Below are 56,072 nucleotides of genomic sequence, written 5' to 3' on the forward strand. Positions count from 1 at the left end.
TCCGGGCGGCTGAGCCTCCTGGGCCGGCCCCTCGTGTGGGTGACGGAGTTGTCCACAACCGCTGAGTAACCCACCAAGATCCACTTCTGGGTGGGGGATGCGTGACGGTTGGCACCGGAGGTGGTGCCGACATGAACACGAATCGGGCACGCAGTGCACTCGGCAAGTACGGCGAGACGCTGGCCGCGCGGCGGCTGACGGAGGCCGGTCTGACGGTCCTGGAGCGCAACTGGCGCTGCGGCAGGTCCGGGGAGATCGACATCGTGGCGCGGGACGGGGACGTCGTGGTCGTCTGCGAGGTCAAGACCCGGCGGGCGGGTCTCTTCGAACACCCCATGGCCGGGGTGACCCCCGAGAAGGCGCAGCGCCTGCGCGGCCTCGCCGAACACTGGATCCACGCACACGGAGGGGCACCGCCGGGCGGCGTCCGCATCGACCTGATCGGCGTGCTCCTGCCGCAGCGCGGGGCGCCCGTGGTCGAGCATGCGCGGGGGGTGGCGTGAGATGGGGTTCGCGCGTACGTGCTCGGTGGCCCTGGTGGGCGTCGAGGGCGTGGTGGTGGAGGTCCAGGCCGACCTGGAACCGGGAGTGGCGGCGTTCACGCTGGTGGGACTGCCCGACAAGAGCCTGACGGAGAGCAAGGACCGGGTACGGGCGGCGGTGGTGAACTCGGGGGCGGCCTGGCCCTCGAAGAAGCTCACGGTCGGGCTGAGCCCCGCGTCGGTGCCGAAGGCGGGTTCGGGTTTCGACCTCGCCGTCGCATGCGCCGTGCTCGGCGCCGCCGAGCGGATCGACCCGAGGGTGCTGTCCGACATCGTGATGATCGGGGAGCTGGGTCTGGACGGGCGGGTGCGTCCGGTGCGGGGCATCCTGCCGGCGGTGCTGGCAGCGGCCGACGCCGGCTACGAGCAGGTCGTCGTGCCGGAGTGCGCCGCCGCAGAGGCCGCACTGGTGCCCGATGTCTCCGTGCTGGGCGTCCGCAGCCTGCGGCAGCTGATCGCGATCCTCGCGGACGAGCCGGTGCCCGACGAGGAGCCGGACGAGCCGGGGCGCCCCGATCCACTGCTCGCCGGTCTGCGGGTGCCGGGCACGGGCGCGGCCACCGGGATGCACAGCGGGGGAGCCGCACAGCAGGACCACGGCCACGACCTGGCCGACGTCGTGGGCCAGCTCTCGGCCCGGACAGCCGTCGAGGTGGCGGCGGCGGGCAGCCACCACCTCTTCCTGGAGGGACCGCCGGGTGCGGGCAAGACCATGCTCGCGGAGCGGCTCCCGGCCGTGCTGCCCCGGCTCACCCGGGAGGAGTCCCTCGAAGTCACGGCGGTGCACTCGGTGGCGGGACTGCTGCCACCGGGCAAACCCCTGGTCGACATCGCCCCCTACTGCGCCCCGCACCACTCGGCCACCATGCAGGCCCTGGTCGGCGGTGGGCAGGGAACCGCCCGTCCCGGAGCGGTCTCGCTCTCTCATCGAGGCGTCCTCTTCCTCGACGAGACCCCCGAGTTCACCACCCAGGCGCTCGACGCGCTGCGGCAGCCCCTGGAGGCGGGCCACGTCGTGATCGCGCGCAGCGCGGGCGTGGTGCGGTTCCCGGCGAGGTTCCTGATGGTGCTCGCGGCGAACCCGTGCCCCTGCGGGCGTTTCTCCCTCACCGACGACCTCTGCGAATGCCCGCCCTCGGCCGTCCGCCGCTACCAGGCCCGGCTCTCCGGCCCGCTGCTCGACCGGGTCGACCTGCGCGTCCAGGTGGACCGCGTCACCCGTGCCCAGCTCGCCGAGCGGGGTGTCCGCGGCGAGTCCACGGCGGTGGTCGCCGGCCGTGTGCGGGCAGCTAGGGAGCGGGCGGCCCTGCGCCTCGCCGGAACACCCTGGCGGACCAACAGCGAGGTGCCCGGCCGTGAGCTGCGCAGCCGCTGGCACGCCGTGCCGGGAGCCATGGACGAGGCCGAGCGCAACCTGGAGCGAGGCGTTCTGACCGCCCGCGGCCTGGACCGCGTCCTGCGCGTCGCCTGGACGGTCGCCGACCTGGTCGGGCACGGCCGTCCGGACGCGACGGACGTGGCCCTGGCGCTGCAACTGCGCACCGGGGTCCCGCGGGGCGTGCCGATGACCATCGGGGCGCTGACATGACCGGCGACCTAACTCTGCTGGCCCGGGTCTTCCTCGCCCGGGTCATCGAGCCCGGTGACGAGGTCGCCGGGCGGTGGATCCGGGAACGGGGCGTGCACGAGGTGGCACACCGGCTGAGAAGGGGAGGCGAGGCCCTGCCGGGCATCAGCGACAAGCGGTGGGCCGGGCTGCTGGCCCGGGCTGAGCGGGCCGATCCTCGCGCGGACCTCACCGTCGCCCAGAGGGCCGGAGCGCGTTTCGTGGCCCCCGGTGATGCGGAGTGGCCCAGTCAGCTGGATGATCTCGGAGACGCCAGGCCCGTCGGGCTGTGGGTACGGGGGCGGCCCAGTCTGCGGATGTGGGCGCTCCGAGCCGTCGCCGTCGTCGGGGCGCGGGCCTGCACCGAGTACGGGGCGCACATGGCGGCCACCCTCTCCGCGGGGCTCGCCGAGCGCGGCTGGGTGGTGGTGTCGGGCGGCGCCTACGGCGTCGACGGTGCCGCCCACCGCGGAGCCCTCGGCGCCGGTGGTGCCACCGTCGCGGTGCTGGCCTGCGGGGTCGACCGGCCCTACCCGCGCGGGCACACCCAGTTGATCGGCAGGATCGCCGAACAGGGCCTCGTGGTGGGGGAGTTGCCGCCCGGTGAGCATCCGACACAGAGCAGATTCGTGCTCCGCAACCGGGTGATCGCGGCCCTGACCAGGGGAACCGTCGTCGTGGAGGCCGCCCACCGTAGCGGCTCGCTGGTCACCGCGCGGGCGGCACAACGGCTCGGCCGGTACACCATGGGCGTGCCCGGCCCCGCCACCAGCGGCCTCTCCGCCGGGGTGCACGAACTGCTGAGAGGGGAGGCCGCCCTCGTCACGGACGCCGCGGAAGTCGTCGAACTCGTGGGCGACATGGGTGAGCTGGCACCGGCCAGAAGCGGCCCCGTCCTTCCGCGTGACCTGCTGGAACCCGCTGCCCGGCAGGTTCTGGCGGCCCTCCCCGGGAACCGGTCGGCGTCACCCGAAGAGGTGGCACGCGGCGCTCAGACGTCCGAGGACGAGGTCGTCGCGAGGCTGTACGAACTCCGAGCACTTGGTTACGTCGAACGACACGGCGACGGCTGGAAGTTGACACGCCAGGCGATGATCTCGGTCCGAGGTGGTCCCAGTCGGCGCTGACCGAGCGTGTTCGGCCGTCCGGGGGAACCCCCGACGCCCTTGGGAATTGCCGGAGTTGACACCTCCGGCCGATCACGCAGAGCGACGCGCCGAGTGCGGCCGGACGCGCCGTCGAGGGGGTTCGCGCAGGGGTGGAGCCTCGCTGTTCGCACACCGCGACTCCTCAGTCACGCTACGCTCACGAAAGCCCGACACAGACCATGCCAACCGGCACCAGACCGACACCCCGCCCAACCCGCACCCTTCACGGCGCTCACCCCACTCCACGGCACATCGCAGCACTTCCTGGCACTTCACGGCAGAACGGCACAAGGCGACGAATGCCCCAGCACACCTCCGGGTCCGACCGGGCGGCGATCCCCCCAGCCGCCCGCGACGGTGGCAGCGTGCGGCCGCCCGCTCCCTCGACGCTCGACGAGCTGTGGCGGTCGTACAAGGCGACGGGGGACGAACGGCTGCGGGAACAGCTGATCCTGCACTACTCGCCGCTGGTGAAGTACGTGGCCGGACGGGTGAGCGTCGGTCTGCCGCCCAACGTGGAGCAGGCCGACTTCGTCTCCTCCGGGGTGTTCGGGCTCATCGACGCGATCGAGAAGTTCGACGTCGACCGGGAGATCAAGTTCGAGACGTACGCGATCACCCGGATCCGGGGCGCGATGATCGACGAGCTGCGGGCGCTGGACTGGATCCCCCGGTCCGTACGGCAGAAGGCGCGCAACGTCGAGCGGGCGTACGCCACGCTGGAGGCCCGGCTGCGCAGGACGCCCTCGGAGGGCGAGGTGGCCACCGAGCTGGGCATCGAGGTGGACGAACTGCATGCCGTCTTCAGTCAGTTGTCGCTGGCCAACGTGGTGGCGCTGGAGGAGCTGCTGCACGTCGGGGGTGAGGGCGGGGACGGGCTCAGCGTCATGGACACGCTGGAGGACACCGCCGCGGACAACCCCGTGGAGGTGGCCGAGGACCGGGAGCTGCGGAGGTTCCTGGCGCGGGCCATCAACACGCTGCCGGAGCGGGAGAAGACCGTGGTGACCCTCTACTACTACGAGGGGCTCACGCTCGCCGAGATCGGCAACGTGCTCGGGGTCACCGAGAGCCGGGTGAGCCAGATCCACACGAAGTCCGTGCTGCAGCTGCGGGCGAAACTGGCGAGTTTTGGCCGCTGAGCGGCGGCTTTCGGCCGCGGGCCGGGGATTTCGGGGCGTGGCCGCCGGGAGTGACCCGTGTCCCGGTCGTGCTGTCTCCCGTCCGGCGCGGCGCGTCCGTAGAGTGGTTGGCGTGCCAAGGATTCGAGCGGCCTCCGTGGCCGAGCACCGGTCGATGCAGCGAGCCGCCCTGCTGGACGCGGCGCGGTCCCTCCTGTCCGAGGGCGGTACGGAGGCCCTGACGTTCCCCGCACTCGCCGAGCGAACGGGACTCGCACGCTCATCCGTGTACGAGTACTTCCGTTCCCGGGCCGCCGTGGTCGAGGAGCTGTGCGAGGTCGACTTCCCCGCGTGGGCCGCGGAGGTCGAGGCGGCGATGGAGCGGGCGGCCTCCGCCGAGGGCAAGATCGAGGCGTATGTGCGGCAGCAGTTGGCGCTGGTCGGCAACCGGCGGCACCGGGCGGTGGTCGCGATCTCGGCGAGCGAGCTGGACGCGGGGGCGCGGGAGAAGATCCGGGCCGCGCACGGCGGGCTGGTCGCGATGATCGTGGAGGCGCTCGGGGAGCTGGGGCACGAGCAGCCCCGGTTGGCGGCGATGCTGGTGCAGGGGGTCGTGGACGCGGCGGTACGGCGGATCGAGCTGGGCGCGGCCGAAGACCCGACGGTGATCACGGACGCGGCCGTGGCCATGGCGCTGCGGGGTGTGAAGGGCTGAGGGCGGCACGACTGCCCGCACCCGGGTGGGACGCGGCTGTGCCCCTTCAGGGGCGCGGGCTGTATCGATGTGCGGCTACCGACACGTGGGCGCGATCAGCCCCCGTTCACCCGCACTCGCGCACAACCGTCCGCAGTCACTTCTCCGGCAGCGGAACCCCCAGCACCGGTAGCAGTCTCGACGGACCCCCGTTCAGCAACCACGGGGGCAACAGCAGCAACGGGTTCACATACACGTCCCCCCTGAGCAGACCCCAGTGGACACAGGCACGCGCACCACAGTGCGCACCCTGTGGCTCCACCGTCCCCACCACCTGCCCCATGGCCACCTCCTCCCCCTTCTTCACCTTGGCCGTCACCGGCTCGTAGGTCGTGCGCAGATCCGTGCCGGCGAGTCGCACCGACACCACGCCCCGCCCCGCCACCCGCCCAGCGAAAGAGACCCGGCCCGCCGCCACCGCCCGGACCTCCGCACCGGCCGCGGCGCCCAGATCGACCCCGCGGTGCCCGGGGCCGTACACCGTCGCCGGCGGCTCCCAGCCGCGCAGCACCGGCGGTCGTACCCCCACCGGCCAGGCGCGGCCGATCGCCGGGACCGTGGCGGGAGAGGGCGGAGGATCCGCCGCCCAAGCCAAAGCCCGGGCCCAGGCCCCGGTCACCGCCAGCAGCAGCGGCAGCACCATCGCCGCGCCCGCCCACCACATCGTTCGTCGCATGGTCAACATGACCGAACCGTCCCGCAAACCGCCGATCATGGCCGGTACCTGTGGACTACTCACCGGTTGTGGACAGCGGCGTCACCCGGTGCCTCGCCGGTCCCGTACACTTCTTACGGCGATCCGGGTCACCGGGTCGACTTCGCACGCCCCGACACCAGGTCAGCAAAAGGATCTGGGTCAGCGCTTCTCGGTCCTTCGTGGCACAGCGCGCACGGGCGTCAGGCGCGGGAGCCACCCGGCACCCGCGGCACAACCGAGAAATTCAAGGAGATACGGCCATGGCCGTCGTCACGATGCGGGAGCTGCTGGAGAGCGGCGTCCACTTCGGTCACCAGACCCGTCGCTGGAACCCGAAGATGAAGCGATTCATCTTCACCGAGCGCAACGGCATCTACATCATCGACCTGCTCCAGTCGCTGTCGTACATCGACCGCGCCTACGAGTTCGTCAAGGAGACCGTCGCCCACGGCGGCACGGTCATGTTCGTCGGCACGAAGAAGCAGGCGCAGGAGGCCATCGCCGAGCAGGCCACCCGCGTCGGCATGCCCTTCGTCAACCAGCGCTGGCTGGGCGGCATGCTCACCAACTTCTCGACCGTCTACAAGCGTCTGCAGCGCCTCAAGGAGCTCGAGCAGATCGACTTCGAGGACGTCGCCGCGTCCGGTCTGACCAAGAAGGAGCTTCTCGTGCTCTCGCGCGAGAAGGCCAAGCTGGAGAAGACCCTCGGCGGTATCCGCGAGATGTCCAAGGTGCCCAGCGCCGTCTGGATCGTGGACACCAAGAAGGAGCACATCGCGGTCGGTGAGGCCCGGAAGCTCAACATCCCGGTCGTCGCCATCCTCGACACCAACTGCGACCCCGACGAGGTCGACTACAAGATCCCGGGCAACGACGACGCGATCCGCTCCGTCACCCTGCTCACCCGCGTGATCGCCGACGCCGTCGCCGAGGGCCTCATCTCCCGCTCCCGCGTCGCCACCGGCGACAAGGGCGAGAAGGCCGCCGGCGAGCCGCTGGCCGAGTGGGAGCGCGACCTGCTCGAGGGCGAGAAGAAGGCCGACGACGCCGAGAAGCCGGCCGACGAGGCTGAGAAGCCCGCCGCCGAGGAGGAGAAGCCGGCCGAGGCCGCTGCCGAGGTCGTCGCGGAGACCCCCGCCGAGGCTCCGGCCGAGGCTGCTGCCGAGACCCCGGCCGCCCCGGCCGCGGACGCCGAGCAGGCCTGACCGTCCGGTGAAGCGTTGACGGTGGGGGCGGTGCCATGAAGTCCGCCCCCACCGTTCATCCGTAGGTCAGCCAACGGTCCGCGATCCACCCCTACAGGTGGAATCCGCACATGGAATCCATGTGGATCGCAGACGTGCAGATCTTCGATCTTCCAGACTTCGAGAAAGACTCACAGACTCATGGCGAACTACACCGCCGCTGACGTCAAGAAGCTCCGCGAGCTCACCGGCGCCGGCATGATGGACTGCAAGAAGGCCCTGGACGAGGCCGCCGGCGACGTCGACAAGGCCGTCGAGGCGCTCCGTATCAAGGGCCAGAAGGGCGTCGCCAAGCGCGAGGGCCGCTCCGCCGAGAACGGCGCCGTGGTCTCGATCATCGCCGACGACAACTCCTCCGGCGTCCTTGTCGAGCTGAAGTGCGAGACGGACTTCGTCGCCAAGGGTGACAAGTTCCAGGCCGTCGCCAACACCATCGCCGAGCACGTCGCCAAGTCCGCCCCGGCGGACCTGGAGGCCCTGCTCGCCTCCGAGATCGAGCCCGGCAAGACCGTCCAGGCGTACGTCGACGAGGCCAACGCCAACCTCGGCGAGAAGATTGTCCTGGACCGCTTCGCGCAGTACGCCGACGGCTTCGTGCTCGCCTACATGCACCGCACGATGCCCGACCTGCCCCCGCAGATCGGTGTCCTCGTCGAGCTCGACAAGCCGAACGCCGAGGTCGCCAAGGGCGTCGCCCAGCACATCGCCGCCTTCGCGCCGAAGTACCTCTCCAAGGAGGAGGTGCCGGCCGACGTCGTCGAGTCCGAGCGCCGTATCGCCGAGGAGACCACCCGCGCCGAGGGCAAGCCCGAGGCCGCCCTGCCGAAGATCGTCGAAGGTCGTCTGAACGGCTTCTTCAAGGACGCGACGCTGCTTGGCCAGCCGTACGCGCTCGACAACAAGAAGTCGGTCCAGAAGGTTCTGGACGAGGCCGGTGTCACTCTGAAGCGCTTCACGCGCATCAAGGTCGGCATCTGAGTCCGTACCGCGATCGACGCGCGACCCGTGGGGAAATCCCGATAGGGTCGGTCGACAGCAGTCGTCCGGGTACCCGGCCAAACCCAGGGTCGTGACGGACGGCAGCAGATCTGACGAGGAGGCCATTGCCGCGCATGGGCAGCGAAAAGCGACCCCACCGGCAATGGCCTTCTTCGTATGTGCACCATGTGAAAGAGGCGGGATCTCCATGACCACCAAGGCCCAGAAGAGCGACGACGGCAAAGTACGCGGCCGGTTTCTGCTGAAGCTGTCCGGAGAGGCGTTCGCCGGTGGCGGCGGCCTGGGCGTGGACCCCGACGTGGTACACAAGATCGCCCGTGAGATCGCGGCTGTCGTCCGCGACGGTGCGCAGGTCGCTGTCGTCATCGGCGGCGGCAACTTCTTCCGTGGCGCCGAGCTCCAGCAGCGCGGCATGGACCGGGCCCGCTCCGACTACATGGGCATGCTCGGCACCGTGATGAACTGCCTCGCCCTCCAGGACTTCCTGGAGAAGGAGGGCATCGACAGCCGGGTGCAGACCGCGATCACCATGGGGCAGGTCGCCGAGCCGTACATCCCGCTGCGCGCCGTGCGCCACCTGGAGAAGGGCCGCGTGGTCATCTTCGGTGCCGGTATGGGCATGCCGTACTTCTCCACCGACACCACCGCAGCCCAGCGCGCCCTCGAGATCGACGCCGAGGCGCTGCTCATGGGCAAGAACGGCGTGGACGGGGTCTACGACTCCGACCCGAAGAAGAACCCCGACGCCGTCAAGTTCGACTCCCTCGGCTACGGCGAGGTCATCACCCGCGAGCTCAAGGTCGCCGACGCCACCGCGATCACGCTCTGCCGAGACAACAAACTGCCCATCCTTGTCTTCGAGCTGCTCGCCGAGGGCAATATCGCGCGGGCCGTCAAGGGTGAGAAGATCGGCACGCTGGTGGGTGACCAGGGCAGCCGGGCCTGACCGGCACCGCCTGACGCCCCCTGACCGGGGGATGGACAATGTTCTGCCGGTCGGGAAACGTGCAGGAAAGAAGACGCGACGAAGCCGGCCGCCGCCCCTCACAACGGAACCGCAGCCGGGCCTTACTCAAGACACGCAGGAGCAAGTGGTGATCGAAGAGACCCTCCTCGAGGCCGAGGAGAAGATGGAGAAGGCCGTCGTGGTCGCCAAGGAGGACTTCGCCGCGATCCGCACCGGCCGTGCGCACCCGGCGATGTTCAACAAGATCGTGGCCGACTACTACGGCGCGCCGACGCCGATCAACCAGCTGGCCTCGTTCTCCGTACCGGAACCGCGCATGGCGGTCGTGACCCCGTTCGACAAGAGCGCGCTGCGCAACATCGAGCAGGCGATCCGCGACTCCGACCTCGGCGTCAACCCGAGCAACGACGGCAACATCATCCGAGTGGTGTTCCCGGAACTCACCGAGGAGCGCCGCCGCGACTACATCAAGGTCGCCAAGAGCAAGGCGGAGGACTCCCGGGTGTCCATCCGCTCCGTCCGCCGCAAGGCGAAGGACGCCATCGACAAGCTGATCAAGGACGGCGAGGTCGGCGAGGACGAGGGCCGTCGCGCCGAGAAGGAGCTCGACGACACCACCGCGAAGTACGTCGCGCAGGTGGACGAGCTCCTCAAGCACAAGGAAGCGGAGCTCCTCGAAGTCTGATGAACGACTCATCCTGGGGAGCGCCGCCACACGCCGGTCCGCAGGCCGGGCAGGCCGGATCACCGGCCGGGTACTGGGGGCCGACCGATCAGGGCACCGGCCAGGGGTACGACCAGGGTCCCGCCCAGGGCCAGGGGTACCAGAGTCCTGGCCACGGCCAGGGGTACGACCACGGTTCCGGCCACGGCCAGGGGTACGACCAGGCTCCCGGTCACGGGTACGACCACGGCTATGCCCATGGCTATGGCCAGGGTCGTGTCCGGGGAGCCACCCCGGCGGGTCCTGCGTACGATGCGCATGACGCGCAGCAGACTCGCCCCATGCCCATCGTGCCCGACGACGATCCTGCGTACGGCGGGGACCAGGACGACGACCGGGGGGCCGCTCGGCTGAGCGGCCCCTTGTTCCGAGACGAGACGTTCCGTAACGACACCCCGTCGGCACGGCCGCTGCCCGAGGCGGCGCCACAGAAGCAGAATCCGGAGCCCATGCCCGACGCCCCGCAGCCGGCGCCCGCGCCGCAGAAGAAGAACGCGGGCCGGGATCTGGGTGCGGCCATAGGGGTCGGCGTCGGACTGGGCGTCGTGATCGTGGCGTCCCTGTTCGTCGTCAAGGCCGTCTTCGTCGGGGTGGTCGCGGTCGCGGTCGTGGTGGGCCTTTGGGAGTTGACCAGCCGGCTCCAGGAACGCAAGGGCATCAAGGCGCCCCTGGTTCCGCTGGCGCTCGGCGGCGCGGCGATGGTGGTCGCCGGCTACGCCCGCGGTGCCGAGGGCGCCTGGGTCGCCCTGGCGCTCACCGGGCTCGCGGTGCTGGTCTGGCGGATGACAGAACCGCCGGAGGGCTATCTCAGGGACGTCACGGCGGGTCTCTTCGCGGCGTTCTACGTCCCGTTCCTGGCGACCTTCGTCTCGATGATGCTCACCGCCGACGACGGTCCTCGACGTGTGATCACCTTCCTCCTCCTCACGGTGGTCAGCGACACCGGCGCCTACGCGGTCGGCTGGCGTTTCGGCTCCCACAAGCTTGCCCCGCGTATCAGCCCCGGCAAGACCCGTGAAGGTCTGGTCGGCGCGGTGCTGTTCGCCATGGCCGCGGGCGCGCTGTGCATGCAGTTCCTGATCGACAACGGCACCTGGTGGCAGGGCCTGCTGCTGGGCCTCGCGGTCGCGGCCAGCGCCACACTCGGTGACCTCGGCGAGTCCATGATCAAGCGGGACCTGGGCATCAAGGACATGGGCACCTTGCTCCCCGGCCACGGCGGCATCATGGACCGCTTGGACTCCTTGCTGCCGACAGCTCCGGTGGTGTGGCTGTTGATGGTGTTGTTTGTCGGGAGTGGGTGACGGCGGGCCACGGCGCCGCGCCGCGGTGGCGGCGAGTGGGTACGGCATGGACCGCTTGGACTCGCGCCGTTGCGGACGGCTCCAGTGGTGTGGTTGCTGATGGTGCACTTCGTCGGCAGCGGCTGACGTACCGCTGTCGTAGCCGAGCCCCCGCCCTTCGCAGGGCCGGGGGCTCATCGGCTTGTCGGCCCCGGATGCCGCAGCAGAAATAGCGTGGTCAGTCCGGCGGGAGGCACACTCCCTGTGAGGACGCTGTGTCCTCCGACGCGCAGGGAGTGTGCCTATGCCCCTTGACCCCGCCCCGGCCTCCACCCCGTCCCCGACCCCGCCTCCTCCGGTGCGGTTCTGGCCCGTCGACGATCTGCCCGCCCTCGACCCCGACCCCTTTCTCGACGAGGTGCTGCGCGACGAACCGGTGACCCGGATCAAACTCGCGCACGGGGAGGGACACGCCTGGCTGATCACCCGGTACGAGGACGTCCGCTTCGTCACCTCCGACCCCCGCTTCTCCCGGGAACTGGTCGTCGGCCGCGACGTCACCAGCATGCGCCCGGAGCCGGTGGCCTCGCAGACGGCGGGCCTGCAGTACATCGACCCGCCCCGGCACAACCGGCTGCGCAGGGTCGTCGCCCGCGCCTTCACCGGGCGGGCCATGCAGCGGCTGCGGCCGATGGCCGAGCGCAGGGCGGCCGAACTGCTCGACGTGATGGAAGCCGCCGGGCCGCCGGCCGATCTCATGGAGCATCTGCACGGCCCCTTCCCGATCGCCGTGATCCGTGACTTCCTCGGCGTCGACGAGAAGGACTGGCACCGCTGGGCGGCGACCGGCGAGGCCCTGCTGTCCGCCGGCGCCGACTCCGAGGAGCGCGCCAAGGAGGCCGCCCGGGCCACCCGGGCCCGGCTCGCCGAGCTGCTCCAGCACCGCCGCGAGGAGCCCCGCGAAGACCTCGCCGGAGTGCTGGCGCTGGCCGCCGCGGCCGACGAGATCACCGACGACGAGGCGATCTCCCTGGCCACCTCCATCCAGGTCAGCGGCGGCCACGCGGTCCGCAACAACAGCGGCTCGATGATGTACGCGCTGCTCACCCACCCCCGCCAGCTGGACCGGCTGCGCCGCGAGCCGGAGCTGCTCCCCAAGGCCGTGGACGAACTCTTCCGCTACGTCCCGCACCGCAACGGCGTCGGCATCCCGCGGGTCGCCGTCGAGGACGTCGAGGTCGGCGGTCAGCTGATCCGGGCCGGTGAGGTCATCTACAACGCGTATGTCGCCGCCAACCGCGACCCCGCCGTCTTCCCCGACCCCGACGACCTGGACTTCGACCGCACCAACGGCCCCCACCTGGCCTTCGGGCACGGTCCCCACCACTGCATGGCCGCCATCATGGCCCGTATGGAGGCCGAGATCATGATCGGCTCGGTCCTCGCCCGTTTCCCCGGCATCCGGCTGGCGGTACCCGCCGAGGAGGTCGAGTTCCAGCGCCAGGGCCTGATCCGCGGACCGCGCACCCTGCCCGTGACCTGGTGACCGGGGCGGCCGGAACCGCTCAGGACCACATAGCGCCCCGGGAGTGGACTCAGGCCTCCACCGGTCGTAGACCGGGCAGCACCTTCTCGATGGTGATGGGGAAGTCGCGCACGCGCACGCCGGTGGCGTTGAACACCGCGTTCGCGACCGCCGCGCCGGCCCCGCAGATTCCCACCTCACCGACGCCCTTCGCGCCAAGGGGATTGGCCTTGTCGTCGAACCCGTCAAGGACGACGGCGTCGACGTCGGGGACGTCGGCGTGGACCGGCACCAGGTACTGCGCGAAATCGCGGTTGACGAAGGCGCCGGATCGCGGGTCGACGACGGCCTCTTCCTCGAGGGCCGCGCCGACTCCCCAGATCATGCCGCCGATCAGCTGCGAACGGGTCGTCTTCGGGTTGAACACACGGCCCACCGAGAACACGCCGAGCATCCGCCTCAGACGGATCTCGGCGGTGTCCGCGTCGACCCCCACCTCGGCGAAGTGGGCCCCGTAGGTGTTGATCGAGTAGTCCGTGTAGTTCGGATCATCGCCCATGAAGCGGGTCACGCCCTCCGCCTCCACACCTTCGGGACGGTTGCGTGCGACGATCTCGCTGACTGCCTCGGACGCGCCGCCGATACTCACGTTGCCACCGGAGAACACGGCGTCCGCCGGGTCGAGTCCGTGCAGCGGAGAGCGCGTGTCGCCGCCCGCCGCGACCAGCACCTTCTCACGCAGGGCCAGACACGCCCGATGCACCGCGGTGCACGAGTTGGTGGCGCCCCACGAGCCCCCGGACCCCCAGCTCGAGGGAAAATCGGACCGCCCGAGCTCGATCCGCACCCGATCGGCCGAGAGCCCGAGGCCGTCGGCCGCGACCTGGGTCAGGACGGTGTAGGTACCGGTGCCGAGGTCGGTCATGTCCGTCTGGACGACGGCGGTGCCGTCCGCCTCCCACCGCACGCGCACCGCGGTCGGCCCTTGGAAGTGCCCGCGGATGGCGGCCGACATGCCGTAGCCGACCAGCCATCGCCCGTCGCGCATGCTCGCCGGGGCGGCGTGGCGGTGCTCCCAGCCGAACCGGCGCGCACCTTCGCGCAGACAGTCGACCAGATGCCGGTCGCTGTACGGCACGTCCCGCTCGGGGTCGGCGGTGGGCTCGTTGCGGATCCGCAGCTCGACCGGGTCCATGTCGAGCGCATGGGCCAGCTCGTCCATCGCCGACTCGACCGCCAGCATGCCGGGCGCCTCGCCGGGTGCGCGGACGTCCGTCCCGCGCGGCAGGTCGAGCGGCGCCAGCCGGTGGCTGGTCAGCCGGTGGGGCGCGGCGTAGAGGCTGCGGGTCGTGGCGGCGGTCTGCTCGGCGTACTCCACGTCGGGGTTCGTGTGCATGGTGACGTCATGGGCGATCGCGGCCAGCCGGCCGTCCCGCCCCGCGCCCAGCCGAACTCGCTGGCTGGAGGTGGGGCGCATGCCGACGAGCTGGAAGATCTGCTGCCGGGTCATCGCGACCTTGACCGGTCGGCGCAACGTGCGAGCGGCGAGCGCTGCCAGGATCGTCTCGGAATGGATGCCCAGCTTGGACCCGAATCCCCCGCCGACGAAGGGGGTGACGATGTGAACCCGTGCCGGGTCGATCCCCAGCGTGCTGGCGACCGAGACCTGCGCCGCATCGACGATCTGGCAGCTGACGTAGACGACCAGGTCCTCGTCACGCGGTTGCACCAGACAGGCGTGCGGTTCCATCGGCATCGAGAACTCGTACGGCGTCGTGTAGTACTGGTCGATCCTGACGTCCGCGCTGTCGAACCCGGCATCGAAATCGCCCACCGAGGTGTCGGTGGGGAGACCGGCATTGACCACCTTCGGGATGTACACCTCGTCTTCCTGCTCGGCGAAGTTGAACCGTCCCCGCCCGGTGATGTACTCGACTTCGACGAGATCGGCAGCCGCGCGGGCCTGCTCGAGGGTCGTGGCGACGACGAGTGCCACCGGCTCGCCGTAATGGTGAATGTCGGGGCCGGTCAGTACCGGCTGTGCGCGCCAGTACTCGAACGGAATGGATTCGTCGCGAGTGCCCTGAGCCGGGGCGTTGAGATGGGTCATCACCATGTGCACGCCTGGCGCGCGTTCGGCGCTCTCCGTGTCGATCCGGGTGATACGGCCCTTGCCGATCGTCGCACCGACGATGAAACCGTAGAGCGGCCGGCCGGCCTCCCATTGCTCGTAGGCGTAGGTGGCCCGGCCGGTGACCTTCGACGGGCCGTCGACGCGGTTCAGGGCTTGCCCGATCATGCCGCCTCCTCAGCTCGCCCCGGCCACTTGCGCCAGCGTGCGGCACAGCGTGCGCTTGGCCAGCTCGATCTTGAAGTCGTTGTGTCCCTGCCCGACCGCGTCGCCCATCGCCGCCTCGGCGGCGGCCTGGTAGGTGGCCATCGTGGCCGGACGGCCGGTCAACGCGGACTCCGCCTCGACGGACCGCCACGGCTTGTGCGCGACACCGCCGAACGCCACCCGCGCCTCACCGATCGTCCCCTGATCGGTCGAGACGACCGCCGCCACGGAGACCAGCGCGAACTCGTACGACGCCCGGTCGCGCACCTTGCGGTACTTCTGCCGGCCCGGCGGAGGCGGGGGCAGGACGACGCCCGTGATCATCTCGCCGGTTCCCAGCACGGTCTCGATCTGCGGGGTATCGCCCGGCAGCCGATAGAAGTCCGTGATGGCGACGCTGCGTACCGACTGATCGGCGCTGAGCAGCTCGATCTCCGCTCCGAGCGCGGTCAGCGCGACGGCCATGTCCGAGGGGTGGGTGGCGATGCAGGAGTCGCTGGCGCCGAGGATCGCGTGTATCCGGTTGAACCCGCCGATCGCCGAGCATCCGGACCCGGGATCGCGCTTGTTGCAGCCCGCGGCGGTGTCGTAGAAGTACGGGCAGCGAGTGCGCTGCAGCAGGTTTCCGCCGGTGGACGCCTTGTTGCGCAACTGGCCCGATGCGCCCGACACCAGCGCCTCCGACAGCACGGGGTAGCGGGTGCGTACGCGGGCGTCGGCGGCCACCTCGGAGTTCGCCGCCTGGGCGCCGATACGGAGACCGCCGTCCGGGAGTTCTTCGATGTCCCGCAGCGGAAGCCGGCTGATGTCCACCAGATGGCCGGGCTTCTCGATGTCGAGCTTCATCAGGTCGAGCAGATTGGTGCCGCCGCTGATGAACTTCGCGCCGTCCCTGGACACCGCGGCTACGGCGGCTTGTGCGTCCGGCGCTCGCTCGTAGGTGAACGGCCTCATTCCGGGCCCCCTTCCGCGGTGCCGCGGATGGCCGCGAGGATGTTCGGATAGGCGGCGCACCGGCAGATGTTGCCGCTCATCCGCTCGCGGATCTCCTCGTCGGTCAGCGCGACCTGCGGCGCGGACACATCAGCCGTGACGTGGCTGGGCCAGCCCGCCTCCACCTCGGCGAGCATGCCGACGGCCGAACAGATCTGGCCCGGTGTGCAGTAGCCGCACTGGAAGCCGTCGTTCTCGACGAAGGCGCGTTGCATGGGGTGCAGGGCATCGATGTCGCCCAGGCCTTCGATCGTGACGATCCTGTCGTCCTCGTGCATCACGGCGAGCGTCAAGCAGGAGTTGACGCGCCGGCCGTTGATCAGCACGGTGCAGGCGCCGCACTGCCCGTGGTCGCACCCCTTCTTGGTGCCGCTCAGGCGCAGATGTTCGCGCAGCGCGTCGAGCAGGGAGGTCCGCGGGTCGACCTCGAGCTGCCGCACCTGATCGTTGACGCTCAGCCTGATCGTCGAGAGTCCGGCCGTCTCGCCCTGGCTCCGTCCCACGGCGCCCGTATCCGAGTCGTTCATCACGGCCCGCCTTCTTGGCTAGGTGCGTGTCCCAGCTGGAAACGCGCGCCCCTTCCGGGCGCGCTTCTCCCTCTCAGCGTCTCGCGAATGCCATCGCCCCGCGCGTCGGAAGGCGGACGCCGGGCTGCCGCGGGGACCATCGGTCCCGCTCATCGCGCGGCCCTGTCCCTTTGCTGGGCGCGGCGCGGGATGTCCACGGTGACAGAGGGGCACCATGAGTGACCGTTCCCGCACCGCTGCGGCCTGGGCCGCTCCTGGCGATCTGCGACACTGGACGAACCATGCCTGTACCCGGAGAACTCACTTTCGTCGCCCCGCGCGGAGCCAAGAAGCCGCCGCGGCATCTCGCCGATCTCACGCCCGCCGAGCGCAAGGACGCGGTGGCCGAGATCGGTGAGAAGCCCTTCCGTGCGAAGCAGCTCTCGCAGCACTACTTCGCGCGGTACGCGCACGACCCGGAGCAGTGGACGGACATTCCGGCCGGTTCCCGGGACCGGCTGCGCGACGCGCTGTTCCCCGAGCTGATGACCGTCGTACGGCATCTGTCGACGGACGAGGGCACCACCCGCAAGACGCTGTGGCGGCTGTTCGACGGCACGCTCGTCGAGTCCGTGCTGATGCGTTACCCGGACCGGGTGACCATGTGCATCAGCTCGCAGGCTGGGTGCGGGATGAACTGCCCGTTCTGCGCGACCGGGCAGGCCGGGCTGGACCGGAACCTGTCCAGCGCCGAGATCGTCCACCAGATCGTGGACGGGATGCGGGCGCTCAGGGACGGGGAGGTCCCCGGCGGGCCTGCCCGGCTCTCCAACATCGTCTTCATGGGCATGGGCGAGCCGCTCGCCAACTACAAGCGGGTCGTCACCGCCATCCGTGCCCTCACCGACCCCGCCCCGGACGGGCTCGGACTCTCGCAGCGCGGGATCACCGTGTCGACGGTCGGGCTTGTGCCGGCCATTCACCGGTTCGCCGACGAAGGGTTCAAGTGCCGGCTGGCGATCTCCCTGCACGCCCCCGACGACGAGCTGCGTGACACCCTCGTCCCCGTGAACACGCGGTGGAAGGTGCGCGAGGTGCTGGACGCCGGGTTCGAGTACGTCGAGAAGAGCGGGCGCCGGCTGTCCATCGAGTACGCCCTCATCCGGGACATCAACGACCAGGCCTGGCGGGGCGACCGGCTCGGACGCCTGCTCAGGGGCAAGCCGGTGCACGTCAACCTCATCCCGCTGAACCCGACGCCGGGGTCCAAGTGGACGGCCTCACGGCCCGAGGACGAGAAGGCGTTCGTCGAGGCGATCGCCGCGCACGGTGTGCCCGTCACCGTCCGGGACACCCGTGGGCAGGAGATCGACGGAGCCTGTGGTCAGCTCGCGGCCACCGAGCGGTAATCTGAGGGCCGTACAACCACGTCTCCATGCACTCACATCTTCATATTCCGACAGGGGAGCGCCACAGCGCTGAGAGTGCGGCAACCGGGCCGCAGACCCTCTGAACCTCGCCCAGGTCATTCTGGGTAGGAAGTTCGGTCATCACTCAAGCTGTTGCGCCCTGCCCGGATTGTTCCACCGGGTGGGGCCGCGTCTCTTCCTGGCCAACCCCAGGAGGAAAACACCAGTGCACACCAAGACCTTCTTGGCCGCGGCCGTCGGGCTCGGTCTCGTCACGCTCTCCGCGTGCGGGTCGTCCTCGGGCGGTACGGCGGACTCCAAGACCGTCACCCTGGTCAGCCACGACTCATGGGCCGTCTCCAAGAGCGCGCTCCAGGACTTCGAGAAGCAGTCCGGCTACAAGGTGAACGTCCTCAAGGACGGCGACGCCGGCCAGGCCGTCAACAAGGCGATCCTGACCAAGGACAACCCGCAGGGCGACGTCTTCTTCGGCGTCGACAACACGCTGCTCTCCCGCGCCCTCGACAACGGTCTCTTCCAGCCGTATCAGGCCAAGGGCCTCGACCAGGTCGGCAAGGACTACCAGCTCGACGCGGGCAAGCACCGGGTCACGCCCATCGACTACGGCGACATCTGCGTCAACTACGACAAGGCGTACTTCAGCAAGCACAAGCTGGCCCCGCCCACGTCGTACGCCGACCTCGTCAAGCCGCAGTACAAGAACCTCCTCGTCACCGAGAACGCGTCCACCTCCTCCCCGGGGCTCGGCTTCCTCCTCGGCTCTGCCGCGCAGTACGGCGACAGCGGCTGGCAGGGTTACTGGAAGAAGCTCAAGGACAACGGCGTCAAGGTCGTCGACGGCTGGGAGCAGGCCTACAACGAGGAGTTCTCCGGCTCGGCCGGTGGTAAGAAGGCGGGAGGCGACCGGCCGCTCGTCGTGTCGTACGCCTCCTCCCCGCCCGCCGAGGTCATCTACGCCGACCCGAAGCCCAGCACCGCGCCCACCGGCGTCGCGACCGGCACCTGCTTCCGGCAGATCGAGTTCGCCGGGCTGCTGAGCAACGCCGGGAACACCAAGGGCGGCAAGGCACTCATCGACTTCCTGGTGTCCAAGGAGTTCCAGGAGGATATGCCGTTGAACATGTTCGTGTATCCGGTGGTCAAGGGAGCGAGCGTGCCCGCCGAGTTCACCGAGTACGGTCCCGCCGCCAAGGACCCCGAGACCATGGCGCCCGACAAGATCGCCGCCAACCGTGACCAGTGGGTCAAGTCGTGGACGTCACTCGTACTGAAGTGACGGCCTCGGGCCGGCGCGCGAGCGCGACGCGGCTCGGGCTGATGCTCGGGCCCGTCGCGTTCTTCGCCGTCTTCTTCGCCTGGCCGGTCGCGGCGATCGTCACGCGCGGGCTGAAGGTCGACGGGGTGTGGCAGTTCGGGCGGATCGCCGACGTCGTCGGCCAGTCCGACATCCGGCACGTCCTGTGGTTCACCACCTGGCAGGCGCTCGCCTCCACCGCGCTCACCCTTCTCGCCGCGCTGCCCGCCGCCTATGTCTTCGCCCGCCTGGACTTCCCGGGCAAGCAGGTGCTGCGGGCTGTGGTGACGGTCCCCTTCGTGCTGCCGACGGTTGTGGTGGGGACCGCGTTCCTCGCCCTCGTCGGGCGCGGCGGGCTGCTGGACGAGCTGTGGGGCGTACGACTGGACACCACCGTCTGGGCCATCCTGCTCGCGCATGTCTTCTTCAACTACGCGGTCGTCGTACGGACCGTGGGCGGCCTGTGGTCCCAACTGGGCCCGCGGCAGGAGGAGACGGCGCGGATGCTGGGCGTCTCGCCGCTGGGCGCCTGGCGGAAGGTGACCCTGCCCGCGCTGGTGCCCGCCGTGGCCGCCGCCGCACTGATGGTCTTCCTGTTCACCTTCACCTCCTTCGGTGTGGTGCAGATCCTCGGCGGGCCGACCTTCTCCACCCTCGAAGTGGAGATCTACCGGCAGACCTCGGAGATCTTCGACCTCTCCACGGCCGCCGTCCTCACGATCGTGCAGTTCGTCGCGGTCGGCGCGATCCTCGCGGTGCACGCGTGGACGGTACGGCGGCGGGAGAGCGCGCTGCGCCTTGTGGACCCGTCGGTGACGGCACGCCGGCCGCGCGGGGCCGGGCAGTGGGCGCTCCTCGCCGGTGTCCTCGCCACCGTCGCCGTGCTCCTCGTGCTCCCGCTGGCCGTGCTGGTGCGGCGGTCGCTCGACGGGGGATTCGGCTACTACCGGGCGCTGGGCGACGCCGACGGGGGCACCTTCCTGGTCGCGCCCATCCAGTCGGTGCTCAATTCGGTGCAGTACGCCGTCGCCGCCACCGCCATCGCCGTGGTGATCGGCGGGCTCGCCGCCGCCGCGCTGGCCCGGCGGGACGCGGGGCGGCTGGTACGGGGCTTCGACGCGCTGCTGATGCTGCCGCTCGGGGTGTCCGCGGTGACCGTCGGCTTCGGGTTCCTGATCGCGCTCGACAAGCCGCCGCTGGATCTGCGGCAGTCCTGGATCCTGGTGCCGCTCGCGCAGGCGCTGGTCGGGGTGCCGTTCGTCGTGCGGACCATGCTGCCCGTGCTGCGTGCCGTGGACGAACGGCTGCGGGAGGCGGCGGTCGTGCTCGGGGCCTCGCCGTGGCGGGTGTGGCGGGAGGTCGATCTGCCGATGGTACGGCGGGCGTTGCTGGTCGCGGCGGGGTTCGCCTTCGCGGTGTCGCTGGGGGAGTTCGGGGCGACCGTGTTCATCGCGCGGCCCGACAACCCGACCCTGCCTGTCGCGGTGGCCCGGCTGCTCAGCCGCCCCGGTGATCTCAACTACGGCCAGGCGATGGCCCTTTCGACGATTCTGATGGTGGTGTGCGCGGTGGCTCTGCTGGTCCTGGAACGGCTGCGGACCGACCGGACGGGGGAGTTCTGATGCCGCTTCTCGAACTCGAGCAGGCCACCGTGCGGTTCGGCGGGCGGTCCGTACTCGACGCCGTGGACCTCCAGGTCGCCGAGCACGAGGTGGTGTGTGTGCTCGGGCCCAGCGGGAGCGGCAAGTCGACGCTGCTGCGGGTGGTGGCAGGGCTGCAACCGCCGGACTCGGGGCGGGTGTTGCTCGACGGGCAGGACCAGGCGCGAGTGCCGGCCCATCAGCGGGGGGTCGGGCTGATGTTCCAGGACCATCAGCTGTTCCCGCAGCGGGACGTGGGCGGGAACGTGGCCTTCGGGCTCCGGATGCGCGGCGCCGGCAAGGGACAACAGGCCGAGCGTGTCGGCGAGTTGCTGGATCTGGTCGGGCTGCCGGGGGCGGCTCGGCGGGCGGTGGCCGGCCTCTCCGGCGGTGAGCAGCAGCGGGTGGCGCTCGCGCGGGCGCTGGCGCCCAGGCCCCGGCTGCTGATGCTCGACGAACCGCTGGGACAGCTCGACCGCTCGCTGCGGGAGCGGCTGGTGGTCGAACTGCGGGAGCTGTTCGGGCGGTTGGGAACGACCGTGCTCGCGGTGACCCACGACCAGGGCGAGGCCTTCGCGCTGGCCGACCGGGTGGTGGTGATGCGGGACGGCCGGATCGCCCAGTCCGGCACGCCCCTCGGTGTCTGGCAGCGGCCGGCCGACGAGTTCGTGGCGCGTTTCCTCGGCTTCGGCAACGTGGTCGCGGCGACCGTCGAGGGCTCGGCCGCGGTGACGCCGTGGGGAAAGCTGCCGGTGCCCGAGAACGCGCCTCAGGGGGCGCGCACGCTGCTGGTGCGGCCCGCGGGAGTACGGCTCGTGGCAGCCGACGCGGGGCTGCCCTGCACGGTGACCGCCCGCACCTTCCAGGGCACCCATGTCACCGTCCACCTCCAGCCCCAGGACGGCCCGCGCCTGGAGGCGGCCTGCGCGCTGCGGGAGGCGCCGGACGCCGGGGACACGGTGGGCGTCGAGTTCGACGCCGCGGAGACCGTCGTACTGGACTGACCTCCCTGCCGGTACGGCCGAGGCCCGCCCCCGGGGATACGGGGACGGGCCTCGACGGTGTACGAAGGCGGGTGCGTCAGCTTCCGCTGTTCGCCCCACGACGGCGCATGCCGAACCAGACGGCGCCGCCGCCGGCCACGACCAGCGCGGCCGCGACGCCGGCGATCAGACCGGTGTTGGAGTTGGCACCGGTCTCGGCGAGGTTCGACTCACCGACGGCCGGGGACGGGGCGTTGTCCGACGTGGACGCCGGGGCGGTGCTGCTGCTCTCCGTGGCCGACGGGGTCGGGGAGTCCGACTCGGCCGGGGTGGTCTCGGACGCCGACGGCGACGGGGTGGCCGAGTCCGACGGGGAGGGGCTGGAGCTCTCCGCGGACTTGCACGCCGTCGACGAGGTCGTCAGGTTGGGCGTGATGTCCGTGTCGATCTTGATGTTCTTGGTGTCGACCACCACGTGGACCCGGTACTCCGCGTTCGGCTGCCAGTCCTCGGCGAAGGAGACCGTGGTGCCCTCCTTGGAGCCCTTGACGGTCTGGGCCTCGCCGACCTGCTTAGCGTCGGCGCCGTTGTTCTCAAGGAAGACGGTGATGGTGGCCGAAGTGCCGGAGGCGTCGATGTCCTTGACGTTGATGACACCGTTGGCGCCGTCGCAGGTGGCTTCGGCGGAGAAGTCGGAGATGTTGCACGCGAGAGCGGTGCCGGAGACGCCAAGCGCCAGCGCGGCCGACGCAGCGGCAACACCCAGGATGCGCACGGAACGACGTGCACTGCGGCGGGATATGGACACGTTTGTCCTTACTGAGTGCATAACTGCGGGGGGTTTGCGGGGGAGTTGACGCAACGTGAGGCATCAGCAACCCCGGGAGGCTCACAGGTCTATAAGCGCTCCGTAAGTAGTGTCAATGCATATGCCGTCCACCAGCGTTGACTTTGCCTGCTTATTAAGTGCTGAGAAGTTTCAGCGCTTGTGAAGCTTGCTCGATCCGGTCAACCAGGGCGATACGGGACGCCATCGAGCGCTCACCGGCAAGCGAGGTCAGTAGCTGCCAGGCCGGCAGCTTCTCGGTCCAGTGCGCCTCGTTCACGAGCACCATCGGGGTCGGTTCACCCCGTGACTCGTAGTAGTTGGGTGTCGCGTTGTCGAAGATCTCCTGTACGGTCCCGGCGGCGCCCGGCAGGAACACCACACCCGCGTTGGACCGGGCCAGCAGGCCGTCCTCGCGGGTGGCGTTGGCGAAGTACTTGGCGATGTGCGCGGCGAAGGCGTTCGGCGGCTCGTGGCCGTAGAACCAGGTGGGGATGCCGACGGAGGGCCCGCCGTCCGGCCAGCGCTCGCGGACCTCGAAGGCGGCACGCGCCCAGTCGGTGACCGACGGCCGGAACGACGGCACCTTGGCGAGGAGGTGCAGGGCCTCCTCCAGCATCCCGTCGTCGAAGGGCGCCGCGTACGCGCCCAGGTTCGCCGCTTCCATCGCGCCCGGGCCGCCGCCGGTCGCCACCGTGAAGCCGGCCCGCGCGAGTTCCCGGCCGAGCCGGGCGGCACCGGCGTACTCCTCCGTACCGCGCGCCATCGCGTGCCCACCCATGACGCCCACCACCCGGGCGTCGACGAGGAGTTCGTCGAGCGCGTCGGAGACCGCGTCGTCGTGGATGGAGCGCAGCATCGAGGCGAATATGTCGCCGTCCGCCCTGGTCTGCTGGAACCAGGCGTACGAACGGGCGTCCGGAGTCGCCTCGTAACCCGCGTCGAGCGAGTCGAACAGTTCGTCGGGCGGGTAGACGAAGGCGCGGTAGGGGTCGAAGGGGAGGTTGGGTACGGGCGGGAACACCAGGGCGCCCGAGGCGCGGACCCGGTCGGCGGCCTCGGCCGACATCGGGCAGCCGAGGAAGACGGCGCCGGTGGTGTCGGTTGTGAGCAGGACGTCCGTACGGTCCGTCAGGTCGACGGCCTGCACGCGGTACTGGGCGAGCGTGCCGTGCTCGGCGACCACCTCGTCGAACTCGGCGAGGGACTCGACCTCACGGTCGCGGGCGGCACGGTTGGGCCGGCCGGGCTGCGGCTGGGCGGGTGTCGGATGCACCCGCCCATGCTGGCACAGCTGTTCGCCCCGAGGGGTCCGGGACGATCAGCCCTGGACCGCCGCCGGGTCCATCCACACGACCTCCCAGGAGTGGCCGTCGAGGTCGTCGAAGGAACGGCCGTACATGAAGCCCTGGTCCTGGGCGTCCGGGTTGGCGGTGCCGCCGGCCGCGACCGCCTTCTCCACCAGTTCGTCGACCTTCTCGCGGCTCTCCGCGCTCAGACAGATCAGCACCTCGCTGGTCTTCGTCGAGTCGGCGATCTCCTTCTTCGTGAAGTCGGCGTAGCGCTGCTTGCTGAGGAGCATCGCGATGATCGTGTCGCTGATCACGACACAGGAGCAGTCGTCGGTGCTGAACTGCGGGTTGATCGAGTAGCCGAGTTCCGTGAAGAACTTGCGCGAGGCGGCGACGTCGTTGGTGGCCAGGTTCACGAAGATCATCTGCTGGTACATGGGGGTCTCTCCCTCGGGTGTGGTGCCGTTCGGGGGGATAGACCGGGGGGTGGTGCGAAAGTCATCGGTGGGTTCGCATCCTTGTGCCGCGACTTTCAGTACGGCGTCTCAGCGGGCCAGCGGCAGGGCGGCGAGGTCGGCCACCAGCAGGGTGAGGGGGACGAAGAAGGCCAGCACGGCGGCGGTGCGCAGGGCCGCGGCGCTGCGCAGCATCGTGGCCGGAGCGCCCAGGCGCAGCAGGGCCTCGGTGGTGTCGGCGCGGGCCTGGCGGGCCTCCACGGCCGCGGTCAGGAGCGTGGCCAGCGTGCAGCCGGCGACCACGACGCCGCCGAGGGTGGTGAGCGGGCCGAAGGCGAGGGTGCCGCCGTCGTCGTAGAGCGTGACGGACGCGAAGGCCGCCGACGCCACCGCGCAGACCACGCCGAGGGGACGGCCGATACGGGCGGCCTCCGCCATCAGGATGCGGCCGGCCAGGAGGCGGAGGGCGCCGGGGCGGGCGGTCTGGAGGAGGCGGCCGCAGAGGTGGGTGAGACCGGGGGCGGCGAGGACCAGGCCGAGGGCGGTGAGAGACCAGCCGGCGAGGAGCCCGACGGGGCCTACGGCCAGGCCGCCGGGGAGAGTGGTCCGGGGGGTCGCTTCGGTGATGTCGGCGTAGGACTCCACGGCGAGGCCCGCGGCGAGGACGGCGATGCCCCAGGGGAGGCCGGTGGGGGATTTGGTGACCCTGATCAGCTCGGGAGCGTCCGCCGGGGCGGGGAGGGGGGCTTCGCTCTCCGGCGCTTGCGGGGTGTCCTCCCCAGACGGCCTGGCCGACGTGGCTGCCTCGGCAGTGCGGCTGAAGAGGCGGGCGCCGAAGCGGCCGTACGTTCCGAAGGTCTCCCGGTTCGTCTTCGTGTCGTAGGCCCCGAAACGGCCGTACACACGCGCCCGGCCCGTCGGGCTGGGCAGGTCCCTCGGGCGGAGGGTCACCGCCACCGCCGTGGACGCGAGCACCGGGAGCACGGCCAGGAGGGTCAGCGCCGCCGGGACGGGCAGGGACCTGTTCGCCGCCAGGAAGTCCTTCGCCGCGCCGTCGAAGGGCATGCCCGTGAGGTCGCCGCGCAGGTGGAGGAAGACCAGGAGGGCAAGGAGCGAGCCCAGAGTGCAGGCCAGGGCCGTGTTCAGGGCGGCGATGGCCATCAGGCGGGCCGGGCCCAGGCCCAGGGCGGACAGGCCCGGGCGTGGCTTGGTGCCGGGGTCGGTGCGGGCCACCGCGATCGCGAGGTACACCGTGGCGGCGAGCGGGATCGCGCACCACGACAGGCGCAGCAGCGCGGCCGTCGAGTGGGTCGGGTGGGCCATCGCGTAGCCGAGTGCGGACAGCAGCAGGAAGCCCGTTCCGGCGGCCGCCGTGGCCACCAGAAGGCGGCGCAGGTGGACGGCCGGGTGGGCGACGCGGGTCAGACGGAGAGCGAGCACTCGGCCCGGCCTTCCGCTTCGGGGACCGGCGGCAGGTGGACCGTGTTCACCCGGCGGCCGTCCAGCAGCGAGACCCTGCGGTCGGCGAGGGCCGCCGTCTCCGCGTCGTGCGTGGCGAGGACGACCGTGATGCCGTGCGAGCGGGCCGCCGTGGTGAGGGTGCGCAGCACATGGGCGCGGTCGGCGCGGTGCAGCGGTGCCGTCGGCTCGTCCGCGAAGAGGACCGTGGGGGAGGGGGCGAGGGCCCGGGCGATACAGACACGCTGGCGTTCGGCCTGCTGGAGTTCGCTCGGGTGGCTGCGGGCCCTTTCGCCGACGTCGAGGCGCTCCAGCCACTCCAGCGCGGCCACCTTGGCCCGGCGGCGGCCCGTGCCGCGCAGCATCAGGGGCAGGGCGGTGTTCTCCCAGACGTTCAGCTCGGGGACCAGCGCCGGGGCCGGGTCGATCCAGCAGAAGCGGTCGCGGCGGAGCCGTTCGCGGGTGAGCGGGCCCATCCGGTGCACGGCCGTGCTGTTGAACCAGACCTCGCCGCGCTCCGCCGGGACCAGACCGGACAGACACCTCAGCAGTGTGGTCTTGCCACTGCCGCGCGGCCCGGTGACAGCGAGGATCTCACCCTCCCGCACGCCGAGCGAGACACCGGCGATACCGGGCGAGCCGTCCTGGTGGCGGAAGTGCAGGGCGCGTGCCCACAGCACGTCGTTGTCCGGCGGGGCCTCCATGGGCGTACACCTCGGTTCTGATCCGTTTTCCCGCGTTCGTCCCCCGTCCGGGGGAACGAAGGCTGGGCCGATCGGTCACGTGCACGCTAGGCAGGTCGGGGGCCGAGCCCGGACAGCACACGGCCCCGGGCCGCCGTTCTCACTCGAACGGACGGCACCGGGGCCGGTGTTGATCATGCAGGAGGATCATCCAAGGATGATCAGAGCTTCGTCCACGCCTCCGTCAGCGTGGCGCGCAGGATCTGCTCGATCTCGTCGAAGGTCTCCTGGTTGGAGATCAGCGGCGGGGCGAGCTGGATGACCGGGTCGCCACGGTCGTCGGCACGGCAGTACAGGCCGTTGTCGAACAGCGCCTTGGAGAGGAAGCCGTACAGGACGCGCTCGGTCTCCTCGTCGTTGAAGGACTCCTTGGTGGCCTTGTCCTTCACCAGCTCGATGCCGTAGAAGAAGCCGTTGCCGCGGACGTCGCCGACGATCGGCAGGTCGTGCAGCTTCTGCAGGGTCTGCAGGAAGGCGCCCTCGTTGTCCAGCACGTGCTGGTTGATGCCCTCGCGCTCGAACAGGTCGAGGTTGGCCACGCCCACCGCGGCGGAGACCGGGTGGCCGCCGAAGGTGTAGCCGTGCAGGAAGGTGTTGTCGCCCTTGTAGAACGGCTCGGCGAGCTTGTCGGAGATGATGCAGGCGCCGATCGGGGAGTAGCCCGAGGTCATGCCCTTGGCGCAGGTGATCATGTCCGGGACGTAGCCGAACTTGTCACAGGCGAACATCGTGCCCAGGCGGCCGAAGGCGCAGATGACCTCGTCGGAGACGAGCAGCACGTCGTACTGGTCGCAGATCTCGCGGACCCGCTGGAAGTAGCCGGGCGGCGGCGGGAAGCAGCCACCGGCGTTCTGCACCGGCTCCAGGAACACGGCCGCGACCGTCTCCGGGCCCTCGAAGAGGATCTGCTGCTCGATCTGGTCGGCGGCCCAGCGGCCGAAGGCCTCCGGGTCGTCGCCGAAGAGCGGGGCGCGGTAGATGTTGGTGTTCGGCACCTTGTGCGCGCCCGGGACGAGCGGCTCGAAGGGCGCCTTCAGGGCCGGCAGGCCGGTGATGGACAGGGCGCCCTGCGGGGTGCCGTGGTAGGCGACCGCGCGGGAGATGACCTTGTACTTGGTCGGCTTGCCCTGGAGCTTGAAGTACTGCTTGGCGAGCTTCCAGGCCGTCTCCACGGCCTCGCCGCCGCCGGTGGTGAAGAAGACCTTGTTCAGGTCGCCGGGGGCGTAGTCGGCCAGGCGCTCCGCCAGCTCGACGGCCTTCGGGTGGGCGTACGACCACACCGGGAAGAACGCCAGCTCCTGGGCCTGCTTGAAGGCGGTCTCGGCGAGTTCCGTGCGGCCGTGACCGGCCTGGACCACGAACAGACCCGCCAGACCGTCGAGGTAGCGCTTGCCCTTGTCGTCGTAGATGTAGGTGCCCTCACCCCGGACGATGGTCGGGACGGGGGAGTTCTCGTACGAGGACATGCGGGTGAAGTGCATCCACAGGTGGTCGTACGCGGTGCGGCTGAGGTCCTTCTGGGTCACGGTTATCGGGTTCCCCACATGTAGGTCTGCTTCTTCAGCTTCAGATAGACGAAGCTTTCGGTGGAGCGCACGCCGGGCAGTGCCCGGATGCGTTTGTTGATGACGTCCAGCAGGTGGTCGTCGTCCTCGCAGACGATCTCCGCGAGGATGTCGAACGAGCCCGCGGTCATCACCACGTACTCGACTTCCGACATGCCGGTCAGCGCTTCCGCGATCGACTCGACATCGCCCTCGACGTTGACGCCGACCATCGCCTGCCGGCGGAAGCCCACGGTGAGCGGGTCCGTGACGGCGACGATCTGCATCACGCCCTGGTCCAGCAGCTTCTGGACGCGCTGGCGCACGGCGGCCTCCGACAGGCCGACGGCCTTGCCGATCGCGGCGTACGGCCGGCGGCCGTCCTCCTGGAGCTGCTGGATGATGGCGAGGGAGACGGCGTCCAGCTGGGGGCTGTTGCCGTTCCTGGACTCGCGGGTGGAGTCCCTCTGGTCTGCGCTTCGACTGGCCACGACCTCACTGTGCACGACGTCTCAGTGGTTCCGCAAGCCCGTATCGATGAAATTCGTTGTTTGTGAGGCAGATGTTTGCGGATTTCGCAGACTTGGCTGCCGTGGGGGTCTTGAAAACGTGGGATCTCGGATTACTGTGGGTGTCTCAGTCATTGGACACCGAACTTGGAGGGCCGGCAGTGAGCACCGAGCTGCGTCGTCTGCGCAACTACATCGACGGTGAGTTCCGGGACGCCGCCGACGGACGGACCACCGAGGTGGTCAACCCCGCGACCGGCGAGGCATACGCGACGGCGCCGCTGTCCGGGGCCGCGGACGTCGACGCCGCCATGGCGGCCGCCGCAGCGGCCTTCCCGGCGTGGCGGGACACCACGCCCGCCGAGCGCCAGAAGCACCTCCTGAAGATCGCCGACGCGTTCGAGGAGCGCGCCGAGGACCTCATCGCGGCCGAGGTGGAGAACACGGGCAAGCCCATCGGGCTCACCCGCTCCGAGGAGATCCCGCCGATGGTCGACCAGATCCGCTTCTTCGCGGGCGCGGCGCGGATGCTGGAGGGCCGGTCCGCCGGTGAGTACATGGAGGGCCTGACCTCCATCGTCCGCCGTGAGCCGGTCGGCGTCTGCGCGCAGGTCGCGCCGTGGAACTACCCGATGATGATGGCCGTGTGGAAGTTCGCCCCGGCGCTGGCCGCGGGCAACACGGTCGTGCTGAAGCCGTCGGACACCACCCCGGCGTCGACCGTCCTGATGGCCGAGATCATCGGCGGGATCCTCCCCAAGGGCGTCTTCAACGTCGTCACCGGCGACCGTGACACCGGCAGGCTGATGGTCGAGCACCCGACTCCGGCGATGGCCTCCATCACCGGCTCCGTGCGGGCCGGCATGCAGGTCGCCGAGTCCGCGTCCAAGGACCTCAAGCGGGTCCACCTGGAGCTGGGCGGCAAGGCGCCGGTCGTCGTCTTCGAGGACACGGACATCCCGAAGGCCGTGGAGGACATCTCCGTGGCCGGTTTCTTCAACGCCGGTCAGGACTGTACGGCCGCCACCCGCGTCCTCGTCCAGGAGTCCATCCACGACGAGTTCGTCGCCGCGCTCGCGAAGGCGGCGGCCGAGACGAAGACCGGCCAGCCGGACGACGAGGACGTGCTGTTCGGCCCCCTCAACAACCCCAACCAGCTCAAGCAGGTCTCCGGGTTCATCGAGCGGCTGCCGGCCCACGCCAAGGTCGAGACCGGTGGTCAGCGGGTCGGTGACAAGGGCTACTTCTACGCGCCGACCGTCGTCTCCGGGCTCAGGCAGGACGACGAGATCATCCAGAACGAGGTCTTCGGACCGGTCATCACCGTCCAGTCCTTCACGGACGAGGAGCAGGCGGTGGAGTGGGCCAACGGCGTCGAGTACGCGCTCGCGTCCTCGGTGTGGACCAAGGACCACGGCCGCGCGATGCGGATGTCCAAGAAGCTGGACTTCGGCTGTGTGTGGATCAACACGCACATTCCGCTGGTCGCGGAGATGCCGCACGGCGGGTTCAAGAAGTCGGGGTACGGCAAGGACCTGTCCGCGTACGGGTTCGACGACTACACGCGGATCAAGCATGTGATGACGTCGCTGGACGTCTGATTCCGGCTGCGGCCGGAACGCGCTGCCCGGGGTGTGAAGTCGCCCCGGGCAGCGCCCTTTTGTCAGGCCCCGCCGGTGACCGGCCACGTAACACGGTGTTGACCGGGGCCATTGACAAGGTGTCCGGTCCGGGACGGGGGGCTCGACGCAGCGTCGATTGTCCGGTCACCGGCATCGGCGGCATGCTTCCGGGGTGCCCCAGAATCCTTCTCGAACGTCCGCGCTGTCCCGTCGTTCCCTGCTGCGCGCGCTCGGCGGCACCGCCGCGCTCGGCGCCCTGGCCGGCTGTGGGGTGCCCGCCGCCTACGTCAAGGCCGGCGACCGATCCGTGACCGACCTGTCCGCCCAGGACCACAAGCTGGTCTTCGCGAACTGGCCGCTGTACATCGACGTCGACGACGCCAACCCGAACAAGCGGCCCACCCTCGACGCCTTCGAGAAGCGCACCGGGACCTCCGTCGACTACATCGAGGAGATCAACGACAACGACGAGTTCTTCGGCAAGATCAGCCCGGCGCTGATGAACCACCAGTCCACCGGCCGGGACCTGGTCGTCATCAGCGACTGGATGTGCGCACGGTTCGTCCGGCTGGGCTGGGTGCAGAAGATGGACCGCGCCCGGCAGCCGAACGTGGCGAAGTACCTGGACCCGCTGCTCCGCTCGCCCGCCTTCGACCCGGGCCGCCTGTACACGGTGCCGTGGCAGTCGGGCATCACCGGCATCGCGTACGACCGCAGGACGCTGGGCCGCGAGATCCGGCACGTCAAGGACCTGTGGGCGAGCGACCTCAAGGGCCGGGTCACCCTCCTCTCCGGCCTCGACGAGGCGTTCGCGCTGCTGATGCAGGGCAACGGCGTGGACATCACCAAGTGGACGGCCGACGACTTCTACGACGTCTGCGACGAGGTGGAGAAGCAGGTCGCCCGGGGCCAGATCCGCCGCTTCACCGGCAACGACTACACCAAGGACCTGGTCAGCGGCGATGTCCTGGCCTGCCAGGCGTACTCCGGCGATGTCATCCAGCTCCAGGCCGACAACCCCGACATCCGCTTCGTCGTCCCGGAGGAGGGCGCTGAGCTGTGGTCGGACTCCTTGATGATCCCGGACCGCGCCGCCCACAAGACCAACGCCGAACGCCTCGTCGACCACTACTACGAACCGGAGGTGGCCGCCGAACTGGCGGCCTGGGTCAACTACGTCTGCCCCGTCCCGGCGGCCCAGCAGGTCCTCGCCGCCTCCAAGGACAAGGACACCGCGGCCCTCGCCGAGAACCCCCTGATCTTCCCGAACACGGCGATGCGCAGGCGCCTCGCCATCGCCCGTGACATCACGTCGAGCGAGCGCGTGGACTTCGCGAAGCGGTGGAACAGGATCGTGGGGTTGTAGGGCGCGGGACGGCCTGTCTTCTATCTCCAACCTGTGTTGTTCCTAGAATGGCCGGGTGAACGACATCGACGCGATCGCGGCGCTGCAGGACCCCGTGCGACGCCGACTGTACGAGTACGTGGTGGCGCAGGGCCGGGAGGTCGGCCGTAACGAGGCCGCCGAGGCGACCGGGGTGGCGCGTACGCTCGCCGCGCACCATCTGGACCGGCTGGCCGAGGCCGGGCTGCTCGACACCGGCAGCCGTCGCCTGACGGGCCGTTCGGGGCCGGGCGCCGGTCGTCCCGCCAAGGTGTACACACGGGCGCGGGGAGAGCGGGCGGTGTCGCTGCCCGCCCGTGACTACCGCACGGCCGCCGAACTGCTCGCCGAGGCGGCCGAACAGGCCGGTCTTGACGCCGGACTCTGCGCGGCCGCCCGCCGCCGCGGCGAGGCCCTGCGCGGCTCGGCGGCACCCTGCGGCGGCCTCGAAGAGGCCATGGAGATGCTGGCCGCGCGCGGCTATGAGCCACACCTGGAGGAGGTGGGAGGTGCGGGAGTTGACCGGGGCGCCGAGGGTGCGGATGAAGAGACGGTCCTCGTCCGCATGCGCAACTGTCCCTTCCATGCCGTCGCCGAACGCTTCCCGCCGCTCGTCTGTGGCATGAACCTCGCACTGCTGGAAGGGCTGCTCGGCACGGGCGGACCTGTCCGGCCCCGCATGGATGCCCGGCCGGGGCAGTGCTGTGTGGTGCTGGAGAGTCTCTAAAAACAACGATGATTGACATAGAAGTGGGGGCGTGCTGATATGTCGTCATGACCGCATCCTCGTATGCCGCTCACCTCGCCCAGCTCAATGTCGCCACGCTCCGCCACCCTCTCGACGACCCGCGCATCGCGCCGTTCGTCGAGATGCTCGACTCGGTCAACGCCGCTGCCGACGGCGCGCCCGGTTTCGTGTGGCGGCTCGTGGCGGAGGGCGCGGCCGACGCCACCGCCCTGCGCCCGGCGGGCGAGCACGTCATCGTCAACCTGACGGTGTGGGAGACCCAGGAGGCGCTGTGGGGCTTCACCTACCGCAGTGAGCACCTGGAGGTGATGCGGCGGCGGCGCGAGTGGTTCGAGCGGCACGTCGAGGCGCACCTGGTGCTCTGGTGGGTCCCCGCCGGTCATCTCCCGACCGTCGACGAGGCCCTGGAACGGCTGGCGGACCTGCGCGCGCACGGGCCGTCCGCGCGCGCCTTCACCTTCGCCTCCTCCTACTCCGCCGCCGAGGCCGCCGACCACCTCCAGGCCGTGGCGAGGAAGTAGCGGCGTCAGGCGGGGAGTTCGGCCGGGTAGGCCTGGTCGAAGTCGGCTGAGCGGCTCACCGGCTCCCAGGTGGCGGCCTCCTCCAGCTGGCCGCGTGAGTAGGCCTGCGCCATCTGGACGGCATCGACGCCGAGGAGCAGGTGTGTCGGCGGATTCGGCGCCTTGACGACCCGGACCAGGATCTCGCCGGCGCGCCCGGGGTCGCCTGCGGCGGAGACGGAGCCGCCGAGCAGGCGGACCATCTCCCCGACGGTGGGGTCGTACTCCGGGGTGACCTCGGGGATCCGCATCGAGGGGCCGGCCCAGTCGGTGGCGAAGCCACTGGGTTCCACGACGAGGCAGCGGATGCCGAAAGGCGCGGTCTCGGCGGCGAGGACACGGGTGAAGCCGTCGACGGCGAACTTGGCGGCCTGGTAGGAGCCGAGGCCGGGGGTGCCGCCGACGCGGCCGCCGATGGAGGAGAACTGCACGATGGTGCCGCCGCCTTGGGCCCTGAGGATCGGAAGCGCGGCGGTGGAGACGTTGTAGACGCCCCAGAAGTTGGTGTCGAACTGGCGGCGGAAGTCGTCCTCGGGGGTCGTCTCCACGGCGGCGAGGTTGGCGTACCCGGCGTTGTTGACCACGACGTCGACCCGGCCGAAGCGGTCGACGGCGGCCCGGAGGCCGGTCACGGCTGCCTGTCGGTCGGTGACGTCGAGCGCGGCGGGCAGCACGCGGTCGCCGTACTTCTCGGCGAGGTCGGCGAGCTGCTCGGGCCTGCGGGCGGTGGCGACCACGTTGTCGCCGGCCTCCAGGGCGGCGATCGCGAGGTTGCGGCCGAAGCCGCGGGACGAGCCGGTGATGAACCAGGTGTGCGTAGTCATAGCTACAGCACAACACGGTTGCGTTATTAGTGCAACCCTGTTGTGTTACGTCGGTCTGATTGCTCAGGTGTGCCGCAGGGGCACCCCTCCCGCCCCGGCCGTCGTGTTCAGGGCGTGGTCGACGAAGCGCCGGGCGGCCGGGGGCAGGGTGCGGGAGGCCAGACAGGCGACGCCGATGTCCCGGGTGGCCCGGACGTCGGTGAGCCTGAGGTAGCGGATGGGAAGGTCCGGGTTGGCCTCCGGAGCCGCGGTGGCTTCGGGTGCGGCCGGGATCAGGGAGACGCCGAGACCGGACGCGACCAGCCCGCGCAGGGTCTCCACCTCCTCGCCCTCGAAGCCGACGAGGGGGCTGAAACCGGCCTGGCGGCACAGGGTCTCGGTGACGCTGCGCAGGCCGTAGCCGGGCTTGAGCACGATGAACTGCTCGTCGGCCACCTCGGCCAGCCGCACCCGCCGACGCTGCGCGAGCCGGTGCCGGGCGGGGACGGCCAGCCAGAGGGGCTCGACCAGGAGCCGCCGCCAGGTGATCAGCGGATGGCCGGGGTCCTTGCCGGTGATGATCAGGTCCGCTGTGGAGTCCAGGAGGTGCTGGGTGAGACCGTTCTCGTCCGCCTGGTGCAGTTCGAACCGGACGGCGGCGAAGCGCTGCCGGAAACCGGTGACCAGTTTCGGTACCAGCCAGGTGCCCAGGGTGTGCAGAAAGGCCAGCGAGACCACGCCCGTGTCGGGGTCGACGACCTCGGCCACAGCTCGCCGCCCCCGGTCGTAACTGTCCAGCACGGTGTCGACGTACTCCTTGAACACCCGCCCGGCCGGGGTGAGTTGCAGGACCCGTCCGACCCGCTGGAACAGTTCGGCGCCGATCTCGCTCTCCAGCCGGTTCAGGGCCCGGGAGAGGGCGGGCTGGGTGATGTGCGCGGCGGCCGCGGCCTCGGTGACGGTCGCGCCCTCGGCCACGGCCTGGAAGGAGCGCAGTACCTGGAGATCCATGCTCCTATTCTCCCGCCGCATCGGACAGGACGTATTCAGGTCCTGGAGGCATGACGGGGAGTGTGGGGCGTGAAAAGGGCTCGGACGACTCGGGCGGCCGAGACGCCTCAGACGGCCTTGATCGGTGGATACACCGGCTCCCAGATCGCGGCCCTGACCCGGTCCTCGATGGAATCGTCCACCGTCGCGCCGGCCACCCCGTCGGCGGCCGCGGCACGGGCCACCGCGACCGCCACGGCCACCGATGTCTCGCGCAGCTGGTCGGTGAGGGGCAGGATCGGCGCGCCGGGGCCGGTGGCGTCGGTCTGGCCGGCGACGGCGTGCGCGGAGGCGGCCAGCATGCCGTCGGTGACCCGGGTGGCCCGGGCGACGATCGCGCCGAGACCGAGGCCCGGGAAGACCAGTGCGTTGTTGGCCTGCCCGATCGCGTACCGGACCCCGTCCTGCTCGACCGGGGGGAACGGGCTGCCGGTGGCGATCAGGGCGCGGCCGTCCGTCCAGGCCAGCAGGTCGGCCGGGACCGCCTCGGCCAGGTCCGTCGGGTTGGACATCGGCAGGATGATCGGACGGTCGGCGTGGGCGGCCATCGTACGGACGATGTTCTCGGTGAAGGAGCCGCCCTGACCTGAGGTGCCGATCAGGACCGTCGGCCGCACCCGCTCGACGACCTCGGCCAGCGTGATGCCGCCCACCTTCTCGTCCCGGCGCCAGTCGGCGACCTCGGCGGCCGGCCGGGCGTAGCGGACCTGGAAGTCGCGCAGGCCCTCCTGGCCCTCGACGAGCAGGCCGTAGCGGTCCACGCCGAAGATGCGGGCGGTGGCCTCCTCGACGGTCAGCCCGTCGGCGACCATGGCGTCCCGCAGCTGGTCGGCGATGCCGACGCCGGCGGTGCCCGCGCCGAAGATCACCGCACGGTGGTCGCGCAGCGCGATCCCGCTGGCCTTCACCCCGGAGAGTACGGCGGCGAGGTTGACGGCGCCGGTGCCCTGGACGTCGTCGTTGAAGGTGAACTCGTGGGGGCGGTAACGGTCCAGGATGCGACGGGCGTTGGCGGGGCCGAAGTCCTCCCAGTGCAGCAGGGCGTTCGGGAAGAGCCTGCGGGCGGTGGTGACATAGGCGTCGATGAAGGCGTCGTACGTCTCCCGGTCCACCCGCGGGTGCCGGTTGCCGAGGTAGAGCGGGCTCTCCAGGAGTTCCTGGCGGTTGGTGCCGACGTCCAGCATGACCGCCAGGGTGCGGTTCGGGTCGATGCCGGCGGCCGCGGTGTAGACGGCGAGCTTGCCCACCGAGATGTCGATGCCGCCCACACCCCAGTCGCCGATGCCGAGGATCGCCTCGCCGTCGGTGGCGACGATCAGGTCGACGTCGTCGGCGCCCAGGCCGGTGGCCATGAGCGCGCCCTCGATCTCCTCCGGCGCGTCCACCGACAGGTACACGCCGGCCGGGCGCCGGTACTCGTAGCTGTAGCGCTGAATCGCCTTGCCGACGGTCGGGGTGTAGACGATGGGCAGCATCTCGTCGAGGTGGTCGCCGAGCAGCCGGTAGAAGAGCACCTGGTTACGGTCGTGCAGTGCGGTGAGGTTGACGTTCTTGGCAAGATCGGTCGGCTGCGCCGCGTACTGCTGGTACGCCCGCTCTGCCTGCTGCTCCAGGGTCAGCACCGCCGGCGGCACCAGACCCACCAGGCCCAGCGACTGCCGTTCCTCCCGGGTGAAGGCGGTGCCCCGGTTGAGGCGGGGCTGGGAGAGCACGGCACGGCCACGGGCGGTCGTCTCGATATGGCCCTCGTCGGCGTTCCACCGGGTGCTCATGATCGGCTCCTTGTCGTATTCGGCGGGATCCGTGATGTCTGCAAGCCTCCGCCGTCGGCACGTATACGTCCAATGCCTGGAACGGCGGCAATTCATGAGCCAAAATCATGGATAGCCAACGACCTGCGTGCTTTGCGGAGTGTTGGAGGGTGATGAGTGGCGGCACCGACCTTTTCATTACCTGAGTGCATTTCTGGAAGGCCGGTCAGGCATCGGACCTATGGTTTCCGGCCCTGCCCGCTCGCCAGGAAGTTCGCCCTCGCCGCTTCACATGAGCCCGGGGAGTCCCTAGGCCGCCGGGCGGATGAGGCCCGACTCGTAGGCGAAGGCCACCGCCTGCACGCGGGCGCGGGCGCCGATCTTCGCGAGGACGTTGCTGACGTGGGTCTTCACGGTGGTCGGGGCGATGGACAGCCACTGTGCGATCTCGGCGTTGGACCAGCCGGAGGCCACGGCGGCCAGGACATCGCGCTCGCGCCCGGTGAGGGCGCCGAGCCCCGAGGTGCGGGGGAGGGGGCGGACGGTGTGCTGCTGGCGGACGGCGTCGATGAGCGCGCGGGTCAGGCCGGGTGTGATGACGGCGTCCCCGGCGGCCACCACCCGGATGGCCGCGGTCAGTTCGGCCGGGTCGGCGTCGTCGAGCAGGAAGCCGCCGGCGCCCGCACGCAGGGCGGCCCAGGCCTCCGCCTCCTGGTCGGCCGCGGTCAGCACCAGGACCCGGGGGGCGTAGGTCTCCTCGGCGGCGGCGGGGAATCCGGGGGTGCGGGTCGACCGGCGGGTGAGGTGCCGGATGGTCTCGATGCCGGCCGCCCCGGACGGATGGCTGCCCATGAGGACGACATCGGGGCGGAGCGCGGCGCTCGCACGGATCGCCCCGTCCCCGTCCGTCGCCTCCCCGGCGACCGTAAGGCCGGGCTCGGCGGTGAGGAGCATGCGCAGGGCGAGGCGCTGGAGGGATTGGTCGTTGACGACGAGTACGGAGACCATGCCTGTCTTCTCCATGCGAGGTCCGTTCCGTGAACGAAACTGTTTCGTTCACATGCTACGCCTGGATCAGCCGCTCCGGGAGAGTGGGCCTGCTCACTCGGGCTCCGCTCACTCGGCTCCTCGATCGCGGACTCGGCGAGGAAGAGGCGACAGCCCGGCCGCACTGCGACCGGGCCACCCGCCCGTAAAGTCACCCCTGCTTGAGCGCGGCCAGCGCGATCCGCTCCGCCACCGGGTTCATCCCCTCGCCCTTGGCGTCGGTCGCGTTGACCGAGTAGACGAGAGTCCGGCTCAGGTCCCGGGTCCCGGCGAGCACCGCGCTGCGGCGGGGAGCCCGGCGCGGAAAAAGTGTTATCCCGGAACCCGCACTCCGTCTCCACACTGTGATCCCCGACATTGCCAAGGTCACCGTCCCGGCTGAGAAGGTGCGGTCATGAGGACGGACGTGCATGTGTCGCGGCAGTGGCGTGCCACCATCGCGGCCGCGCAGGCGGGCGACCGGCGTGCGCTGGACGAACTGGTCGAGGGCTGGCTGCCGTTGGTCTACAACGTGGTCGGCCGCGCCCTCAACGGCCACGCGGACGTCGACGACGTCGTCCAGGAGACCATGCTGCGCGCCGTCGACCACCTCGGCACCCTCCGTGACCCGGACAGCTTCCGGTCCTGGCTGGTGGCCATCGCCATGCGGCAGATACGGGACCGGGCCCGCCGCAAACAGGAGCGGAAACTGGACGAGGGCGTCCCGGACGGCACCGCCGACTTCGCCGAACTCACCGTGCTGCGGCTCCAGCTGGAGGGCCAGCGGCGGGAGGTCGCGGAGGCGGTGCGCTGGCTGGACCCCGAGGACCGGCAGCTGGTGTCGCTGTGGTGGCTGGAGGTCTCGGGCGAACTCACCCGGCGCGAGCTGGCGGCGGCCGTCGGCATCAGCCGGCAGCACGCCGCCGTCCGCGTGCAGCGGATGAAGGAACGGCTGGAGGTCTCGCGGGGCATCGTGCGCGCGCTGGACGGCGCCTGCCCCGAGCTGCGCGAGCTGACCGCGCGCTGGGACGGGCGACCCGACTCCGTCTGGCGCAAACGGCTGGCCCGGCACATCCGCGGCTGCGGCTACTGCGGGGACACCCGCGACTCCGTCGTACCGGCGGACCGGCTGCTGGTCGGGATCGCGCTGGTGCCGGTGCCGGTGGGCTTCACGCTGTCGCTGGCGCTCGGCGGCAAGACGGCGGCCGCGGCGACTTCGGTCGGGTGGTCGGCGAAGGTGCTGGGCGCGCTGACCAAGCCCGCGGTGGCGGTCACGGCGGGGGCGACGATCGTGGCGGGCGGCGCCTACGTCGTCGTACAGACCCCGGATCATCCTGCGCCGCACACGGCCACAGCGCCCACGGCGGCGGTCACCGGCGCGCCGACACCGACCCCGGCTGCCACCCCTGCGCAGTCCCCTTCGGCCTCGCCCTCCGCCTCGCCGTCACCGTCCCCGTCGGCGAGCGCCGCCGTGTACGGCTCGGTCGTCGACGCGGCCGACAAGGCGCCGGACCCGGACACCAGGCCCGGCACGCTGCCACACCGGCCGGAGACCGGGATCACCAGCACGGGCGGGGCGCACGCCGTGCTGAACCACCGAGGAGACAACGTGACGCTGACCGGCCGGGGCTATGTCCTCGTCCGCTGGCAGATCGCTCCGCTGTCCCGGGCCGGCAGCCTCGTCATGCCGAGCTGGACCGGCCTGAAGGGCAAACTTTTCCATGTGGCGTCGGGCGGCGGCCGCCGGATGGACGACCGCATCAGCAGCACCGACGCCTCCTCCACCGGCATGGGCAGCTCGGCCACCGGCTACGCCGTCCTGCCGGCCGGCACCCAGCAGATGTGGCAGAACGAGTACTTCTACGTCGACGGGAGCGTGACCTTCACGGTGAACGAGCGGGGCGCGGACTACGGGGTGAGCGTCTTCCCGTCGACCTGGGACGCGGTGGAGAGGGACGTGCTGTACGGGCCACCGGACGGGGCCATCCGATATGGGCTGGTCCGGGACGACGGGACGGACTCGGCGCCGGTTCCGCAGTATGTGACGCGGGGGACGCCGAGCGATCCGGCGACGGTCGCTCAGCGCTCGGTCGTGTAGCGCCGGAGCGAGTCGAGCACGTCCACCCGGTTCGTGGTGATCGAGTCGACGCCCATGTCCAGCAGGCGGCGCATCGAGCGGCGGGTGTCCGGGGTCCAGCACGAGACCAGGTAGCCGCTGCGGTGGACGTGCTCGGTCAGGGCGTGGTCGAGCAGGGTGAAGCGGTAGTTGAGGTAGCGGGGGCGGATCACGTCCAGAAGCGCGGGCCGGGTGGGCGCCAGGGTCTTGCGGGTGAGGGCGATCTCCGCCGCCGCGTCCGCCGTCCGTACCGCAAGCATCGCCGCCGCGTCTCCCGTGTAGTAGACGCGGTCCGTCGCACCGCACTCCCGGGCGACGCCCACGATCCTGGCCACCGCCCGCTCGCTCGGGTCGCCGGGAAGGTCGATCATCACCCGGCTGTCCTCCGTCGCCGCGAGCGCCTCCGCGAGCGTCGGTACGCCGCCCGCCGTGAGGCCGCGCACCTCGTCCGCCGACAGCGCGCTCAGCGGGCGGTCGACTTCCCAGAGGCGGTCCAGGGTCTCGTCGTGCAGGAGGACGGGGACGCCGTCACGCGTCAGCCGTACGTCGATCTCCACCGCGTCCGCGCCCTGTTGGAGCGCGGAACGCAGGGAGGCCAACGTGTTCTCGCGGAAGCGGTAGGGGTCGCCGCGGTGGGCCACGGCGGTCACGGTCTGCATGAGGCCATGTTCTCAGGGCTCCGCGGCGGTTCTTCAGGGCCCGGGTCTTTCAGGGCCCGGGTCTTTTCAGGGGGCGAGCCATGCCTTCGTGTACGCGTCGATCTCGGCCGAGATCCTCGCCTTGCCCGACTGGTCCAGGAAGGACGCCTCCACCGCGTTCCGGGCGAGGTCGGCGACACCGCGCTCGTCGAGGCCGAGGAGACGGGCGGCGACCGCGTACTCGTTGTTCAGGTCGGTGCCGAACATCGGCGGGTCGTCGGAGTTGACCGTGACCACTACACCCGCGTCCACGAAGTCCCTGATCGGGTGCTCTTCGAGGGTGCGGACCGCGCGCGTGGCGATGTTGGAGGTCGGGCACACCTCCAGCGCGATGCGGTGCTCGGCCAGGTGGGCGAGGAGCTTCGGGTCCTGCGCGGAGCTGGTGCCGTGGCCGATGCGCTCGGCGTGCAGTTCGACGAGGGCGTCCCAGACCGTGCCGGGCCCCGTGGTCTCACCGGCGTGCGGGACGGAGTGCAGGCCGGCCGCGAGGGCCCGGTCGAAGTACGGCTTGAACTGCGGCCGGGGCACGCCGATCTCGGGGCCGCCGAGACCGAAGGAGACCAGGCCCTCCGGGCGGATCCGGTCGTCGGTCGCGAGCCGCACCGTCTCCTCGGCGGCTTCCAGGCCCGCCTCGCCGGGGATGTCGAAGCACCAGCGCAGCACGGTTTCGAACTCGGCCTCCGCCGCCTTCCGCGCGTCCTCGATCGCGTCCATGAAGGCGCCTGCGTCGATCCCGCGCCGGGTGGACGAGAAGGGGGTGATGGTCAGCTCGGCGTAGCGCACCTGCTGGCGGGCCAGCTCACGGGCCACCTCATAGGTGAGCAGCCGGACGTCCTCGGGCGTGCGGATCAGGTCGACGACCGACAGATAGACCTCGATGAAGTGCGCGAAGTCCGTGAACGTGAAGTAGTCGGCGAGGGCCTCGGGGTCGGTGGGGACCTTGGAGTCGGGGTGCCGGGCGGCCAGTTCCGAGACGATACGCGGGGAGGCGGAGCCGACGTGGTGGACGTGCAGTTCGGCCTTGGGCAGCCCGGCGATGAAGGCGTGCACGTCGCGGAGGGCGGGTTCGGTGTGGCGGTCGGTCAAGGGTTCCTCCCCGGAACGGCGCGGGGCCGCCTTCGGCGGTGGTACGGCCGTGGACTGGCCCCTTGCGCGGTGATCGGCTGATCGGTGATTCCGGGTCATCGTAGGCCGCACCGGCGTTCGAGGTGGCCGGGCCGTAGCATGACGGCGGCATGCGTGCGGGAGAGGGGACATCGCGGGATGGCTGACGAGGCGCCAGAGGCTCCGAAGATACGGCTGGACAAGACGGCCGATGCGGGGGAGGGGGCCGGGGCGGAGGCGCCGGTGCCGCCATCGGTCCATGACCAGCGGACGGTCGCGGCGATGCCGGGGGCGGGGGCCGACGTGGCCCCTCCGGCTGCGCCGGCGAACCCCTTTGCGGCGCCGGGGGCGGGGGCGTACGCGTCGCCCAGCCCGTACGCCCCGCCGGTGCCGCAGTATCCGCAGAGTGCGGCTGTGCCTCCGCCGCCGATAGCTCCGGACGGACCCGGTCAGATTCCGTACGGGTACCCGGGGGCGTCGGCACCCGGTCCGGGGTATGGCTACCCCGGGCAACCGCTTCCGTCGTATCCGGGCGGGCCCGGGGGGTACGGCGGCTGGCCCGGTATGCAGCCGATGCCCAACAACGGGCTGGGTACGGCCAGTCTCGTGACCGGGATCATCAGTGCGGTCGGCTTCTGTGCGTGGCCGGTCGCGCTGGTGATGGGGGTGCTGGCCATCGTCTTCGGTTCGATCGGGCGGGCTCGGGTCAGGCGGGGGGAGGCCACGAACGGGGGCCAGGCGCTGGCCGGGATCATCTGCGGGTCGGCGGGACTTGTTCTTGCTGTGGGGTTCCTCGTGCTGATCGTGGTGGCGAGCACCCACTAGCTCGGGGGTTCGGGGGGTGGTCGGGTGCGGGTGGGTGGGGGCTGGTCGCGCCCACGCGGCGGTAGCCGCAGATTCAATGCGGCGGTAGCCGCAGATTCAATACAGCCCCGCGCCCTTAGGCGGTACCAGTTGCCCCCCGCAGCCTGTCCCGCGCCTCCATCAACGCGAACCCCAGCAGGTTCAGCCCCCTCCACCGCTTCGGATCCTCCGCTCCCGAATCCGTAGCCGCCAGGCCGATTCCCCACACGCGGTCCACCGGGCTCGCCTCCACCAGTACCCGGTCGCCGGTCCCCAGCAGGAACTCCCGCAGGGCCGGCTCGGCGGCGAACTTGTGCGCGCTGCCGCGCGCCACGATGTCGAACCGCTCCCGTTCCCATATCGCTTCGTCGAAGTCGCGGACCAGTCGGCCCGCCTTCTTCGCCTCGGCGGGATGCGTGGCCGCCAGTACCCGACTCTCCGCGTCGGCGTCCCCGAACAGGCGGGCCTTTCCTGCCATCATCCAGTGCTCGGCGGTCGCGTACTCCACACCGCCGACCACGAAGCGTGACGGCCACCACTGGCTCAGGCAGCTCGCCGAGAGCTGTCCGTCCGGCCTCGGCCGGTGTCCCCAGAAGTGCAGGTACTTGATCCTGGCCCCCGCCTGGACCGCCCTGGTCAGGGCCTCCACAGAATCGATCTTCGCCATGCACGCCAGTCTGGCAGGGACCACTGACACTACGTCCCGCCTTTTCCTCCCTGACTCGACATCTGGTCGACAGATTCCGTCGCGTAACCAAAAGGCAACAACGGAATCACTTGTTGGACTCCCTCTGCTCTGTCAGGATCGGCAGTCAAATCCAGCTGGAGCTACGCCACCCGCCTCTCGGACGGGGTGACGGCGGAGGAGAAGCGACATGGACAACCCGGGCACCGCCACCCCGGAGACCTTCCCCGCGCAGGAGCGGCTCTCGGGCGGCGCACAGTTCATCGCGGGACGGTTCGGCAAGGGCACGTCAGGCCGTACGCACGCCGTCGTCGACCCGGCCACCGGCGCGGGCGTGTACTCCTACGAGCTGGCCGGGACGGAGGACGTCGACCGGGCGGTGGCCGCCGCGCGGGACGCCTTTCCCGGCTGGGCCGGGGCGACCCCCGGCGAGCGGTCGGACGCGCTGCACCGCTTCGCCGCCGTGCTCGCCGACCGCGCGGATGAATTCTCCCGTGCCGAGTCCCTCCAGTGCGGCAAGCCGCTCAAGCTGACGCGTGAGTTCGACGTACCGGGGACCATCGACAACGCCGCGTTCTTCGCGGGGGCCGCCCGGCATCTGCAGGGGCAGGCGGCCGGTGAGTACTCCGGCGACCACACGTCGTACATCCGCCGCGAGCCCATCGGTGTCGTCGGGTCGATCGCGCCCTGGAACTATCCGCTCCAGATGGCCGCCTGGAAGATCCTTCCGGCGATCGCGGCCGGCAACACCATCGTGCTCAAGCCGGCCGAACTCACCCCGCTCACCTCGCTGCTCTTCGCCGAGGCCGCCACCCTCGCCGGTATCCCCGACGGTGTCGTCAACATCGTCACCGGGACCGGGAAGGTGGCCGGTGAGCATCTCGTCGGGCACCCCGACGTCGCCATGACCTCCTTCACCGGTTCCACCGGGGTCGGAAAGCGGGTGGCCGAGGTCGCGACGGCGACCGTGAAGCGGCTGCATCTGGAACTCGGCGGCAAGGCACCGTTCGTAGTGTTCGACGACGCCGACCTGGAGGCCGCCGTGCACGGGGCCGTCGCCGGGGCGCTCATCAACACCGGGCAGGACTGCACCGCCGCCACGCGCGCGTATGTGCAGCGGCCGCTCTACGAGGCCTTCGTCGAGCAGACGGCCGCACTGATGGAGACCGTGCGGCTGGGCGACCCGTTCGCTCCCGGTACCGACCTCGGGCCGCTGATCTCGCACGCCCAGCGGGACCGGGTCGCCGGGTTCGTCGAGCGGGCGCGCGGCTACGCGCGCGTGGTGACCGGCGGCGAGCCGCCGCAGGACGAGCTGAAGAGCGGTGCGTACTACCGGCCCACGTTGATCGCCGACGCCCCGCAGGACAGCGAGATCGTCCAGTCCGAGATCTTCGGGCCGGTGCTGGTCGTTCTGCCGTTCGACAGTGATGATGAGGGCATCCGGCTGGCCAACGACACCCCGTACGGTCTGGCCGCCTCCGCGTGGAGCAGCAGCGTCTACCGGGCGAACCGCGCGACCCGCGAGATCAAGGCGGGGTGCGTGTGGGTCAACGACCACATTCCGATCATCAGCGAGATGCCGCACGGCGGCTACAAGGCTTCCGGCTTCGGCAAGGACATGTCGGCGTACTCGTTCGAGGAGTACACCCAGGTCAAGCACGTAATGTTCGACAACACGGCGGTGGCGCGCAAGGACTGGCACCGCACGATCTTCGGGGACCGATAGTCATTCCTGCGGCCGCTCATCACGGCCCTCTTCCCGAAAGGGCATCTAGCGCATGAGGCAGTACGAGCCCGACCGCCCGACGCCGGTCGAAGTAGCCGCCATGCGGCGCGGCCTCCGCACCGGCCGGGCTGCCCTGGCCCGCCGGTCGCTCCTGGGAGGCGCGCTCGCGGTGGGCGGCGCCGGGGCGCTGAGCGCCTGCGGTATCCCCGCGGCCGGCAAGTCCCAGGGCGGTGTCTCCGCCGACGACCACTCGGCCGAGGAGAAGGTCGTCAACTTCTCCAACTGGCCCGAGTACATCGACGTGGACGACAGCGGGAAGAACCGTCCGACCCTTGACACCTTCCGCAAGCGGACCGGGATCACGGTCAAGTACACCGAGGACATCAACGACAACGACGAGTTCTTCGGCAAGATCCAGCCACAGCTCGCCGCAGGCCAGGACACCGGCCGTGACCTGGTCGTCCTCACCGACTGGCTGGCAGCCCGCATGATCCGGCTCGGCTACGTCCAGAAACTGGACGCGTCCAACCTGCCGCACGCCTTCGCCAACCTGTCGGACCAGTTCCGCAGCCCCGACTGGGACCCGGGCCGCGCCTACTCGTACCCCTGGCAGGGCATCTCGACGGTCGTCGCCTTCAACAAGAAGGCCCTGAACGGCGTCGAGGTGAAGTCGGTCTCCGACCTGCTCGACAACCCCGCGCTCAAGGGCCGGGTCGGCCTGCTGACGGAGATGCGGGACACCGTCGGCATGACCATGCTCGACATGGGCATCGACCCGGCGAAGTTCACCGACGACAACTACGACGCGGTGATCGCCCGGCTCCAGAATGCCGTCGACAAGGGGCAGATCCGCCGGTTCACCGGCAACGACTACACCTCGGACCTCAGCAAGGGCGACCTGGCGGCCTGTGTCGCCTGGGGCGGCGACATCGTGCAGCTCCAGGCGGACAACCCGGACGTCGCGTACGTCATCCCGGACAGCGGCTACATGACGTCGACCGACAACATGCTGATCCCGAACAAGGCGCGCCACAAGACGAACGCCGAGCGGCTCATCGACTACTACTACGAGCCCCAGCAGGCCGCGGAACTCGCCGCCTACATCAACTACGTCAGCCCGGTCGCGGACGTGCAGCCGTACCTTGCCAAGATCGACAAGTCGGCGGCGGACAACCCGCTGATCGTTCCCGACAAGGCCATGCAGGCCAAGTCCCGTGCCTTCCGCTCCCTGAGCTCGAAGGAAGAGACGGCATACCAGCAGAAGTTCGCGAAGCTCACAGGGGCGTGACGACACCATGACGACAGACAGCAGCGGCGACGTCCGCCTCACCGGCATCGGCAAGACCTACGACAACGGCTTCACCGCCGTACGGCCGATGGACCTGACCGTGCCTCAGGGCTCCTTCTTCGCCCTGCTCGGTGCCTCCGGCTGCGGCAAGACCACCACCCTGCGCATGATCGCGGGGCTTGAGGAGCCGACCAGCGGGACCGTGCACCTCGGCGACCAGGACGTGACCCATCTGCCGCCGTACAAGCGGCCGGTGAACACGGTCTTCCAGTCGTACGCTCTCTTCCCGCACCTCGACATCTTCGAGAACGTCGCCTTCGGTCTGCGCCGGCGCGGCATCAAGAGCGTGAAGAAGCAGGTCGAGGACATGCTCGACCTGGTCCAGCTGGGCGAGCAGGCGCGCAAGAAGCCGCACCAGCTCTCCGGCGGCCAGCAGCAGCGGGTCGCGGTGGCCCGCGCGCTCATCAACCACCCCAAGGTCCTGCTCCTCGACGAGCCGCTCGGCGCCCTCGACCTCAAACTGCGCCGTCAGATGCAGCTGGAGCTCAAGCGGATCCAGACCGAGGTCGGCATCACCTTCGTCCATGTCACACACGACCAGGAGGAGGCCATGACCATGGCCGACACGGTCGCCGTGATGAACGCGGGGCGGGTGGAGCAGCTCGGCTCGCCGACCGATCTGTACGAGAACCCCGACACGACCTTCGTCGCCAACTTCCTCGGCACGTCGAACCTGATCGAGGCCGAGGTCGACACGAAGAACGGCGACGACATCGTGGTGAAGGCCGGCGGCGGCAAGCTGGTGCTGCCCGAGGCGCGATGTTCGGCGCCGACCAGGACGGGCGGCAAGGTGCTCGTCGGTGTCCGGCCCGAGAAGATCTCCCTCACCCACGCCGACGACGCCGGCTCGATCCCCGAGGATCGCAACCGGATCACCGGCAGGATCGCCGACGCCAGCTTCATCGGGGTCTCCACGCAGTACGTCATCGACAGCGCGGTCTGCCCCGAGTTCGAGGTGTACGTGCAGAACGTCGAGCGCGACGGGCGGCTCGTCCCGGGCGCCGATGTCGTCCTGCACTGGAACCCGGCCCACACCTTCGGTCTCGACGCCGCCCAGGACATCGACGCCGGCATCGAGGAGGAAGCCGCCTGATGGCCACGCTCTCCGAGGCGCCGCCGCCCCTGGCGCCCGCCGAACCCACGAAGAAGCCCCCGCGCAAGCGGGGCCGGTTCACGCCGTACTGGCTGCTGCTGCCCGGCATGCTCTGGCTGATCGTCTTCTTCGCGCTGCCGATGATCTACCAGGGCTCCACCTCCGTCCAGACGGGTTCCCTGGAAGAGGGCTACAAGGTCACCTGGCACTTCGTGACCTACTGGGACGCGCTGAGCGAGTACTGGCCGCAGTTCCTGCGGTCCGTCTTCTACGCGGCTGCCGCGACCGTGCTGTGTCTGCTGCTCGGCTACCCGCTGGCCTACCTGATCGCCTTCCGCGCGGGCCGCTGGCGGAACCTGATCATGATCCTGGTGATCGCGCCGTTCTTCACCAGCTTCCTGATCCGCACCCTGGCCTGGAAGACGATCCTCGCCGACAACGGCCCGGTCGTGCACACGCTGAACTCGCTGCACATCCTGGACCTCACCAACTTCCTCGGCTGGACGGCCGGCGACCGGGTGCTGGCCACCCCGCTCGCGGTGGTGTGCGGACTGACGTACAACTTCCTGCCGTTCATGATCCTGCCGCTCTACACCTCGCTGGAGCGGATCGACGGGCGGCTGCACGAGGCCGCCGGCGATCTGTACGCCAAGCCGTGGACGACCTTCCGCAAGGTCACCTTCCCGCTGTCGATGCCGGGCGTGGTCTCCGGCACCCTGCTGACCTTCATCCCGGCGGCCGGTGACTACGTCAACGCCGAACTCCTCGGCTCGACCGACACCCGCATGATCGGAAACGTGATCCAGACGCAGTTCCTGCGGATTCTCGACTATCCGACCGCGGCCGCGCTCTCCTTCATCCTCATGGCCGCGATCCTTTTCATGGTCACGATCTACATTCGCCGGTCCGGGACGGAGGATCTGGTCTAAATGCCCTTCGTCAACTGGCTCAAGAAGCGTCTCGTCGTCATCGCGGGACTGTTCACCCTCGGATATCTGCTGCTTCCGAACGTCATTGTCACGGTGTTCTCCTTCAACAAACCGAAGGGGCGCTTCAACTACGAATGGCAGCAGTTCTCGCTCGACGCCTGGAAGCAGCCGTGCGGAGTCGCCGACATGTGCGGCTCGCTCTCCATCAGCCTCCAGATCGCCGTCTGGGCGACCATCGGCGCCACGCTCCTCGGCACGATGATCGCCTTCGCGCTGGTCCGCTACCGGTTCCGTGCCCGTGGCGCCGTGAACTCGCTGATCTTCCTGCCGATGGCGATGCCCGAGGTCGTCATGGGGGCCTCGCTGCTCACCCTCTTCCTGAACATGGGCGCCCAGCTCGGCTTCCACACGATCCTGATCGCCCACATCATGTTCTGCCTCAGCTTCGTCGTCACCGCGGTCAAGGCGCGCGTGATGTCGATGGATCCGCGCCTGGAGGAGGCGGCCCGGGACCTGTACGCGGGCCCCGTCCAGACCTTCGTCAGGGTCACCCTTCCCATCGCGGCCCCCGGAATCGCCGCGGGCGCGCTGCTGTCCTTCGCGCTCTCCTTCGACGATTTCATCATCACCAATTTCAACGCGGGCTCCACCGTCACCTTCCCCATGTTCGTCTGGGGTTCGGCGCAGCGCGGCACGCCCGTCCAGATCAATGTCATCGGTACGGCCATGTTCCTGGTCGCCGTACTGCTCGTGCTGGTATCGATGCTCATCACCAACCGCCGCACCAGGCAAAAGGCGTAAAGAACTCTGTAGGGAGTTGAAAATCATGGCCCCAAGCGCCATGAGCCGTCAGGCGAACTGGACCAGGTCTCTCTCCGAAGCACAGCCGGTCCCGTACTGGCTCGAAGACCCCGGCAAGCCCCACCCCGAGCCCGCGCTCACCGGCGGCGACACCTGCGACCTGCTGGTCGTCGGCGGCGGATACAGCGGACTGTGGACCGCGCTGGGCGCCAAGGAGCGCGACCCCGGGCGCGAGGTGGTCCTGCTGGAAGGCCGTGAGGTGGGCTGGGCCGCCTCCGGCCGCAACGGCGGCTTCTGCGCCGCCTCCCTCACCCATGGGCTGCCCAACGGGCTCGCCCGCTGGCCCGGCGAGATCCACCGCCTTGAGGAGCTGGGCCGGCGCAACCTCGACGAGATCGAGGCCGCGGTCGCCCGGCACGGCATCGACTGCGAGTTCGAGCGCACCGGCGAGATCGACGTGGCCACCGAGCCCTACCAGGCCTGGGAACTGCGCGACTGGCACAAGGAGCTGGAGCGGAAGGGCCTCGCGGACGACGTCGAGTTCCTCGACGCCGACGCCGTGCGCGAGCAGGTCGCCTCGCCCACCTTCGAGGCCGGCCTGTGGGACCGCCGGGGCGTGGCCATGCTCAACCCGGCCAAGCTCGTCTGGGGCCTCAAGCAGGCCTGCCTCGCCCTCGGGGTCCGGGTGTACGAGCACACGCCCGCCCTGGACCTGAAGCCGTACGGCGCCGGCATGGCCGTACGCACCCCGTACGGCTCGGTCCGCGCCCGGCGGGTCGCGCTCGGCACCAACATCTTCCCGAACCTGGTCAAGCGGGTCCGCGCCTACACCGTGCCGGTCTACGACTACGCCCTGATGACCGAGCCGCTCACCGCCGAGCAGCTCGGCGCGATCGGCTGGAAGAACCGGCAGGGCCTCGGCGACTCGGCCAACCAGTTCCACTACTTCCGGCTGTCGGCGGACAACCGCATCCTCTGGGGCGGCTACGACGCCATCCACCACTACGGCGGCCGGGTCCGCGCCGAGTACGACGACCGCCCCGAGACCTACGCCAAGCTCGCCGGGCACTTCTTCACCTGCTTCCCGCAGTTGGAGGGCATCCGCTTCACGCACGCGTGGGGCGGCGCGATCGACACCTGCTCCCGCTTCTCGGCGTTCTTCGGCACCGCCCATCAGGGGAGGGTGGCGTACGCGGCCGGGTACACCGGCCTCGGTGTCGGCGCGACCCGGTTCGGCGCCGATGTGATGCTGGACCTGCTGGCCGGCGAGGAGACCGAGCGCACCCGGCTGGAGATGGTCCGCAAGAAGCCGCTGCCGTTCCCGCCGGAGCCGTTCGCCTGGACGGGCATCGCCCTCACCAAGTGGTCGCTGGCGCGCGCCGACGCCCACGGGGGCCGCCGCAACCTGTGGCTGAAGGCGATGGACCGGCTGGGACTGGGCTTCGACAGCTGACCCGTCTGGTCATGTGATCCAGGTCATTCCAACGGGGTGGCGAAACCCGCGTAATGCCAGCGGAAGACCTCCCTCTCTCCACGTGACGCGACGCGCGCGTCGATGCGTGGGACTGGGAGGTCTTCTGGTGACTGGGGCGAAGACGGCGGTCGAATGGCTGGCATCCGTCGCACCTGACCCCGAGGCATGCCGCTGGGAGTGGGAGCGCAACCCCCTGGGGATCGCGCTGCTGCCCGCAGGCAAGGCCTGGGACGTACTGATCCTGCCGGGCGAGCTCGGCTACCCCACCCTCGACGTGCTCACCCGCGTCCTCGACCAACCAGGGCCCGTCCTGGCCGACTTCGGGGACGACCGGGTGGGCTTCTTCGTGCCGCCCGGCACGGCCGCGCGGTGGCTCGGCACCGGGATCCGCACGGCGGGTGCCGGCACCTGGATCGTCGTGCCGTATCCCGGCCGGGCGACCCAGGGGGTGCGGTGGCTGGTGATGCCGGACGGGTCGGGGACGCTGACGGATCCGGGGCTGCTGGAACTGGCGATGCACGAGGCTGCGGCCGGCTCGGCCGATGACTGGACGCCGTTCGCGTGAGGTTGTCGGTCGGCCGCGGCTTGGTTGCGGCTGGTCGCGCCCACGCGGCGGAGCCGCACATGTCACAGCCCCGCGCCCCTGCGGGGCGCTTTGCCCGTAGGTCTTGACAAGCAAATTGGTCTGGACCAAGTTGAGCGCGCACCCCACCTCCAAATCCCCCATCCCCGGAGGCACTTGTGGTACGCGTCAGACCTGTCCTCACCATGCTCACGGCCGGTCTGCTGGCCGTGTCCGGTATCACCGCGCTCTCGGCGGCCGCCCGTGCGGCCGACGCGGATCTCGCTGCCAACGGCGGCTTCGAGGCCGGCCTGACCGGCTGGAGCTGCACGGCGGGAAGCGGTACGACGGTCGGCTCACCCGTGCACAGCGGCGGCTCCGCGCTGCAGGCGACCCCGGCCGGCAGCGACAACGCCCAGTGCGCGCAGACGGTGACCGTACAGCCCAACGCGCAGTACACCCTGTCCGGTTACGTCCGCGGCTCCTACGTCTACCTCGGCGCGAGCGGGACCGGCACCACCGACGTCTCCACCTGGACCCAGTCCGCCCCCGACTGGCAGAAACTCACCACCACCTTCACCACCGGCGCCTCCACGACCAGGGTCACCATCTACACCCACGGCTGGTACGGCACCGGCGCCTACTACGCCGACGACATCTCCCTCGTCGGCCCCGGCGGCGCAACGGGCCAGCCGCCCGCCGCACCGACAGGGCTGAATAGCGGCACGATCACGTCGTCCAGCGTGGCCCTGTCCTGGACGGCGGTCACCGGCGCCACCAGCTACGCCGTCTACCGGGACGGGGTGAAGGTCCAGACGGCGAGCGGGACTTCGGCCACGGTCGCCGGGCTCACACCCTCCACCGCGTACAGCTTCCAGGTAACCGCCGTGAACGGCTCCGGCGAGTCCGCGAAGTCGGCCGCGGTGACCGCCACGACCACCGCCGGCTCCTCCGGAGGCTCCACCGACCTGCCCACCCACGCCCTGGTCGGCTACCTGCACGCCTCCTTCGCCAACGGCTCCGGCTACACCCGGCTGGCCGACGTCCCCGACAGCTGGGACGTCATCGACCTGGCCTTCGGCGAGCCGACCTCGGCCACCTCCGGGGACATCCGCTTCAACCGCTGCCCGGTGACGGAGTGCCCGAACGTCGAGAGTGACGCCGACTTCAAGGCGGCCATCAAGGCCAAGCAGGCGGCCGGCAAGAAGGTGCTGATATCGATCGGCGGCGCCAACGGCCAGGTCCAGCTGACCACGGCCGCCGCCCGGGACACCTTCGTCTCCTCCGTCTCGAACATCATCGACACCTATGGTCTGGACGGCCTCGACATCGACTTCGAGGGCCACTCGCTGTCCCTGGACGCGAACGACACGGACTTCAAGAACCCGACGACCCCGGTGGTCGTGAACCTGATCTCCGCGCTGAAGACCCTGAAGGCCAAGTACGGCTCGAAGTTCGTGCTGTCCATGGCACCGGAGACCTTCTTCGTGCAGATGGGCTACCAGTACTACGGCACCGGCAAGTGGGGCGGCCAGGACCCGCGCTGCGGGGCGTACCTCCCCGTCATCTACGCCCTGCGCGACGACCTGACCCTGCTGCACGTCCAGGACTACAACTCGGGGCCGATCATGGGCCTCGACAACCAGTACCACTCCATGGGCGGCGCCGACTTCCACATCGCGATGACCGACATGCTGCTCACCGGCTTCCCGGTGGCGGGCGACGCCAACAACGTCTTCCCGCCGCTGCGCCCCGACCAGATCGCGATCGGCATGCCGGCCTCGACCAACGCGGGCAACGGCTATGTCGCCCCCGCCGAGGTCACCAAGACCCTGGACTGCCTGACGAAGAAGACGAACTGCGGCTCGTACACGACCCACGGCACCTGGCCGGCCATGCGCGGTCTGATGACCTGGTCGGTCAACTGGGACCGGTTCTCGAACTGGGAGTTCCAGCGGAACTTCGACGCGTACTTCGGGTGAGCAGCAACCGCAGTGCCGTCAGCAGGACCGTGCACAGGCACCAGCTGGCCGCCACGTCCAGCGGCCAGTGGTAGCCGCGGCGGACCAGCCCGTAGGAGACGGCGAGGACGAGGGTCGCGCAGAGGGCCACAAGGGTGCGGCGGGCGGCGCGGGAGTGGAGCCAGGGGAGGAGGAGCAGGGTCGCGGAGCCGTATGCGATCGCCGCCGTCGCCGTATGGCCGGAGGGGAAGTAGCCGACCGCCGGGGGCACCAGCGGGGTCCCCGGACGGGCGGTCCAGTCCTTGACCGGCACGATGATCGCGGGGACGAGGGCCATCAGGACGGCGGCCGCGGTGGGCGGCAGCCACCAGCGGTCTGTACCAGTGGATCGGCCGCGCCAGGCGACGTATCCGATGACGAACACCAGGACCGGGACCGCGACCGGCGCGTTCCCGAGGTCGGAGAGGAGCTCGGAGAACCGGTCCGGGTGGACGAGTGCGCTGCTCAGACGGCTGTCCAGGCGGAGCAGGGGGCCATGGGCCACGACCTGCCAGGTGATCAGCGCGAAGAGAAGGGCCGGAAGGCCCAGGAGTCCCGCGAGGGGAAGGAGAAGGAAGGAGGTCGGCCGCCCCGGAACAGGGGGGGTGGTTCCGGGGCGGCCGTCCGGGTCGGAATGTCGCGCGCCCCGGGGGGTTTGGGGCGAGCGACCATCCGATCGGTGAGGAGATCCGGAACCAGAGGCACCGGTTGTGTGCGCGAGGGCACGACCAGGTCGAAGCTGGGGAGGCCCCGGCCTGAAATCGCCCACAGTCCCCTGTGGGCGGGGTGTATCTCTCATCTGGTTAGAACCTACGGCAGGGTCAGGCGCGGCGACAGGCGGAATCGCGTCCCGTCATCCACCTCGCACACCTTCTTCACACGGCCTGACGGGGGCCGCCCCAGCCCCCCGCATAACGCCAGGTGGGAGGCGAGGGGCGGCTGTGACACAGGGGTTCGACACCCTTTGAGCGGGCTGCGAGAAGCCTGTGGCTCAGATCCGAGCGAAGGCCTGCTCGATGATGTCGAGGCCCTCGTTGAGCAGGTCCTCGCCGATGACCAGCGGCGGCAGGAAGCGCAGCACGTTGCCGTAGGTGCCACAGGTCAGGACCAGCAGGCCCTCCTGGTGGCAGGCCTTGGCGAGGGCGGCGGTCGCCTCCGGGTTCGGCTCCTTGGTCGTACGGTCCTTGACCAGTTCGATGGCGATCATCGCGCCGCGGCCCCGGACATCGCCGATGACGTCGAACTTCTCGGCCATGGCGGACAGGCGCGGCTTCATGATCGCCTCGATGGCCTTCGCCTTGGCGTTGAGGTCCAGCTCCTTCATGGTCTCGATGGCACCGAGCGCACCGGCGCAGGCGACCGGGTTGCCGCCGTAGGTGCCGCCGAGGCCGCCGGAGTGCGCGGCGTCCATGATCTCGGCGCGACCGGTGACGGCGGCCAGCGGCAGACCACCGGCGATGCCCTTCGCCGTGGTGATCAGGTCCGGGACGATCCCCTCGTCCTCGCACGCGAACCACTGGCCCGTACGGCAGAACCCGGACTGGATCTCATCGGCGACGAACACGATGCCGTTGTCCTTGGCGAACTGGCTGATCGCCGGCAGGAAGCCCTTGGCGGGCTCGATGAAGCCACCCTCGCCGAGCACCGGCTCGATGATGATCGCCGCCACGTTGTCCGCGCCGATCTGCTTGTTGATCATGTCGATGGCCTGGGCGGAGGCCTCGGCACCGGCGTTCTCCGGGCCGGTGAGCCAGCGGTAGCCGTACGCCACCGGCACCCGGTACACCTCGGGCGCGAACGGCCCGAAGCCGTGCTTGTACGGCATGTTCTTGGCGGTCAGCGCCATGGTGAGGTTGGTCCGGCCGTGGTAGCCGTGGTCGAACACGACGACCGCCTGCCGCCCGGTGTAGACGCGCGCTATCTTGACGGCGTTCTCGACGGCCTCGGCACCGCTGTTGAACAGCGCGGACTTCTTGGCGTGGTCACCCGGGGTGAGCTCGGCCAGCGCCTCGGCGACGGCCACATAGCCCTCGTACGGGGTGACCATGAAACAGGTGTGGGTGAAGTCGGCCAGCTGGGCGGCGGCCCGGCGTACGACGGCCTCGGCGGAGGCGCCCACGCTGGTCACCGCGATACCCGAACCGAAGTCGATCAGACGGTTGCCGTCGACGTCCTCGATGATGCCGCCGCCCGCGCGGGCGGTGAACACCGGCAGCACGGAACCGACGCCCTGCGCGACCGCGGCGGTGCGGCGGGCCTGCAGCTCCTGCGACTTGGGGCCGGGGATGGCGGTGATGACGCGGCGCTCCTGCGGAAGTGCGGTCATGGGGGGCTCCCTGATGAATCGTGCGTTCCGGGGCGCTGCGCGTGTCCGGCGGCCCCGGGGCGGCTCCGGCGGTGCGTATCCGGACGCTTTCCTTCTTTCTTCGCAGGCTAGGTCCGGGTGTGGGACGTGGGCATGCTCCATGTGGGTGTTGTCAGGCGGTGCCATTGTCCGCGGTGGACATAGCGAGGGCGACCGGTCGGCCGCCACCGGGCCGGGAGACGGCACAGCGCCGGTGCGGGTGACCGGCGATCCGCGGACGGCCGTCCCGGTCGTCGGCATACGCGCTCGTCATCGGTATCAGCCCCCGACCGCCGACGCGCACGAGCTGTCGGTTGCCCCGGCGGCGCGCATCGTCCCAGGCCACGCCCCCGCCGTCCGGCAGCGGTCCCGCGCGGCTCTGCCTGCCGGGCGTCGGCAGCCCGGTCGCCATCACCGTCCGGTTCAACCTCCGCTTTCGACATCAACGACCGGCCATATCCGGAACGCCTCGACCGGCTCGGCCGCGCAATCGGTGAACTCCCTTGGCCGGGGCGTTAGATTGACCGCTGACGGTGGACGGAACGGCTGGTCAGGGAGCGAGGGCGATGGACAGCGACGGGACGCGGGACGCGCGGGGTACGCATGCGAATCCTGTGCCGCGTCCGGCGGGACCGCAGGATGCGGGCGCGGTGCCGCCGCGGCCGACGGCGCCACCGACGGTGCCTCCGCTGCCGGACGGCTCGGCATTTCTGAGCTGGCTGCGCGCGCCCAGGCCGGAGGCGGCGCCGGGGGTGTGGCGGTTCGGGTACCGGTCCCGGCCCGA

52 protein-coding genes and 1 pseudogene (2 of these 53 cut by a window edge) are annotated in these 56,072 nt (G+C 70.3%); 31 read left to right on the forward strand and 22 right to left on the reverse strand.

The window, feature by feature from the left end:
* The 6 genes from ACZ7OO_RS22125 to ACZ7OO_RS22150 all read left to right on the forward strand — a co-directional run.
* Nucleotides 1-13: the 3' portion of a DUF2469 domain-containing protein gene (locus tag ACZ7OO_RS22125; protein WP_043444228.1), read on the forward strand. Its footprint begins 296 nt before the window's first position; only the last 13 of its 309 coding nucleotides appear in the window; its start codon lies off the left edge, out of view; the stop codon is at nt 11-13.
* Between the two features lie 118 nt (nt 14-131).
* Nucleotides 132-503, forward strand: a complete 372-nt coding sequence (locus tag ACZ7OO_RS22130) for a YraN family protein (RefSeq protein WP_471506776.1) — start codon at nt 132-134, stop codon at nt 501-503.
* Between the two features lies 1 nt (nt 504).
* Nucleotides 505-2,130 carry a YifB family Mg chelatase-like AAA ATPase gene (locus tag ACZ7OO_RS22135; RefSeq protein WP_471506778.1) on the forward strand — a complete coding sequence of 542 codons (1,626 nt, stop codon included), beginning with the start codon at nt 505-507 and terminating at the stop codon, nt 2,128-2,130.
* Nucleotides 2,127-3,275 carry a DNA-processing protein DprA gene (dprA, locus tag ACZ7OO_RS22140; RefSeq protein WP_471506780.1) on the forward strand — a complete coding sequence of 383 codons (1,149 nt, stop codon included), beginning with the start codon at nt 2,127-2,129 and terminating at the stop codon, nt 3,273-3,275. The genes ACZ7OO_RS22135 and dprA overlap by 4 nt, the downstream gene beginning before the upstream one ends.
* 320 nt (nt 3,276-3,595) lie before the next feature.
* Nucleotides 3,596-4,438: an RNA polymerase sigma factor WhiG gene (gene whiG / locus ACZ7OO_RS22145; protein ID WP_352219406.1), complete on the forward strand. Its 843-nt coding sequence runs from the start codon at nt 3,596-3,598 to the stop codon at nt 4,436-4,438.
* Between the two features lie 136 nt (nt 4,439-4,574).
* Nucleotides 4,575-5,132 (forward strand): TetR/AcrR family transcriptional regulator, encoded by a 558-nt coding sequence (locus tag ACZ7OO_RS22150; RefSeq protein ID WP_471506952.1) that lies wholly within the window; start codon nt 4,575-4,577, stop codon nt 5,130-5,132.
* A 136-nt stretch (nt 5,133-5,268) separates the two neighbouring features.
* Here the strand turns inward: ACZ7OO_RS22150 and ACZ7OO_RS22155 are convergent, their stop codons facing one another.
* On the reverse strand, nt 5,269-5,847 hold the full coding sequence (locus ACZ7OO_RS22155; protein WP_471506782.1) for a murein hydrolase activator EnvC family protein: 579 nt from the start codon (nt 5,845-5,847) through the stop codon (nt 5,269-5,271).
* Between the two features lie 281 nt (nt 5,848-6,128).
* On the opposite strand from ACZ7OO_RS22155, the gene rpsB reads away from it, so the two are divergent.
* The 4 genes from rpsB to frr all read left to right on the forward strand — a co-directional run bounded on the left by rpsB (nt 6,129) and on the right by frr (nt 9,763).
* Nucleotides 6,129-7,073 (forward strand): 30S ribosomal protein S2, encoded by a 945-nt coding sequence (gene rpsB / locus ACZ7OO_RS22160; protein ID WP_471506784.1) that lies wholly within the window; start codon nt 6,129-6,131, stop codon nt 7,071-7,073.
* A 180-nt stretch (nt 7,074-7,253) separates the two neighbouring features.
* On the forward strand, nt 7,254-8,090 hold the full coding sequence (gene tsf / locus ACZ7OO_RS22165) for a translation elongation factor Ts (protein ID WP_352219409.1): 837 nt from the start codon (nt 7,254-7,256) through the stop codon (nt 8,088-8,090).
* A gap of 208 nt (nt 8,091-8,298) precedes the next feature.
* Nucleotides 8,299-9,057 carry a UMP kinase gene (gene pyrH / locus ACZ7OO_RS22170; RefSeq protein ID WP_352219410.1) on the forward strand — a complete coding sequence of 253 codons (759 nt, stop codon included), beginning with the start codon at nt 8,299-8,301 and terminating at the stop codon, nt 9,055-9,057.
* A 148-nt stretch (nt 9,058-9,205) separates the two neighbouring features.
* On the forward strand, nt 9,206-9,763 hold the full coding sequence (gene frr / locus ACZ7OO_RS22175) for a ribosome recycling factor (RefSeq protein WP_351712500.1): 558 nt from the start codon (nt 9,206-9,208) through the stop codon (nt 9,761-9,763).
* A gap of 59 nt (nt 9,764-9,822) precedes the next feature.
* On the opposite strand, the gene ACZ7OO_RS22180 is transcribed toward frr, so the two are convergent.
* Nucleotides 9,823-10,062: a hypothetical protein gene (locus tag ACZ7OO_RS22180; protein ID WP_471506965.1), complete on the reverse strand. Its 240-nt coding sequence runs from the start codon at nt 10,060-10,062 to the stop codon at nt 9,823-9,825.
* Between the two features lie 21 nt (nt 10,063-10,083).
* Between ACZ7OO_RS22180 and ACZ7OO_RS22185 the strand changes: the two genes are divergently transcribed.
* Complete coding sequence (locus tag ACZ7OO_RS22185) at nt 10,084-11,106, forward strand: phosphatidate cytidylyltransferase (protein WP_471506954.1); 1,023 nt, start codon at nt 10,084-10,086, stop codon at nt 11,104-11,106.
* 283 nt (nt 11,107-11,389) lie between these two features.
* Nucleotides 11,390-12,631 (forward strand): cytochrome P450, encoded by a 1,242-nt coding sequence (locus tag ACZ7OO_RS22190; protein WP_471506787.1) that lies wholly within the window; start codon nt 11,390-11,392, stop codon nt 12,629-12,631.
* A gap of 49 nt (nt 12,632-12,680) precedes the next feature.
* Here the strand turns inward: ACZ7OO_RS22190 and ACZ7OO_RS22195 are convergent, their stop codons facing one another.
* Genes ACZ7OO_RS22195 through ACZ7OO_RS22205 form a run of 3 tightly spaced genes read right to left on the reverse strand, consistent with a single transcriptional unit; the run spans nt 12,681 to nt 16,468 of the window.
* Nucleotides 12,681-14,909, reverse strand: a complete 2,229-nt coding sequence (locus ACZ7OO_RS22195; protein WP_471506788.1) for a molybdopterin cofactor-binding domain-containing protein — start codon at nt 14,907-14,909, stop codon at nt 12,681-12,683.
* Nucleotides 14,910-14,918: 9 nt separating this feature from the next.
* The gene (locus tag ACZ7OO_RS22200; RefSeq protein WP_471506790.1) at nt 14,919-15,902 is read right to left on the reverse strand and encodes an FAD binding domain-containing protein; all 984 of its coding nucleotides are present in this window, start codon (nt 15,900-15,902) and stop codon (nt 14,919-14,921) included.
* Nucleotides 15,899-16,468 (reverse strand): 2Fe-2S iron-sulfur cluster-binding protein, encoded by a 570-nt coding sequence (locus tag ACZ7OO_RS22205; protein ID WP_471506792.1) that lies wholly within the window; start codon nt 16,466-16,468, stop codon nt 15,899-15,901. Before ACZ7OO_RS22205 ends, ACZ7OO_RS22200 begins: the two co-directional genes overlap by 4 nt.
* 281 nt (nt 16,469-16,749) lie before the next feature.
* On the opposite strand from ACZ7OO_RS22205, the gene rlmN reads away from it, so the two are divergent.
* From rlmN to ACZ7OO_RS22225, 4 genes are all read left to right on the forward strand, one after another.
* Entirely contained in the window at nt 16,750-17,856 is a 1,107-nt protein-coding gene (rlmN, locus tag ACZ7OO_RS22210) for a dual-specificity RNA methyltransferase RlmN (RefSeq protein ID WP_471506794.1), read from the forward strand.
* Nucleotides 17,857-18,082: 226 nt separating this feature from the next.
* Complete coding sequence (locus tag ACZ7OO_RS22215; RefSeq protein WP_471506796.1) at nt 18,083-19,153, forward strand: thiamine ABC transporter substrate-binding protein; 1,071 nt, start codon at nt 18,083-18,085, stop codon at nt 19,151-19,153.
* Between the two features lie 41 nt (nt 19,154-19,194).
* Nucleotides 19,195-20,793 carry an ABC transporter permease gene (locus ACZ7OO_RS22220; RefSeq protein ID WP_471506798.1) on the forward strand — a complete coding sequence of 533 codons (1,599 nt, stop codon included), beginning with the start codon at nt 19,195-19,197 and terminating at the stop codon, nt 20,791-20,793.
* Entirely contained in the window at nt 20,793-21,815 is a 1,023-nt protein-coding gene (locus ACZ7OO_RS22225; RefSeq protein ID WP_471506800.1) for an ABC transporter ATP-binding protein, read from the forward strand. Before ACZ7OO_RS22220 ends, ACZ7OO_RS22225 begins: the two co-directional genes overlap by 1 nt.
* Nucleotides 21,816-21,891: 76 nt before the next feature.
* On the opposite strand, the gene ACZ7OO_RS22230 is transcribed toward ACZ7OO_RS22225, so the two are convergent.
* From ACZ7OO_RS22230 to ACZ7OO_RS22260, 7 genes are all read right to left on the reverse strand, one after another.
* Entirely contained in the window at nt 21,892-22,602 is a 711-nt protein-coding gene (locus ACZ7OO_RS22230; RefSeq protein ID WP_471506802.1) for an LAETG motif-containing sortase-dependent surface protein, read from the reverse strand.
* Nucleotides 22,603-22,756: 154 nt separating this feature from the next.
* Nucleotides 22,757-23,896, reverse strand: a complete 1,140-nt coding sequence (locus ACZ7OO_RS22235) for an LOG family protein (protein ID WP_471506804.1) — start codon at nt 23,894-23,896, stop codon at nt 22,757-22,759.
* Nucleotides 23,897-23,941: 45 nt separating this feature from the next.
* On the reverse strand, nt 23,942-24,349 hold the full coding sequence (locus ACZ7OO_RS22240; RefSeq protein ID WP_471506806.1) for a VOC family protein: 408 nt from the start codon (nt 24,347-24,349) through the stop codon (nt 23,942-23,944).
* A 108-nt stretch (nt 24,350-24,457) separates the two neighbouring features.
* A complete protein-coding gene (locus tag ACZ7OO_RS22245; RefSeq protein ID WP_471506808.1) occupies nt 24,458-25,807 on the reverse strand; it encodes a hypothetical protein in 1,350 nt (449 codons plus the stop codon).
* Nucleotides 25,789-26,529 carry an ABC transporter ATP-binding protein gene (locus ACZ7OO_RS22250; RefSeq protein ID WP_471506810.1) on the reverse strand — a complete coding sequence of 247 codons (741 nt, stop codon included), beginning with the start codon at nt 26,527-26,529 and terminating at the stop codon, nt 25,789-25,791. The genes ACZ7OO_RS22245 and ACZ7OO_RS22250 overlap by 19 nt, the downstream gene beginning before the upstream one ends.
* Before the next feature lie 200 nt (nt 26,530-26,729).
* Nucleotides 26,730-28,112: an aspartate aminotransferase family protein gene (locus ACZ7OO_RS22255; protein ID WP_471506812.1), complete on the reverse strand. Its 1,383-nt coding sequence runs from the start codon at nt 28,110-28,112 to the stop codon at nt 26,730-26,732.
* On the reverse strand, nt 28,097-28,618 hold the full coding sequence (locus ACZ7OO_RS22260; RefSeq protein ID WP_352219428.1) for an Lrp/AsnC family transcriptional regulator: 522 nt from the start codon (nt 28,616-28,618) through the stop codon (nt 28,097-28,099). The genes ACZ7OO_RS22255 and ACZ7OO_RS22260 overlap by 16 nt, the downstream gene beginning before the upstream one ends.
* A 164-nt stretch (nt 28,619-28,782) precedes the next feature.
* Between ACZ7OO_RS22260 and ACZ7OO_RS22265 the strand changes: the two genes are divergently transcribed.
* The 4 genes from ACZ7OO_RS22265 (at nt 28,783) to ACZ7OO_RS22280 (ending at nt 32,896) form a co-directional block, all read left to right on the forward strand.
* Nucleotides 28,783-30,222 carry a gamma-aminobutyraldehyde dehydrogenase gene (locus ACZ7OO_RS22265; RefSeq protein WP_352219429.1) on the forward strand — a complete coding sequence of 480 codons (1,440 nt, stop codon included), beginning with the start codon at nt 28,783-28,785 and terminating at the stop codon, nt 30,220-30,222.
* 193 nt (nt 30,223-30,415) lie between these two features.
* On the forward strand, nt 30,416-31,609 hold the full coding sequence (locus tag ACZ7OO_RS22270; protein WP_471506815.1) for an extracellular solute-binding protein: 1,194 nt from the start codon (nt 30,416-30,418) through the stop codon (nt 31,607-31,609).
* A 55-nt stretch (nt 31,610-31,664) separates the two neighbouring features.
* Entirely contained in the window at nt 31,665-32,354 is a 690-nt protein-coding gene (locus ACZ7OO_RS22275) for a helix-turn-helix transcriptional regulator (protein WP_471506817.1), read from the forward strand.
* A 47-nt stretch (nt 32,355-32,401) separates the two neighbouring features.
* The gene (locus ACZ7OO_RS22280) at nt 32,402-32,896 is read left to right on the forward strand and encodes a DUF3291 domain-containing protein (protein WP_471506819.1); all 495 of its coding nucleotides are present in this window, start codon (nt 32,402-32,404) and stop codon (nt 32,894-32,896) included.
* 5 nt (nt 32,897-32,901) lie between these two features.
* Here ACZ7OO_RS22280 and ACZ7OO_RS22285 read toward each other — a convergent pair whose 3' ends face one another.
* The 5 genes from ACZ7OO_RS22285 to ACZ7OO_RS22305 all read right to left on the reverse strand — a co-directional run bounded on the left by ACZ7OO_RS22285 (nt 32,902) and on the right by ACZ7OO_RS22305 (nt 37,863).
* Nucleotides 32,902-33,759 carry an SDR family NAD(P)-dependent oxidoreductase gene (locus tag ACZ7OO_RS22285; RefSeq protein WP_471506821.1) on the reverse strand — a complete coding sequence of 286 codons (858 nt, stop codon included), beginning with the start codon at nt 33,757-33,759 and terminating at the stop codon, nt 32,902-32,904.
* Between the two features lie 63 nt (nt 33,760-33,822).
* Entirely contained in the window at nt 33,823-34,749 is a 927-nt protein-coding gene (locus ACZ7OO_RS22290; protein WP_471506823.1) for a LysR family transcriptional regulator, read from the reverse strand.
* A 107-nt stretch (nt 34,750-34,856) separates the two neighbouring features.
* Nucleotides 34,857-36,560: an NAD-dependent malic enzyme gene (locus ACZ7OO_RS22295; protein ID WP_471506825.1), complete on the reverse strand. Its 1,704-nt coding sequence runs from the start codon at nt 36,558-36,560 to the stop codon at nt 34,857-34,859.
* A 288-nt stretch (nt 36,561-36,848) separates the two neighbouring features.
* Nucleotides 36,849-37,547: a LuxR C-terminal-related transcriptional regulator gene (locus ACZ7OO_RS22300; protein WP_471506956.1), complete on the reverse strand. Its 699-nt coding sequence runs from the start codon at nt 37,545-37,547 to the stop codon at nt 36,849-36,851.
* A 190-nt stretch (nt 37,548-37,737) separates the two neighbouring features.
* The gene (locus tag ACZ7OO_RS22305; protein ID WP_471506827.1) at nt 37,738-37,863 is read right to left on the reverse strand and encodes a hypothetical protein; all 126 of its coding nucleotides are present in this window, start codon (nt 37,861-37,863) and stop codon (nt 37,738-37,740) included.
* A 117-nt stretch (nt 37,864-37,980) separates the two neighbouring features.
* On the opposite strand from ACZ7OO_RS22305, the gene ACZ7OO_RS22310 reads away from it, so the two are divergent.
* Nucleotides 37,981-39,663, forward strand: a complete 1,683-nt coding sequence (locus tag ACZ7OO_RS22310; protein ID WP_471506829.1) for an RNA polymerase sigma factor — start codon at nt 37,981-37,983, stop codon at nt 39,661-39,663.
* Here the strand turns inward: ACZ7OO_RS22310 and ACZ7OO_RS22315 are convergent.
* Both ACZ7OO_RS22315 and ACZ7OO_RS22320 read right to left on the reverse strand, forming a co-directional pair.
* Complete coding sequence (locus ACZ7OO_RS22315) at nt 39,645-40,340, reverse strand: glycerophosphodiester phosphodiesterase (protein WP_471506831.1); 696 nt, start codon at nt 40,338-40,340, stop codon at nt 39,645-39,647. The two genes, ACZ7OO_RS22310 and ACZ7OO_RS22315, sit on opposite strands and share 19 nt — an antisense overlap.
* A 66-nt stretch (nt 40,341-40,406) precedes the next feature.
* Nucleotides 40,407-41,616, reverse strand: a pseudogene (locus ACZ7OO_RS22320) (adenosine deaminase).
* 440 nt (nt 41,617-42,056) lie between these two features.
* On the opposite strand from ACZ7OO_RS22320, the gene ACZ7OO_RS22325 reads away from it, so the two are divergent.
* The gene (locus ACZ7OO_RS22325) at nt 42,057-42,308 is read left to right on the forward strand and encodes a DUF4190 domain-containing protein (protein WP_471506833.1); all 252 of its coding nucleotides are present in this window, start codon (nt 42,057-42,059) and stop codon (nt 42,306-42,308) included.
* 115 nt (nt 42,309-42,423) lie between these two features.
* Here the strand turns inward: ACZ7OO_RS22325 and ACZ7OO_RS22330 are convergent, their stop codons facing one another.
* Nucleotides 42,424-42,993 (reverse strand): NADAR family protein, encoded by a 570-nt coding sequence (locus tag ACZ7OO_RS22330; RefSeq protein WP_471506835.1) that lies wholly within the window; start codon nt 42,991-42,993, stop codon nt 42,424-42,426.
* A 208-nt stretch (nt 42,994-43,201) separates the two neighbouring features.
* Here ACZ7OO_RS22330 and ACZ7OO_RS22335 point away from each other — a divergent pair, with 208 nt between their 5' ends.
* The 8 genes from ACZ7OO_RS22335 (at nt 43,202) to ACZ7OO_RS22370 (ending at nt 52,926) form a co-directional block, all read left to right on the forward strand.
* Nucleotides 43,202-44,737: a gamma-aminobutyraldehyde dehydrogenase gene (locus ACZ7OO_RS22335; protein WP_471506836.1), complete on the forward strand. Its 1,536-nt coding sequence runs from the start codon at nt 43,202-43,204 to the stop codon at nt 44,735-44,737.
* A 52-nt stretch (nt 44,738-44,789) separates the two neighbouring features.
* Nucleotides 44,790-46,025, forward strand: coding sequence for an ABC transporter substrate-binding protein (locus tag ACZ7OO_RS22340; protein ID WP_471506838.1), 1,236 nt, complete (start codon nt 44,790-44,792; stop codon nt 46,023-46,025).
* 7 nt (nt 46,026-46,032) lie between these two features.
* Nucleotides 46,033-47,178, forward strand: coding sequence for an ABC transporter ATP-binding protein (locus ACZ7OO_RS22345; RefSeq protein WP_471506840.1), 1,146 nt, complete (start codon nt 46,033-46,035; stop codon nt 47,176-47,178).
* On the forward strand, nt 47,178-48,107 hold the full coding sequence (locus tag ACZ7OO_RS22350; RefSeq protein ID WP_471506842.1) for an ABC transporter permease: 930 nt from the start codon (nt 47,178-47,180) through the stop codon (nt 48,105-48,107). Before ACZ7OO_RS22345 ends, ACZ7OO_RS22350 begins: the two co-directional genes overlap by 1 nt.
* Nucleotides 48,108-48,908, forward strand: a complete 801-nt coding sequence (locus tag ACZ7OO_RS22355) for an ABC transporter permease (protein WP_471506844.1) — start codon at nt 48,108-48,110, stop codon at nt 48,906-48,908.
* A 25-nt stretch (nt 48,909-48,933) separates the two neighbouring features.
* Entirely contained in the window at nt 48,934-50,361 is a 1,428-nt protein-coding gene (locus ACZ7OO_RS22360) for an NAD(P)/FAD-dependent oxidoreductase (protein WP_471506846.1), read from the forward strand.
* A 127-nt stretch (nt 50,362-50,488) separates the two neighbouring features.
* The gene (locus tag ACZ7OO_RS22365) at nt 50,489-50,947 is read left to right on the forward strand and encodes a hypothetical protein (RefSeq protein WP_471506847.1); all 459 of its coding nucleotides are present in this window, start codon (nt 50,489-50,491) and stop codon (nt 50,945-50,947) included.
* A gap of 203 nt (nt 50,948-51,150) precedes the next feature.
* The gene (locus tag ACZ7OO_RS22370) at nt 51,151-52,926 is read left to right on the forward strand and encodes a chitinase (RefSeq protein ID WP_471506958.1); all 1,776 of its coding nucleotides are present in this window, start codon (nt 51,151-51,153) and stop codon (nt 52,924-52,926) included.
* Here the strand turns inward: ACZ7OO_RS22370 and ACZ7OO_RS22375 are convergent.
* Nucleotides 52,865-53,743 (reverse strand): phosphatase PAP2 family protein, encoded by an 879-nt coding sequence (locus ACZ7OO_RS22375; protein ID WP_471506848.1) that lies wholly within the window; start codon nt 53,741-53,743, stop codon nt 52,865-52,867. The genes ACZ7OO_RS22370 and ACZ7OO_RS22375 overlap by 62 nt on opposite strands.
* Before the next feature lie 192 nt (nt 53,744-53,935).
* Nucleotides 53,936-55,270: a 4-aminobutyrate--2-oxoglutarate transaminase gene (gene gabT, locus ACZ7OO_RS22380; RefSeq protein WP_471506849.1), complete on the reverse strand. Its 1,335-nt coding sequence runs from the start codon at nt 55,268-55,270 to the stop codon at nt 53,936-53,938.
* A 584-nt stretch (nt 55,271-55,854) separates the two neighbouring features.
* On the opposite strand from gabT, the gene ACZ7OO_RS22385 reads away from it, so the two are divergent.
* Nucleotides 55,855-56,072, forward strand: the 5' portion of a protein-coding gene (locus ACZ7OO_RS22385) for a type IV secretory system conjugative DNA transfer family protein (RefSeq protein WP_471506850.1). The gene runs 1,930 nt beyond the window's last position; the window shows 218 of its 2,148 coding nt (coding positions 1-218); its start codon is at nt 55,855-55,857; its stop codon lies off the right edge, out of view.

The sequence above is a fragment of the Streptomyces sp. NPDC111744 genome, from assembly GCF_055634995.1.

What these genes read in the sequence shown, in the direction of transcription:
- ACZ7OO_RS22355 (WP_471506844.1), top strand. Translation starts at nt 48,108, where the DNA reads ATGCCCTTCGTCAACTGGCTCAAGAAGCGTCTCGTCGTCATCGCGGGA.
- ACZ7OO_RS22130 (WP_471506776.1), top strand. Translation starts at nt 132, where the DNA reads ATGAACACGAATCGGGCACGCAGTGCACTCGGCAAGTACGGCGAGACG.
- dprA (WP_471506780.1), top strand. Translation starts at nt 2,127, where the DNA reads ATGACCGGCGACCTAACTCTGCTGGCCCGGGTCTTCCTCGCCCGGGTC.
- ACZ7OO_RS22310 (WP_471506829.1), top strand. Translation starts at nt 37,981, where the DNA reads ATGAGGACGGACGTGCATGTGTCGCGGCAGTGGCGTGCCACCATCGCG.
- ACZ7OO_RS22335 (WP_471506836.1), top strand. Translation starts at nt 43,202, where the DNA reads ATGGACAACCCGGGCACCGCCACCCCGGAGACCTTCCCCGCGCAGGAG.
- ACZ7OO_RS22135 (WP_471506778.1), top strand. Translation starts at nt 505, where the DNA reads ATGGGGTTCGCGCGTACGTGCTCGGTGGCCCTGGTGGGCGTCGAGGGC.
- ACZ7OO_RS22300 (WP_471506956.1), bottom strand. Translation starts at nt 37,547, where the DNA reads ATGGTCTCCGTACTCGTCGTCAACGACCAATCCCTCCAGCGCCTCGCC.
- rpsB (WP_471506784.1), top strand. Translation starts at nt 6,129, where the DNA reads ATGGCCGTCGTCACGATGCGGGAGCTGCTGGAGAGCGGCGTCCACTTC.
- rlmN (WP_471506794.1), top strand. Translation starts at nt 16,750, where the DNA reads ATGCCTGTACCCGGAGAACTCACTTTCGTCGCCCCGCGCGGAGCCAAG.
- ACZ7OO_RS22350 (WP_471506842.1), top strand. Translation starts at nt 47,178, where the DNA reads ATGGCCACGCTCTCCGAGGCGCCGCCGCCCCTGGCGCCCGCCGAACCC.
- ACZ7OO_RS22185 (WP_471506954.1), top strand. Translation starts at nt 10,084, where the DNA reads ATGCCCATCGTGCCCGACGACGATCCTGCGTACGGCGGGGACCAGGAC.
- ACZ7OO_RS22200 (WP_471506790.1), bottom strand. Translation starts at nt 15,902, where the DNA reads ATGAGGCCGTTCACCTACGAGCGAGCGCCGGACGCACAAGCCGCCGTA.
- ACZ7OO_RS22225 (WP_471506800.1), top strand. Translation starts at nt 20,793, where the DNA reads ATGCCGCTTCTCGAACTCGAGCAGGCCACCGTGCGGTTCGGCGGGCGG.
- ACZ7OO_RS22195 (WP_471506788.1), bottom strand. Translation starts at nt 14,909, where the DNA reads ATGATCGGGCAAGCCCTGAACCGCGTCGACGGCCCGTCGAAGGTCACC.
- tsf (WP_352219409.1), top strand. Translation starts at nt 7,254, where the DNA reads ATGGCGAACTACACCGCCGCTGACGTCAAGAAGCTCCGCGAGCTCACC.
- ACZ7OO_RS22250 (WP_471506810.1), bottom strand. Translation starts at nt 26,529, where the DNA reads ATGGAGGCCCCGCCGGACAACGACGTGCTGTGGGCACGCGCCCTGCAC.
- ACZ7OO_RS22280 (WP_471506819.1), top strand. Translation starts at nt 32,402, where the DNA reads ATGACCGCATCCTCGTATGCCGCTCACCTCGCCCAGCTCAATGTCGCC.
- gabT (WP_471506849.1), bottom strand. Translation starts at nt 55,270, where the DNA reads ATGACCGCACTTCCGCAGGAGCGCCGCGTCATCACCGCCATCCCCGGC.
- ACZ7OO_RS22325 (WP_471506833.1), top strand. Translation starts at nt 42,057, where the DNA reads ATGCCCAACAACGGGCTGGGTACGGCCAGTCTCGTGACCGGGATCATC.
- ACZ7OO_RS22315 (WP_471506831.1), bottom strand. Translation starts at nt 40,340, where the DNA reads ATGCAGACCGTGACCGCCGTGGCCCACCGCGGCGACCCCTACCGCTTC.
- ACZ7OO_RS22180 (WP_471506965.1), bottom strand. Translation starts at nt 10,062, where the DNA reads ATGCGCATCGTACGCAGGACCCGCCGGGGTGGCTCCCCGGACACGACC.
- ACZ7OO_RS22345 (WP_471506840.1), top strand. Translation starts at nt 46,033, where the DNA reads ATGACGACAGACAGCAGCGGCGACGTCCGCCTCACCGGCATCGGCAAG.
- ACZ7OO_RS22330 (WP_471506835.1), bottom strand. Translation starts at nt 42,993, where the DNA reads ATGGCGAAGATCGATTCTGTGGAGGCCCTGACCAGGGCGGTCCAGGCG.
- ACZ7OO_RS22205 (WP_471506792.1), bottom strand. Translation starts at nt 16,468, where the DNA reads ATGAACGACTCGGATACGGGCGCCGTGGGACGGAGCCAGGGCGAGACG.
- ACZ7OO_RS22340 (WP_471506838.1), top strand. Translation starts at nt 44,790, where the DNA reads ATGAGGCAGTACGAGCCCGACCGCCCGACGCCGGTCGAAGTAGCCGCC.
- ACZ7OO_RS22295 (WP_471506825.1), bottom strand. Translation starts at nt 36,560, where the DNA reads ATGAGCACCCGGTGGAACGCCGACGAGGGCCATATCGAGACGACCGCC.
- ACZ7OO_RS22360 (WP_471506846.1), top strand. Translation starts at nt 48,934, where the DNA reads ATGGCCCCAAGCGCCATGAGCCGTCAGGCGAACTGGACCAGGTCTCTC.
- ACZ7OO_RS22155 (WP_471506782.1), bottom strand. Translation starts at nt 5,847, where the DNA reads ATGCGACGAACGATGTGGTGGGCGGGCGCGGCGATGGTGCTGCCGCTG.
- ACZ7OO_RS22285 (WP_471506821.1), bottom strand. Translation starts at nt 33,759, where the DNA reads ATGACTACGCACACCTGGTTCATCACCGGCTCGTCCCGCGGCTTCGGC.
- whiG (WP_352219406.1), top strand. Translation starts at nt 3,596, where the DNA reads ATGCCCCAGCACACCTCCGGGTCCGACCGGGCGGCGATCCCCCCAGCC.
- pyrH (WP_352219410.1), top strand. Translation starts at nt 8,299, where the DNA reads ATGACCACCAAGGCCCAGAAGAGCGACGACGGCAAAGTACGCGGCCGG.
- ACZ7OO_RS22220 (WP_471506798.1), top strand. Translation starts at nt 19,195, where the DNA reads ATGCTCGGGCCCGTCGCGTTCTTCGCCGTCTTCTTCGCCTGGCCGGTC.
- ACZ7OO_RS22370 (WP_471506958.1), top strand. Translation starts at nt 51,151, where the DNA reads ATGCTCACGGCCGGTCTGCTGGCCGTGTCCGGTATCACCGCGCTCTCG.
- ACZ7OO_RS22240 (WP_471506806.1), bottom strand. Translation starts at nt 24,349, where the DNA reads ATGTACCAGCAGATGATCTTCGTGAACCTGGCCACCAACGACGTCGCC.
- ACZ7OO_RS22190 (WP_471506787.1), top strand. Translation starts at nt 11,390, where the DNA reads ATGCCCCTTGACCCCGCCCCGGCCTCCACCCCGTCCCCGACCCCGCCT.
- ACZ7OO_RS22290 (WP_471506823.1), bottom strand. Translation starts at nt 34,749, where the DNA reads ATGGATCTCCAGGTACTGCGCTCCTTCCAGGCCGTGGCCGAGGGCGCG.
- ACZ7OO_RS22375 (WP_471506848.1), bottom strand. Translation starts at nt 53,743, where the DNA reads ATGAGAGATACACCCCGCCCACAGGGGACTGTGGGCGATTTCAGGCCG.